The organism is Crossiella sp. NPDC003009 (genome assembly GCF_053591555.1).
Window position 1 is genome coordinate 114348 of sequence record NZ_JBSFUA010000013.1, and the last position, 55705, is coordinate 170052.

Consider the following 55705-nt stretch of genomic DNA (forward strand, 5'->3'; position numbering starts at 1 on the left):
CCAAGGGCCTGTCCGTCGGCGTGGTCGACGCCGACATCTACGGCCACTCCATCCCGCGCATGCTGGGCGCCACCGGCAAGCCCACCCAGGTGGAAAAGATGATCATGCCGCCGTCCGCGCACGGCGTGAAGGTCATCTCCATCGGCATGTTCACCCCCGGCAACACCCCCGTGGTGTGGCGCGGCCCGATGCTGCACCGCGCGCTCCAGCAGTTCCTGGCCGACGTGTTCTGGGGCGACCTGGACGTGCTGCTGCTCGACCTGCCGCCGGGCACCGGCGACGTGGCCATCTCCATCGCCCAGCTGGTGCCCAACGCGGAGATCCTGGTGGTCACCACTCCGCAGCAGGCCGCGGCCGAGGTGGCCGAGCGGGCAGGTGCGATCTCGCTGCAGACCCGCCAGCGGGTGGCCGGCGTGATCGAGAACATGTCCTGGCTGGAGCTGCCCAACGGCGAGCGGATGGACATCTTCGGCACCGGCGGCGGCCAGATCGTGGCCGACTCGCTGAGCACCGTGATCGGTTCCCCGGTCCCGCTGCTGGGCCAGGTCCCGCTGGACCCGCGCCTGCGCGAGCAGGGCGACGCGGGCGAGCCGATCGTGCTGGCCGAGCCGGAGGCCGCGGCCGCCAAGGTGCTGCTCGGCATCGCGGAGAAGCTGAGCGTCCGCTCCCGCGGCCTGTCCGGCCGCCTGCTCAGCGTCAGCCCGGCCGGCCGCTGACCCCGCAGGCCCGGACGCGACTCAGGTGGCGTCCGGGTCGAACGGCGGGCGCTCGTTGTAGCCCAGGGGCCGCTGCACCGGGGGCTGCACCACGGGGGCGCCTGCCGGGCTCGGCGCGTGGCCGTTGGGCTTGTGGTGGAAGTCGTCTTCCACGTCGTTGAGCAGGTGCTTGGTCACCGCGCGGCGCGGGTCGAAGTCGCGGATCTTGCGCAGGTCCTCCAGCGGCTTGCGGAACTCCTCGAACTCCGGGCCGATCTCGGACTTGAGCTGCTCCCGCGCGCCGGTGGCGTACTCGCGCACCTTGCGCAGGGTCTTGCCCAGCCAGGCCGCGGCCTCGGGCAGGCGTTCCGGGCCGAGGATGAACAGGCCGGCGACGATGAGCACGAGGATCTCGGCCCAGCCAATGCTCTCGAACACCACGCCTCCCAGCTGTTCTCCGACGAGCCCAGACTAGTCGGACTTCAGCGTCACGTTGAGGGTCAACTGGCGGCCTTGCCGGGCCAGCAGCACCGGCACCGTGTCGCCGATCTTGTGCTGCTGCACCGCGACCAGCAGCTCGTCGGCGTTCTTCACGGTGCGCTCGCCCAGCTTCAGGATGACGTCGCCCTCCTGGATGCCCGCGGCGGCCGCCGAGCCGTTCTGCACCACGTTCTGCACCTGGGCGCCGCTGACGGTGGCGTTCATCACCGACTTGAGGTTCAGGCCGATGTCGGGGTGCTTGACCACGCCGCTGCGGATGAGCGCCTCGGCGATGCCCTTGGCGTCGTCGATCGGGATGGCGAAGCCGAGGCCGACCGAGCCGCCGCTGCGGGAGACGATGGCGGTGTTGATGCCGATCAGCGCGCCGGTGGAGTCGACCAGCGCGCCGCCGGAGTTGCCCTGGTTGATCGCGGCGTCGGTCTGCACCGCGTTGAACACCACGTCCTCGATCCGGAACGGGCGGTTCACCGCGGAGACGATGCCCTCGCTGACCGAGCCGGCCAGGCCGAGCGGGTTGCCGATGGCGATGACCTTGTCCCCGACCTGCAGGTCACCGGACTTGCCGATCTGCGCCACGGTCAGGTTCGACACCTCGACCTTGAGCACGGCCAGGTCGTTCTTGGGGTCGCGGCCGACGATCCGGGCCGGCGCGCGCTGGCTGTCGTGGAAGACGACCTCGACCTTGGCGTTCTGCGCGTTGGCGGCCATCTCGACCACGTGGTTGTTGGTGATCACGTAGCCCTTGCCGTCGATCACCACGCCGGAGCCGAGGCCGCCGCTGTCGCCGAGGCGGACCTCGATGGAGACCACCGAGGGCAGCACCTTCTTGGCCAGGCTGGCCAGCGAGCCGGGTTCGCGCTCCTTGCCGGGGGCGACCTCGGCCAGGGTGATGTCCGGGTCGTTGAGCGGGTTCGCGCCCTCCGCGGTGAGCCTGCCGATGACCCCGCCGACCAGGCTGATCACCAGCACGAACCCGACCAGGCCGAGCAGCGCGGCCGGGGTCAGGCGCTTGCCGAAGGCCAGTTCACGCAGGCTGAGCCGGGGCCCGGGGCCGGTGATCCGGGGACCGGTGTCCGCGGGCCGCTCGGTGACGGCGGTGGCAGGCGGGCCGAGCACGGCGCCGGCGGCCGGGTCGCGCCAGGCGGCGCCCTCGGGCGGGCCGTTGGCCGACCACAGCACCGGGTCCGGCTCGGGCCGGGGGTCCAGCGGCTGGTCGCCGGGCGGGCGCTGGAGCAGCTCCGGGGAACCCTCCGGGCGGCCGAAGGCCTTGGTCAGCGCCTCCGGCGGGGGCGTGGCCAGGTGGATGCCGTTGCCGGGGGTCTCCGGCCGGTGCGGGTCGAAGGCGCTGTCGACGCCGGTGGGGCGGCTGAACACCGCGGACTGCGCGGGGTCGACAGCGGGCCGGTGCAGCGGACGCGGCTCCAGCCGCGGCCGCTCATCCGCGCCGGGCTGACCAGGGCTGGACTGCTGCTCGCTCATCGTGTCCGAGCCTGCCAAACGGGTGGTGAAGTCCTCGTACGAGGGGAGAAGTCTTGATCTACCGGCCGGTCAGCTGCGCGGGCACGCCCGCGGGGACCTGGCCGATGATGCCGCCTTGCGAGGGCGTCTGCTTGACCTCGGCGGTGGGCGCGGAGGCAGCAGGCACGGCCAGGGCGAGCGCGCCGAGCATGAAGCCGGAGACGACCATGCCCGCGCCGTTGCGCACCCGGCGGTTGCCGAGGCCGTAGCGGCGCTGGCTGCCGAATGCCGGGCCCGCGCCGAAGGGGGTGCTGCCGCCCAGCACGGGGCCGGAGCCGAAACCGCTGGCCGGACGCGCGGCCGCGGCGGCCCGCGCCGCGTTGGGCCGCTGCACGGTGACCAGCTGACCGTCCTCGGTGACCGCCAGCTCCTCCGGCATGGCAGGCAGCTCGACCTCCTGCGGGATCGCGCACAGGGAGGCCATCAGGCGGTGGGAGATGCCAGGGGTGCCCGCGGACCGGACCGCGGCCTGGGCGGAACGCTGTGCGGAGACCTCGGCCGCGCACCGTGGGCACTTGGCCACGTGCGCGGACGCTCGGTCGTGGGCCACCGGCGACAGCTCCCCGTCGACGAACGCGACGATCGCGTCCGGGGTGAGGTGCTGTTCCGACCTGACCCAACCGCGCAGGTCCGTCATCCGTTCCCCTCCAGTGCCGCAGCGAGTTCGCGGTGCCGCTCCAGCGCCGCCTTCATTGCCTGCCGTCCCCGGTGGATCCGGCTGCGCACGGTGCCGAGCTTCACGCCCAGCGTCGCGCCGATCTCCTCGTAGGACAACCCCTCCACGTCGCAAAGAACAACAGCGGCGCGAAACTCCGGCGGGACCTCGTCCAGCGCGGCCTGCAGCTCGGGGCTGAGGTGGGTCTCCTCGTACACCTCTTCCGGCGTGGGGCCGTCGTCGGCGATCCGGTCCTGGTCGTCGGGCAGGCCCTCCATCTTGACCCGCTGCTTGCGGCGGACCATGTCCAGGAACAGGTTGGTGGTGATGCGGTGCAGCCAGCCCTCGAAGGTGCCCGGCTTGTACGCGGTCAGGTGCCGGAAGACGCGGATGAACGTCTCCTGGGTGAGGTCCTCCGCGTCGTGCTGGTTGCCGGTGAGCCGGTAGGCCAGCCGGTAGACCCGGTCGGCATGCTCCCGCACGACCTCGTCCCACGTGGGGACCTTCCACTCGGCCACCTCTGCCGGGACGGCGGTGGCCGTGCCGGTGGCCAGGCTTCTCTCCTGGGTACGCATCGTGCGGGTGGCACCTCCTGCGGGCGGTTCGCTCCGCCCTGTCGGATCAACGTGTCAGGGTTGGTCTTTAGTTCCCAGGACGCGCCACGGGCACTTCTGGTTCACCCCTCGACTCTTCTTCGACCTACTGTGTCCGAGGCCGGTGAGGGCGGGGTTAGAGCGAGCTGAGAGCAGCCTGAGAATCCTCCGGAACCGCCGTCCGGGTGTACTTGCCCGCCGTGTCCTGCCCCGATGGGCGTTCGATACGGCGCGTACACCCACGCGGTGAGTGGCTGCCAGTAACCTTCCCGCTCGTGACACCGGAGACGCCGACCACCTCAGCTTCGGCCGTGCGGGACTACGTGGAGGACTACCTCGCCGAGGACGAGGTGCTCGCCGCGGCCAGGGCCCGGGGGCGCGAGCTGGGCTGCATGCCGATCGCGCCCAGCGGCGGCTCGGCGCTGCGCTTCCTCGCGGCCGCGCTGCAGGCCAGGGTGGTGGTGGAGATCGGCACCGGCGCCGGGGTGAGCGGGGTGTGGCTGCTCCGCGGCATGGCCGCCGACGGCGTGCTGACCTCGATCGACGTGGAGCCGGAGCACCAGCGGGCGGCCCGGCGGGCGTTCGTGGCCGCCGGGGTCAGCCCCGGCCGCACCCGGCTGATCCTGGGCCAGGCCCTGGACGTGCTGCCCCGGCTCACCGACGGCGGCTACGACCTGGTGTTCGTGGACGCGGCCAAGGCCGAGTACCCGCGCTACCTGGAGGAGGGCGTGCGGCTGCTGCGCCCCGGCGGCGTGATCGCCTTCGACAACGCGCTCTGGCACGGCAGGGTGGTCGACCCCGCGCACAAGGACCCGGACACCAACGGCCTGCGCGAGGTGGCCAGGCTGGTCCGCGCGGACGAGCGCCTGGTCCCGGTGCTGCTGCCGCTGGGCGACGGCCTGCTGCTGGCCGCCAAGACCGGCTGACCGGCCTAGTCGGCCCGCACGCCCTTGCCGAGCACCACGATGCCGCCCGCGCTGACCGTGTAGCGCTCTCGGTCGGCCGCCTGGCTGACGCCGATGCCCGCGCCCGGCGCGACCACCACGTTCTTGTCCAGGATCGCGCCGCGGACCATCGCGCCGCGGCCGATCCGGACGCCGGGCATGAGCACGCTGCCCTGCACCTGGGCGCCCGGCTCGATGATCACGTCCGAGCTGATCACCGAGTTGCTGACCAGGCCGGAGACGATCGAGCCCGGTCCGACGACGGACTCCTGCGCGGTGCCGCCCTGGACGAACTTGGCCGGGGCCAGCGGTGGGGTGGCGGTGCGGATCGGCCAGGCCTGGTTGTAGAGGTTGAACACCGGGTGGATGGACACCAGGTCCATGTGCGCGTCGTAGTAGGCGTCCAGGGTCCCGACGTCCCGCCAGTAGCCGCGGTCCCGGTCGGTGGCGCCCGGCACGTTGTTGTCGGCGAAGTCGTAGACCGCAGCCTGGTCCCGCTCGACCAGCATGGGGATGATGTCGCCGCCCATGTCGTGGTCGGAGTCCGGGTTGGCCGAGTCCTGGCGCAGCGCTTCCAGCAGGGTCTCGGTGCGGAAGATGTAGTTGCCCATCGAGGCGAAGGTCACCTCGGGGTCGTCCGGGGTGCCCGGCGGGTCGCTGGGCTTCTCCAGGAACCGGGTGATCTTGCCGCTGGCGTCGGCGTCGATGCAGCCGAAGGCCTTGGCCTCCGCGCGCGGCACCCGGATTCCCGCCACGGTGACGCCCGCGCCGGAGTCCACGTGCTGGCGGATCATCTGTGCCGGGTCCATCCGGTACACGTGGTCGGCGCCGAAGACCACGATGTGGTCCGGCCGCTCGTCGTGCACCAGGTTCAGCGACTGGTAGATCGCGTCCGCGCTGCCGGTGTACCAGCGCGGACCGAGCCGCTGCTGGGCCGGGACCGGGGTGATGTACTGCCCGAGCACGCTGGACAGCCGCCAGGTGGTGGAGATGTGCCGGTCCAGCGAGTGCGACTTGTACTGGGTGAGCACGCAGATCTGGGTCAGGCCCGCGTTCACCAGGTTGGACAGCACGAAGTCGATCAGGCGGTAGTTGCCGCCGAACGGCACCGCGGGTTTCGCCCGGTCCGCGGTCAGCGGGAACAGCCGCTTGCCTTCCCCGCCGGCGAGCACGATTCCGAGAACGTGCGGCTGGCCTCTCACGATCACCGACCCTATATGTGACGCCCTTCGCCGACTAGCCTCCCGAAGCGTGCGAGTTGCGTTGCTGACACGGGAATTTCCGCCGGAGGTCTACGGCGGGGCTGGTGTGCACGTCGGGTTCCTGACACCGGAACTGCGGTCCCTGGTGGACGTTGACGTGCACTGCTTCGGCTCCGCGCGGCCGGATGCGGTCGCGCATTCGGTGCCACCCGGGCTGGAGAACGCCAACCCGGCACTGAGCACGCTGGGCGTTGATCTGTCCATGGTGGACGCCATCGGCAACGTGCAGCTCGCGCACAGCCACACCTGGTACGCCAACATGGCCGGGCACCTGGCCAAGCTGCTGCACGGCATCCCGCACGTGGTCACCGCGCACTCGCTGGAGCCGCGCCGCCCGTGGAAGGCCGAGCAGCTCGGCGGCGGCTACCGCCTGTCCAGCTGGGTGGAGCGCACCGCCTACGCCGCCGCGGACGCGATCATCGCGGTCAGCGAGGGCATGCGCGCCGACGTGCTGGACTGCTACCCGGAACTGGACCCGGCCAGGGTGCACGTGGTGCGCAACGGCATCGACAGCGCGAAGTACCACCCGGTCACCGACACCGACGCGCTGGAGCGCTTCGGCATCGACCCGGACCGGCCCACGGTCGCCTTCGTCGGCCGGATCACCCGGCAGAAGGGCGTCGGGCACCTGGTCGCGGCCGCGCACCAGATCGACCCGGACGCGCAGCTGGTGTTGTGCGCGGGCGCGCCGGACACCCCGGAGATCGCCGAGGAGACCGCGGCCGCGGTGGCCGAGCTGTCCGCGGTCCGGCCAGGGGTGTTCTGGATCCAGAAGATGCTGGCCCAGCACGAGGTGCGGCAGGTGCTCTCGCACGCCAGCGTGTTCGTCTGCCCCTCGGTGTACGAGCCGCTGGGCATCGTGAACCTGGAGGCGATGGCCTGCGGCACCGCGGTGGTGGCCTCCGACGTCGGCGGCATCCCCGAGGTGGTGGACCAGGGCGAGACCGGCCTGCTGGTGCACTACGAGGAGTCCGAGCCGACGGCCTTCCGGGCCGGCTTGGCCGCCGCGGTGAACGAGCTGCTGGCCGACCCGGCCCGCGCGCGGGCCATGGGCGAGGCCGGGCGGCGGCGGGCGCGGACCGAGTTCTCCTGGGCCGCGATGGCCGCGCAGACCGTGGACGTGTACCGATCCGTACTGGGCCAGGACTACGCCGAACGGTCGTGACGGTGATCACAGTTTGATCTTTCCGTAACCATACAACCCCGAAAGGCGATTCTGCGCCTTAGCCGGTAGAGGGACTTGATCTCCTACCGGAGGGGTTTTTGTGGCGGTGTGTGCCGACCTGGGCCGGAGCTCGGCCGTGCTGGCGGTGCTGCTGGTCAGCACCGCCTGCGGCGCGCAGCCCGAGCAGCCGAAGCCGGACCCGGCGCCGGTTCCGGTGGACGTGGCCATCGGCGGCAAGCGGCTCAACGGCGGTCAGCACCTCCAGTCCGCGGCCGAGGCGTCCATCACCAGGGCGCTGGCCCAGCAGAAGGTGGCCAGGTCGGGGGACGGCAGCGTGCACTGCTGGTTCGCCAAGGTGGACCCGAACGTGCAAGCCCAGGGCGGCCGCGCGGTCGACGTCACCGACACGCTGTGGTGCGGCCCGGTGCAGGTGCCGGGCACCGGACCGGCGCCGGACTGGATCCCGGTGCCGCTGGCCCAGCGGGACGGCCAGTTCTCCGTCGGCGAGCCGAAGCTGCCCGAGCCTGGCACCTCCAGCACCCCGTCCACCGAGATGGTGCGGGTGGACGGCACGGTGACCAAGCCGGGCGGCGAGGAGCAGCGCAGCGCCGGCCCCGGCTTCTTCGCGGTGGTCGCGGACAACGGCGGCAAGTCCAACGGCGACCTCGGCCTGATCCCGGCCGACGCGGTCCACCTCAGGGACGACTTCCTCACCGTGCGGGCCACCGGCTGGGGCAACCCGCAGCGGTTCACCCTGCCCGACGGGGGCGTGCTCAGCCCGGAGTCCGGCAGCAGGCTGGCCGTGCTGCGGCTGCACAGCGACCGGGTCAGCCAGCTGGAACAGGAGCTGACCGACCTGAGCTGGGGCCGGGGCGCGCCGCCGCGACCGGAGCTGGCGCTGGACCTGCCGGACGGCTGGCACGACGTGCCGGACTCACAACTGCCCCAGTTCGGCTCCTTCTTCCTGGTCTTCACCGTGCCGGTCAAGGACACCGGCCAGGCCGCGCCCCGGCTGGTGCTGCGCTCCAAGACCGGCCCCGGCTTGGAGCAGCAGGTCGACCTGCCCTCCGGCAAGGCTGCCCACCCGCTGCCACCGGCGCTGCGCAGGGCCTCCGGCGCGGCGGCCCAGCTCACCGCGAGCCAGGCCCTGACCTTCCAGCACGCGGGCAGCTCCGGCACCGCGAAGCTGACCGTGCAGGGCGTGCGGCTGGGCATGCAGCGGCCGGTGCTGGACAGCGCGGGCAGGCTGGACCTGGCGTCCGCGGCGCCGGGCAAGGCGCTGCTGGAGATCCGGCTCAAGGGCGAGGGCGGGCTGCCGGACGCCCTCGGCGGGCCGAGCACCGCCGAGCACATCCAGGTCAAGCTGCCCGGCGGGGCGAAGGCGCCGCTCAAGGGCGTGCGCTACGGCGGCGACGTCTTCCCGACCGCGCTGGTGGTGGAGGTGCCGCCGAACGCGCCCTCGGTGACGGTGTCCCTGGCCCCGGCCACGGTGACCCTGCCCAGCCGGGGCCCGTTCACCTTCGCCCCGGCCGCCCCGGCGATGACGCTGCCGTTGAACTTCTGAGCGGGTCGTTCCGCCCGCCAGGCCAGTCCGGCGGCCACCGCGGCGCCACCGGCGGCCAGCACCCAGCAGCAGGACATCGCGACCACGCCGAGCCAGCCGAAGGGCGCGTAGACCAGGCCGCCGAGGGTGCCGCCGACGCTGCTGCCCAGGTAGTAGCAGAGCAGGTAGATCGCCGAGGCCTGCCCGCGCGCGGCCGAGGGGGCGCGGGCGCCGACCCAGCCGCTGGCCACCGCGTGCACCGCGAAGAACGCGCCGGTGAGCACCACCAGGCCGGCCACGATCAGCACCAGGTTGTCCGACAGCGTCAGCAGCAGCCCGGCCAGCACCAGCGCGACGCAGCACAACAGCACCGGCAGCCGCCCGCGCCGGTCGGCCAGGCGTCCGGCCAGCGCCGAGCACGGGCCACCGGCGGCGTAGCAGAGGAAGACCAGCGCGACCACGGCCGGCGCGAGCAGGAACGGGGCCTGGGTGAGCCGGAAGGTGATCACGTTGTGCACCGCGACGAACACCCCGGTCATCAGCAGCGCCACCGCGTACGGGCCGTAGAGCACCGGATCGCGCAGCGCGGTGCGCACCCCGCCGAGCACCGCGGGCAGCCGGAGTCCGGGCCGTCCGGCGCGGGAGCTGGGCAGCAGCACGATCGCCAGCAGGCCGCTGACCGAGGCCAGCGCCGCCGCCGCGGTCAGCCCGGCTGGCCAGCCGCCCCAGCCGGTGGCCAGGCCGGAGATCACCCGGCCGGACAGTCCGCCCAGTGAGTTGGCCCCGACGTAGCGGCCCATCGCCGTGCCCACCCGGCCCGGCTCGACCTCCTCGGCCAGGTAGGCCATGGCCACCGCGGGCAGTCCGGCCACCGCGAGACCCTGCGCGGCGCGCAGCGCGAGCAGCGCGCCGAAGGACTCCGCCAGCGGGCAGAGCACCCCGATGCCGACCGCGGTGACCAGCGCGCCGATCATCACCGGCCGACGTCCCACCGCCTCGGACAGCATGGCCAGCGGCAGCACCCCGGCGGCCAGCGCGAGGGTGGCCAGGGTGACGCTCAGCGAGGCCTGCGCCTCGGTCAGCCGGAAGTCCCCGGCGAGCACCGGCAGCACCGACTGCGGCGCGTAGAGCAGGGCGAACACCGTGAACCCCGCAGCGGCGACACCGAGGGTCAGCCGGGTCTGCCGCCACCGCTCCGAGGTCATGGACCGACCGTAAGGAATCGTTTTCCCATACGTCCAATATCGGTATGTGCGAAAATCCATACCCTCATGGATGAGTCAACGGACGCGCTGCTCAGCGTGCTGGCGCCGCGGCTGGAGCTGCTGCGGGCGCTGGCCGAGCACCAGCACGTGACCAGGGCGGCCGAGTCACTCGGCGTGCCGCAGCCGACGGTGACCCGCTGGGTGGCCGAGCTGGGCCGCAAGCTGGGCGCGCCACTGGTCACCAGGCAGGGCAGGGGCATCCGGCTGACCAGGGCCGGTCAGCTGCTCGCCGAGGCCGCCACCGAGGCACTGGCCGCGCTGGAGGGTGGTTGCCGCCGGGCCGCCGAGGAGGTCGACCCGGAACGCGGGCTGGTGGCGCTGGGCTTCCTGCACGTCTTCGGCCGCTCGCTGGTGCCGGACCTGCTGCGCCGCTTCCGCGCTGAGCACCCCGGCATCCGGTTCAGCCTGGCCCAGGGCGCGCACGAGGCGGTGCTGGGCAAGCTGCTGCGCGGCGAGCTGGACCTGGTGCTCTCCGCGGCCCCGCCCAGCGGCTGGCCGGACCGGCTGCACCGGGTGCCGATCCAGGACCAGCCGGTGGTCGCGGTGCTGCCGGAGCGGCACCGGCTGGCCGGACGGCCGGAGATCGGCATCGCCGAGCTGGCCGAGGACGAGTTCGTGCAGCTGGAACCCGGCTTCGGCCTGCGGCTGATCACCGACGAGCTGTGCGCGGCGGCCGGGTTCACGCCGAAGATCGCGTTCGAGGGGCAGGAGATCGAGACCCTGCGCGGCCTGGTCTCGGCCGGGCTGGGTGTGGCGCTGCTGCCGCCCGCGGACCGGCTGCCGCCGCCGGGCGTGGTCGAGCTGGAGCTGACGCCCCGGCTGCGGCGGACCGTCGAGCTGGTCTGGCCCGCGGGTCAGCGGCTGCCGCCCGCGGTCCGCGCCTTCCGTGCCTTCGTCCTCCGGGCTCAGGAGTAGCTGGCCGCCAGCTCCACCAGGGTGCGCGCGGCGAACCCGGTGGCCCCGATGCTCACCTCGTCGTAGGCCTTCTCCGCCCGCGCCGGGCCCGCGATGTCCAGGTGCGCCCAGGGCAGTCCGGCGGCGAACTCGCGCAGGAACAGCGCCGCGGTGATGCCGCCCGGTCCCGGCGGGCACTGCCGCAGGTCGGCGATCTCACTGCGCACGTCCTCCTCGTGCGCCTCCAGCAGCGGCATCCGCCACCAGGCCTCGCCGACCCGCTCGCCGGCGCCGGTGATGCGCGCGGCCAGCTCCTCGTCGGTGGCGAACAGCCCGCCGGTGCGCACCCCGAGGGAGACCTTCATCGCGCCGGTCAGCGTGGCCACGTCGACCAGCAGGTCCGGCCGGTGCTTGGCCACGCCGTAGGCCAGCGCGTCGGCCAGCACCATCCGGCCCTCGGCGTCGGTGTTGGTGACCTCGGTGGTGGTGCCGCCGTAGTGCTTGACCACGTCGCCGGGCCGGTAGGCGGAGCCGGAGACGTGGTTCTCCGCGCAGGGCACCAGACCGGTCACCCGCACCGGCAGCTTGAGCGCGGCGATGCCGAGCAGCGCGGCGATCACCGCGGCGCCACCGGACATGTCGGTGCGCATCAGGTGCATGCCGGCCGCGGGCTTGATCGAGATGCCGCCGGTGTCGAAGGTGATGCCCTTGCCGATGAGCACCAGGTGCGGGGAGTCGGTGCTGATCCGCTCCGGCCGCCAGGTCAGCTCGACGAAGCGGGGCGGGCGGGCGGATCCGCCGCCGACGGCGAGCACGCCGCCGAAGCCCTGGGCGGCCAGCCACTTCTCGTCCCGGACGGTCACGGTCAGCCCGTCCACGCCCTTGCCGAGGCGGGCCGCGGTGCCGGCCAGCCAGGCTGGGTCCTTGACGTCCGAGGGGGTGTTAGCAAGATCACGTGCGATCGAGGTCACCCTGGCGCGTTGCGCGGCCGCGGCGACCGCGTCGGCCAGCTCCGGCGCGTCCACGCCCTCGGGCAGCAGCAGCTCCACCGCCTTGGTGACGGGGGCCTGCTTGGCTCTGGTGACCTTGAACTTGTAGCCGCCCAGCGCGACTCCGGTGGTGAACGCGGCCACCCGCTCGGCGTCGGCATCCGAGGGCAGCAGCACCTGGAGCTGCTTGGCCGGGGTGCGGCCGTTCTCCTCATCCGCGGCGGCCCGCGCGTCGGCCGCCCGGACCAGTGCGGCGCCCGCCGAACGCCAGTCCTTCACCGTGCCCGCGCCCAGTCCGAGCACCCAGGCCAGTCCGCTCTCCGCGCGCGGAACGATCTTGGTCTCCCCGGCCGCGCCGGTCAGCGCGAGGGCCTCGCGCCAGCCGTCCGGCAGGTCGAGGGAGTCCGCGCCGGTGCCGACCTCCGGACCCTGTTCGCCCTTGTGCGCCAACACGACCGTCGGCGCGGCCTGGCGCCGTTTGCGCGCGATCGTGACTTCGGGCACCGGGCTGGGCGCGGTGGGCACCACGGATGGCACTGAAGGACCTCCAGGCATAGCTGCGGAGACGCGAGCGGCGGATCTGAACCATCGCACACCGTCGGGTGAACGTAACAAGTCCCCGGCTTGCGTGGCGCAGGCCGGGGACTGAAGAAAAGCGGAACCTGGTTACGGCGGCGTCAGCCGGCGGCGGCCTTCAAGGCATCGCCCAGGTTGCTTGCCTCCTCCGCCGACATCTCGACGACGAGGCGCCCCCCACCTTCCAGCGGAACGCGCATGACAATGCCGCGGCCCTCCTTGGTGACCTCCAGGGGACCGTCACCGGTCCGGGGCTTCATGGCCGCCATCGCGTGCTCCCTCCGTCAACAACCTTCCCCGCCGGCACATCCCCCGACATACCGGTAGGTCTCCATTGTCCCCCATATGTACGCACCTGCGAAACCGAACCGATCATCTCGTGTCGCGCTCGGGCTGGTCGAGGAGTCTGATGGCTGACAGACTCGGCCGTCGTGCGGGCTCGTTCAGCTTTGTTCGACGTGTATGGCGGACATCTTCGTTCCAGGGGCGGTGCGGCGACCGTCGCCGCGCTGGTCCGGCTGTTGGAGCCGTTGGGTTTCGCCGCTCCTGCCGTGCGTACCGCGGTGTCGCGGACGGTCCGTCAGGGCTGGTTGAAGCCCGTTCGGCTGCACGGGAGCCCAGGTTACGCGCTCACCCCGCGTGCCGAGCGGAGGCTCGACGAGGCGGCCGCCCGAATCTACCGAACGCGTCCGTCCACATGGGACGGCCAGTGGCATCTGGTGGTGCTGGAGGCGCTCGTGACCCGGCCCGCGCGGGAGGAGCTCACTTCCTCGCTGAAGTTGCTGGGTTACGGAGAGTTGGGTCCAGTGACGTGGGTCGCACCCCGCGCTTCACCCGAGCTCAGCGAGCTGTTGAGGGCCGAGGAGATCGCCGCGCGCACCTTCTTCGCCGCGCACGAGGGCAGCGACGTGGAGCTGGCCGCGCGGGCCTGGGACCTGGACTCCCTCGGCGCGGACTACCAGCGGTTCGTGGCCGACTGGGAGCCTCGTCTGTCCGCTGTGGACCCGGCCGCGCCGCCCTCGGCCTTCGCCGCCTCCCAGGAACTGCTGCACGCCTGGCGAAAGTTCTTGTTCCGTGACCCTGGCCTGCCGCCGCAACTGCTGCCCGCGGACTGGCCGGGTCACACCGCGGCCCGGTTCTTCGACACCAGCACCCAGAAGCTGGCCAGGGGCGCGGTCGCGTTCCTGGACAGCTGTCTCGACTGACCACCCAACGCCGAGGAGTCCACAGTGCCGCTGCTCATCGACGACGCCGACGGTGTCCGCACGATCACGCTGAACCGGCCGGAGTCGTTCAACTCCTTCACCATCGAGATGAAGGAGGGCCTGCTGACCGCGCTGCACGAGGCGGGCCAGGACCCCGCGGTGCGCGCGCTGGTGCTCACCGGCGCGGGCAAGGCCTTCTGCGCCGGCCAGGACCTCAAGGAGCACATCGCGCTGCTGGAGGCGGGCGACCCGGCCCCGCTGGAGACCGTGCGCAAGCACTACAACCCGATGCTGCGCGCGCTGACCGGCCTGCCCAAGCCGGTGATCGCCGCGGTGAACGGGATGGCCGCCGGCGCGGGCGCCTCCCTGGCCTACGCCTGCGACCTGCGGATCGCGGCCGAGTCGGCGAAGTTCCTGATGGCCTTCGCCAACGTGGGCCTGACCGCGGACTCCGGCGCGTCCTGGACGCTGCCCCGGCTGATCGGCTACGGCCGGGCGATGGAGCTGATGCTGCTGGCCCAGCCGGTCACCGCGCCGGAGGCCAAGGAGCTCGGCATGGTCAACCGGGTGGTGCCCGACGGCGAGGCGCTGACCGCGGCGCAGGAGCTGGCCGCGCGGATGGCAGCCGGCCCGACCACGGCCTACGCCAAGCTCAAGGAGGCCATGCTGATCGCGGCGGGCTCGGACCTGGAGGCCGCGCTGGAGGCCGAGGCCCGCACCCAGGCCGAGGCCGGTCAGACCACCGACCACCGCGAGGCGGTCGCCGCCTTCGTGGCCAAGCGCAAGCCCACCTTCACCGGGAACTGACCCAGCAGTCCACGATGTGGTCGTCGACCATGCCGGTGGCCTGCATCAGCGCGTAGCAGGTGGTCGGCCCGACGAAGGCGAAGCCGCGTTTCTTCAGCGCCTTGGCCATGGCGGTGGACTCCGGCGTGATCGCCGGGACCTCCGCCATGGTCTTCGGCCGCGGCCCCGGCTCCGGCGCGAAGGACCACAGCAGCTCGTCCAGCGGCTGGTCCAGCTCGGCCACCGCGCGGGCGTTGCGGATCACCGCCAGGATCTTGGCCCGGTTGCGCACGATGCCCGGATCGGCCAGCAGGCGCTCGATGTCCGGCTCGGCGTACCCGGCGACCACCTCCGGGTCGAACCCGGCGAAGGCGGCCCGGAAGTTCTCCCGCTTGCGCAGGATGGTGATCCAGGACAGCCCGGACTGGAAGGCCTCCAGCGACATCCGCTCGAACATGGCCTGCTCGCCGCGCAGCGGGCGGCCCCACTCGGTGTCGTGGTACTCGACGTAGTCCGGGGTGGAGGCGCCCCAGGCGCAGCGCGGCCTGCCGTCGGGGCCGGCGAGCGCACCGCTCACGGGCGGCGGTCCCGGCACAGCCTGGCGAAGCGGTCCAGCGAGCGGCGCAGGCCCCAGGTGAAGGCCGGGCGGACCAGCGGCCAGCCGACCTTGCCCAGCGGGCCGTAGGGCAGGTCCAGGCGTTCCCACCAGACCAGCCGGGACAGCTTGTCCGAGGTGGGCTCGATCCGGAAGCCGCCGTCGCCGCGCAGCAGCTTGCCGGTGTGCCGGACCTGGCAGCTGCGTGGCGGGTCCCAGCCGGTGATCTCCATGGTGTCGAAGAAGCCCAGCCCGGCCACCCCGGTGAAGGCGACCATGGTCGAGCCGGTGCTCTGCCCGTCGCCGCCGGTGCGGTGGACCTGCGTGCCGAGCATCCACTCGCCCTGGTTGGCCCAGTCCGAGGCCACCGCCCAGGCCACCTCGGCCGGGGCGGGCACGGCCACCGTCAGGGTCACTTCCTCACTCACCGGCGCGCGCCTCCTGCTCCTGTGCTTCCAGTTCGGCGACCCTGGCCCGTAGCTCGTCCAGCTCATCGGCGGCGCGCTGCAGCACCCAGTCCACTTCGGACATCTTGTAGCCGCGGACGACCTGCTGGAACCGCACGGCACGCAGGTCCTCGCCACTGACCTCCGAGGACGGCAGCTCGGTCGGCGTGGCCCCAGGGGCCAGCGGCGCGAGCTGCTCGCCGCGGCCGAAGACCAGGGAGGCGATGAGGAAGACCACGGCCGCCACGAAGATCATGACGACGAGGTAGATGAGGGCGGTGGTCACGCCTGTAGATGGTGGCATGGACCACCGTCAGCTGCCTCAGGCGGCCGACAACACGAAGCAGCGCCTGGTCAGGTGCACCAGGTAGGCCAGCACGAACGAGGCCGCCATGCTGGTCAGCAGCGCGGAGGGGTGCAGCATCAGCCCGTCCATGGCCATGCCGCCGATCACGATGGGCAGCTGGAGCACCAGGTAGCCGCCGAGCATGATGGTCATGAACGCGCCTGCCGAGCGGCCCAGCAGCCGGGCCGAGACCCAGCGCTGCGCGACCCGCTTGCCGATCACCAGCGCCAGCAGCGCGAACACCGCGATCAGCACCCAGACGTAGTCGATGGCGTTGGTGAGCATGAGAAACCAGTCCGGCGGCAGGGCTCCACCCTGCCAGGACGCGCCTTCCCACAGCTGCCGGGAGGCCTGGTGGATCACGTGGATCAGCGGGATGGCCAGCAGCAGCGAGCGGATCGCGTGCGCGCCGTGCGCGGCGGCCAGCTCGGCCTGGTACTCGCGGGCGATCATCGGGATCGGGCCGAACTCGCGCACCGCGCGCGCCTCGGCGTCGGCGATCCCGGCCTCGGCGTAGGCCTCGGCGACATCGCGCAGGCTGTGCTCAGCCTCGGCCAGCAGGTCGGCCTTGGCCGCCTTCGGACCGCTCAGTCGCGAGTCCAGCTCGCTCAGGTAGGACTCGATCAAGCCTTTGCAGGCCATGGTCCGCCTCCGAGTACACCCTCGATGGCCGCGGTGAACTCACGCCAGGCGGTGCGTTCCGCGGCCAATGCCCGCTTCCCGGCGCCGGTCAGCTGGTAGGTGCGCCGTTGCCGCCCGGCAACCGTACTCCACTCGCTCCGGACGTACCCGGCTCGTTCGAGCCTGCGCAACGCCGGGTAGACGGTGCCGGTCGGCAGGTCGAGCGCTCCCCCGCTGAGCAGCTGCAATGCCTCGATGATCGCGTAACCGTGGAGCTCCCTGCCGTCGAGAGTGGCCAGCAGCAGGGCGTCCAGGTGCCCACGTAGAGCGTCCGACTTCACACAATCAGTGTAGGGGAGCCTAAGTAGATCAGGTAGTCCCACTACACATGCGATGGATCTCACTCATCGGCGGCCGGTCCGCCAGCGCGATCTCGGTGGCATCCGGCAGCCATTCTCCGGCCACCTGAGTGAACTGCGTGTAGGCGCCCGCGTCCGCTTCGATCCCGCAGCGGGCCAGCGCGGTGCCCAGGATCTGCCTGGCCATCACGCCGAGCTGGGCCAGCGAGCGGTTGCGGTGCTTGCGTACGCCGAGGTTGACCTGGGCCAGGCCGTCGAGGCCGTAGCGGGCGTGCGCGTCCAGCAGCAGACCGATCTCCACGCCGTAGCCGGGTGCGAAGGGCACCGCGCACAGGAAGTCCCGCCGGGCCGCGTACTCCCCGCCCAGCGGCTGCACGATCCCGGCCAGCTCCGGCCGCAGCGCGTTGAGCACCGGCCGGGCCAGCAGCTCGGTGACCCGGCCGCCGCCCTCGCTCTCCAGCCGCAGCGGACGCCGGTAGAAGCCCTTGACCAGCGCCACCGCCGGCTCGGTGAGCAGCGGGCCGAGCAGCGCGGGCAGGAAGCCGGGGTCGAAGTCGACCAGGTCGGAGTCCAGGAAGACCACCAGGTCGCCGGTGGTCGCGGCCAGCGAGCGCCACAGCGCCTCGCCCTTGCCCGGCCGCACCGGCAGCTCCGGCAGCACGTCCTCCCGGCGCACCACCCTGGCCCCGGCCGCGGCGGCCACCTCGGCGGTGGCGTCGGTGGAACCGGAGTCCAGCACCACCAGCTCGTCGGCCAGCGGGTCCGGCCCGCTGGCCATCGGCAGCAGCGCGGAGACGATGGCGCCCACCGTCTTCTGCTCGTCCAGCGCGGGCAGCACCACGCTCACGGTGCGCCCGTCCTTGGCCCGCACCAGCTCCTCGACGCTCCACTGTGGACTCTGCCAGGTGTGCGCCGCGAACCAGTCCTCGATGCCTTGCCGCACAAGGCTCCTCTCAGGTCAGGGCGCGCAGCACCGCGGCGGGCGGCCTGCTCCCGTTGATACTGGCGGCCATCTCCAGCGCCTGCCGGACCCTGGGCACCTCGCGGGTACGCACCACCTGGACCCCGTGCCAGGCCGCGAGCGCGGCCACCGCCAGTGCCGCGTCGCCGGAACCGTTGTCCGGCAACGTGACCAGCCGAGGCCACGGCACCGGTTCGGCCAGCCGCTGAAGCAGGTCGCCCCCGGCCGGGCAGTCCAGCAACCCGGTGCCGCCCGGCGCAAGCCCGGCGGCGATCAGCGCCGCCCCGTGCCGGGCCGCGGCCGCGGCGGTCGCCGGATCCGCGCCGGTGACGTCCAGCAGGTCCGCCCCGGCCGCGCACAGCCCGGCCGGATCGCCGGGGGTGGCGGCCAGCGCCAGCTTGGGATGCCGGGCGCGGACTTCGGCCACGAAAGCCGGGTCGGCCGCGCCCAGGTCGAGCAGATCCGCGCCCTGCGCCAGCGCCGCGTCCACGGCGGCCGCGGTGGGCTCGACCTGGGCGAGCACCAGCGCGCGGTCGGCCGGCAGGTCCCGGCCGGCCAGGGCGAAGCGGAGAGGTGTCACCTCCCGATCGTGCCACGAGGGCCGCACTGTGATTCCGGCCACAATCACGTCACCTCTGTGGTCCGCGCCACTTTTACCTACTGACCGGTAAGGGTCAATGGAGGTCACATGCGTCGGTTCGTCCTTCTCCTGCTGGCAGCGCTCACCGCGCTGGTGACCAGCGGATCGCTCGCCCCGGTGGCGAGCGCGGCTCCGGCTGGCCCGGAGTTCCTGACCATCACCAGCAAGGACGGGACGAAGCTGGGGGCGCACCTGTTCCGCCCGGCCGGACCCGGTCCGCACCCGGCGGTGGTGCTGATCTCCAGCTGGAGCGTGAACAACCTGGAGTACATCGCGCAGACCCGCAAGCTCGCCGAGGCGGGTTATGTCGCGCTCAGCTACACCACCCGCGGCTTCTGGGAGTCCGGCGGCACCATCGAGGTGGCCGGGCCGGAGGACATCCAGGACGCCTCCTCGGTGGTGGACTGGGTGCTGGCCAACACCAGCGCCGACCCGGCGAAGATCGGCATGGCCGGGGTCTCCTACGGCGCGGGCATCAGCATGCTCACCGCGGCCAAGGACAAGCGGGTGCGCGCGGTGGCCGCGCTGAGCGCCTGGGCCGACCTGGCCGCCGCGCTGCTGCCCAACCAGACCTGGAGCCAGCAGGCGATCGGCCTGCTCGCCCTGGCCGGCAGGCTCACCGGCCGTCCCGGCGCGAAGCTGGAGCACACCCTGGCCGCCTACGAGCGCAACGACCGGGCGGAGGCGATGAAGTTCGCGCCCGAGCGCAGTCCGGCGCACCAGCTGGCCGGGCTGAACGCGAACAAGCCCGCGGTGCTGATCGCCAACGGCTGGTCGGACAGCCTGTTCCCGGCCGGGCAGCTCGCCGACTACTACAACCAGCTCCAGCTGCCCAAGCGCCTGGAGTTCCAGCCCGGTGACCACGCGGTGCCCGAGCTGACCGGCATCATCGGCCTGCCGAATGACACCTGGACCTCGGTGCACCGCTGGTTCGACCGGCACCTGCGCGGCCAGGCCAACGGCATCGACAAGGAGCAGCCGGTGCAGGTCCGCCCGACCCTGGGCGGTTCCTGGAAGGGCTACGACAGCTGGGCCGCGCTGGAGGCCGCGCCGAAGAAGCTGTACCTCTCCGGCCTGACCCCGGTGCTCAACCGCACCGGCGAGCTGGTCAGCTCCGCCCGCACCGGCTGGTCGCACAAGGCCGACGCAGGCGTCGACACCCTCGCCAACGGCGGCACCGCGATCCTCACCGGCGGCGCGGAGGCACTGGGCATCCCGCAGTTCGCCTGGCTGCCCGGCGTGCTGCGCACCAACGCCGGCGTCTGGCAGACCCCGGAGCTGACCAGCCCGGCCACCGTCCGCGGCACCCCGAGGCTGCACCTGACCGTCACCCCGAGCAGCGCCCGCGCCACCGTGGTCGCCTACCTCTACGACGTCGGCCCCACCGGCACCGGCCGCCTGCTCACCCACCAGCCGCACACCCTGCTGGAGGCCACTCCAGGCAAGCCCACCACCCTGGACATCTCGCTGGACCCGCTGGTGCACCCGGTTCCCGCCGGGCACCGGGTCGCGGTGGTGGTGGACACGGTGGACGGGCTGTACCGGGGCGAGAGCAAGGTCGGCTCCTCGGTCACCTTCAGCTCGCCCGCGGACAACCCGTCCCGGCTCGATCTGCCGCTGGGCTGAACTGTCGGTGGCCGGGTCTAGCTTCGGCCGCATGGCGACCGAGTGGAACCTGACCATCGACTGCACCGACCCGGTCCGCATGTCGGCCTTCTGGGAGGTGGCTCTTCGCTACGTGAAGAAGCCACCTCCCCAGGACTGGGACAGCTGGCAGGCCTTCTTCGAGTTCAAGGGCTACGAAGACACCGAGGACTTCTTCGAGGGCGCTTACCTGTCGGACCCCGACGACGTGCGCCCGAGCCTCTTTTTTCAGGAGGTCCCGGAAAAACACCAGGGCAAGAACTGGTTCCACCTGGACCTCAAGGTCAGCGGCGGGCGGACCCGGCCCGCGACGGAGCGGGTGCCGCTGATCGAGGCGGAGGTGGCCCGGCTGACCGCGGCCGGTGGGCGGGTGCTGCGCCGGGTGGAGCAGGACGGCGCACTGGACTTCGTGGTCATGCTGGACCCGGAGGACAACCAGTTCTGCGTCGCCTGAGCCGCGACCACGCTCCGCGATCAAGGGGGTTCACCTGTCCGGGGAAAGGGCTGGGTTCCTAGAGTGCGGGCCCATGTCGCGCAGCTTCCGGGTGGACATCGAGCTGGCTGAGTCGCGTCACGAGGATGTGGCGCTGAGTTGGGGTGGGTGGTCCTCGCAGCGGCGGCGGGATGTGCCGGGGTTCGGCTGGGACGTCGAGCTGCCGGTGGTGGTGCGGTTGCTGGAGGCGATCGAGCGCGGGCGGACCTCGGCGGCGGAGGCGCGGGCCGAGCTGCTGGCGGCGGCGCAAGCCTGTGTGCCGCACAGCGGGTGCTGTCCCCGGTGTGAGGACCGGGCCGAGGGGTACCGGCGGGCGCTGGCGGAGTTCGAGCAGGCGCGGCGGCGCTTCGCCGACTCGGTGCGGTACCCGTTCCTGGTCAACAGCGGCGTGCTGCACCGCTGGGACTGCGCGACCGTGCCGGGCGCGGGGCCGACCCATCCCGGGCGCAGCCTGCAGCAGTACGTGCACGAGGCGCGCTACTCCTGGCACCCCGGCCAGCGGCGGCTCAGTGACGCAGAGGCGTCCCGGCTGCCGCCGGAGCGCCACTGCGTCACCTGCCGTCCGCTGATCCGCGACTCAGGGCACTAACCGACCCCGCGCTCGGCGAAGGTCTTCAGCGCGCGCAGCGGGTCCTCCTCGACGAAGACCAGGTCGCGGTACTTCGGCGCGACGAACTCCTCCTCGACCGCGTGGTTCACGAACTCACGCAGCCGCTGGTAGTAGCCGTCGACGTCGAGCAGCGCGATGGGCTTGCGGTGGATGCCGAGCAGCGCCCAGGTCCACACCTCGAACAGCTCCTCGAAGGTGCCCAGGCCGCCGGGCAGCGCGATGAAGGCGTCCGACAGCGCGGCCATCTTCGCCTTGCGCTCGTGCATGTCGGCCACCACGTGCAGCTCGGTGAGCCCGTGGTGGGCCACCTCGCGGTCCCACAGCCCCTGCGGGATCACGCCCTGCACCCGGCCGCCCGCGGCCAGCGCCGCGTCCGCCACCACGCCCATGGTGCCCACGCTGGCACCGCCGTAGATGAGCTCCACGCCCTGTTCAGCCAGGACCGTGCCGAGCCGCCGCGCGGCCTCGACGTACTTCTCGCCCTTACCCGGGGACGAACCGCAGAAGACGCAGACCTTCATCTCAGTGCGCGTCCTGCCAGGCCTTGTAGGCCTCCTCGACCACGCGCACCGCGTCGTCGATGTCGTCGGTCAGGTGCAGCAGGGCCAGGTCCTTCTCGCCGATCTTGCCGGAGCCGGCCACCGAGTCGCGCAGCCAGTCGTAGAGGCCCCGCCAGTAGTCCACGCCGAAGAGCACCACCGGGAACTTGGTGACCTTCTTGGTCTGCACCAGGGTGAGCGCCTCGAACAGCTCGTCCAGGGTGCCGAAGCCGCCGGGCAGGCAGATGAAGGCCTGCGAGTACTTCACGAACATGGTCTTGCGGGTGAAGAAGTAGCGGAAGTTCACGCCGAGGTCGACCCACGGGTTGAGGCCCTGCTCGAACGGCAGCTCGATGCCGAGGCCGACCGACATGCCGCCGGCCTCCTGGGCGCCGCGGTTGACCGCCTCCATCGCGCCGGGGCCGCCGCCGGTGATCGAGGCGAACCCGGCCTCGGCCAGCGCCTTGCCCAGCTTGCGGCCGGTCTCGTACTCGGGGTGGTCCCGGCCGGTGCGGGCCGAGCCGAAGACGGTGACCGCCCTCGGCAGCTCGGCGAGCGCGCCGAAGCCCTCCACGAACTCGGCCTGGATCCGCAGCACCCGCCACGGATCGGTGTGCACCCAGTCGGAGGGGCCGCGGGAGTCGAGCAGTCGCTGGTCGGTGGTGGTGGACTCCACGCTGCTGGAGCGGCGGAGGGTGACCGGGCCGCGCTGCTTCTCGCGCACGTCCACATCGGGGCTGGACGCGAGGTCCTTCGGGTCGAGCGTCATAGCACACAGCCTAGGTCGTGTCCGCACAGTCCCGTCCGCGAGAGTCGTGATCGGTTCGGTCGCTGGCGGTGCGGCCGGAACGTCCTCATACCGGGTGTATTCGGGCGTTCCGGACGTGCCGCCAGCGACCGAACCGGCACGGCTGTCGCGGGCGGAACTGTGCGGACACGACGTGGTGAGGCCCGAACCGTGAGATCCGGTTGCGGGCTGGCCGGCACCGGGGCATCATCTTCCACGTAAGAGATTGAAAGTTGGACAACATGCTTCGGAGAGTCCCGTCATGAGCCAGCCCAAGGTCGCCGTCATCTACTACAGCTCCACCGGCAGCGTGCACTCCCTCGCCCAGTCGATCGCCGAGGGCGCCGCGGGCGCGGGCGCGGAGGTCCGGGTGCTGAAGGTGCCCGAGCTCGCCCCGGCCGAGGCCATCGCGAGCAACCCGGCCTGGCAGGCGCACGCCGAGGCCACCAAGGACGTGCCGGTGGCCACCGCGGCGGACGTGGAGTGGGCGGACGCGGTCATCTTCGGCACGCCAACCCGCTTCGGCAACGTCTCCAGCCAGCTCAAGCAGTTCCTGGACACCCTGGGCGGCCTGTGGGCCCGCGGCGCGCTGGCGGACAAGGTGTACTCCGGCTTCGTCTCCACCGCGACCCTGCACGGCGGCCGCGAGTCCACCCTGCTCGCGCTGTACAACACCGTGCACCACTTCGGCGGCATCCTGGTCACCCCCGGCTACACCGACCCGATCCAGTTCGCCACCGGCACCCCCTACGGCGCCTCGCACGCCGACGCCCAGGGCCAGAACCCGATCAGCGAGGACACCCACGCCTCCGCCCGCTACCAGGGCAAGCGGGTGGCCGAGCTGACCGCGCGGTTCCTCGGCAGCTCCTGAACACGGCCGACCGGCCCCTGGCAGCGTTGCCAGGGGCCGGTCCCGCTCGCGTTCAGCTGACATCCCGGCGGCGCACCAGCCACACCGTCAGCGCGGCGAAGGCCAGGGTGTACGCGCAGGCCATGCCGACCGCGGGCCAGGCGGTGAGGGTGTCCACCACGCCCGGCGCGCCGCCCTCGGTCACCGGGGTGGCGCCCAGCGCGGCCACCACCGACCCGGCCACGGAGCCGGGCATCAGGTCGGTCACCGGCGCCAGCCAGTCCAGCGCGCCGGCCACCCCGCGCAGCAGGTTCTCCACCGCCAGCACCCACACCACGCCGAGGCCGACGGCCAGTGCGGGACTGCGGGAGAGCGTGCCGAGCGCGACCCCGGCGGAGACCCACATGCCGAGCACCAGCAGCGCGCCCGCGACCGCCCGCAGCACCTCGCCCACCGGTGGGAAGACCAGCACCTGCCCCTCGGCCAGCGCGACCGCGGTGGAGATGCCCAGGTCCACCACCAGGGTGGCCAGCACCACGGTGAGCACCACGGCGGCCAGCCCGGCCACCGTGCCGGCGAGCACGCTCAGCCGTCCCCGGCCCTGGGTGAACGCGGTTTTCCAGGTGCCCCAACCGAATCCGCTGCCGGTGGCGAGCGCGCCCAGGGTCAGCATGATCGCCCCGCCGAACATCGGCGTGCCCTGCGCCAGCCCGACCGGCACCCCTGCGGGCAGCAACCGCTCCAGCAGCAGCTCTTTCGGCGTGCCCGCGGCGAATCCTGAACCGTCTACATAGGACAGATAGTTGAACACGTAGACGAAGATGATGTTGAGCACCAGCCAGGCCCCGCCGATCACCCAGACCGCTGGCCATTTCCGCAGCCGGAAGAGTTCCGCGCGACTGGTCGCGAGCACGGCGTTCATCGGTTGTCCTCCTTGGTCATCTCGAAGAAGACCTCTTCGAGCGAGCGTTCCACCGGCCGGATCTCGTGCACGTCCACCTGGGCGGCCACCAGCGCGCGGTTGACCTCCGCGCCGCGGGCGGGATCCACCCGCAGCTGCATCGCACAGTCCACAATGGACACGTTGTCGTCACCGGCCACCCGCATGGCCACCGCCAGCGCCACGTCCAGCGGGTCGGCCCGCACCAGCAGCCGTCCGCCGCCGCGCAGCTCGCCCACGGTGGCCTCGGTGACCAGGCGGCCGCGCGAGATCACCCCGACCCGGTCGCAGATCTCCTGCACCTCGCTGAGCTGGTGGCTGGACAGCAGCACGGTCTGCCCGGCCGCGGACAGCTCCGCGATCAGCTTGCGCATGTCGCTGACGCCCGCCGGGTCCAGGCCGTTGGTCGGCTCGTCCAGGATCAGCAGCTCCGGGTCGCCGAGCAGGGCCGCGGCCACGCCGAGCCGCTGCTTCATGCCCAGGGAGTAGGAGGTGAACCGGTCCTTGCCCCGAACGCTCAGGTCCACCTTGGCCAGCGCGTCCTCGACGTGCGCCGACCGCAGGCCGCGGTGCCTGGCCAGCGCGCGCAGGTTGTCCCGGCCGCTGAGGTAGGGGAAGAAGCCCGGCCCCTCGATCAGCGCGCCGACCAGGCGGTTGGCCGCCGGGGTGCCCGCGCGCTCGCCGAGCACGGTGGCGGCGCCGCTGGTCGGGCGGACCAGGCCGAGCACCATGCGCAAGGTGGTGGTCTTGCCCGCGCCGTTGGGGCCGAGGAAGCCGTAGACCTCGCCCCGGCGCACGGTCAGCCCGACCCCGTCCACCGCGAGGTGGCCGCCGTAGCGCTTGGTCAGTTTCCTGGTGTGCACCGCGGCCAGTTCCGGCGGTGCGAGCGGTGGTGCGCTCAGCTGCGTTGTCATGGGAGAAGCGTGTCGGCGGACGTGCTGCCGGGGCGTCACCGTGACGGCGGCTTGGCGCCTACGCGGGATCGCGTAGGCCGGGTACGCGCCGCTGGGGACGCCGGATCCACTTCGCGCTCCTATCGTCTGCTGACGTGAGCACCACTGCCGAGCGGCCGTCCCCGTGGGACGTGTGGCCCGCCCTGCCGTTCCTGGCCGCCGGCCTGGTCGGCACCCAGGCCGCGGCCTTCTTCCAGCCCGAGGCCCGGCCGCCCGATGTCCTGACCTACGTGCTGATCGTGCTGGCCGCGGGCGCGCTGGCGGTGCGGCACTGGCCCGGCCCCGCGCTGGTGGCCAACGGGGTCGCGGTCACCGCGTACCTGACCCTGGGCTACCCGTGGGGGCCGATCCTGTTCGCCGTGCCCGCGATCGTCTGCCTGGTCTCCATCCGCTGGCCGGTGCGGCGGGCGGTGGCCGCGGTGGCCGCCTACCTCGGCGTGCTGATCGTGGCCATGTTCACCAAGCACCTGCAGGAGAACACCCTCGGCGACCCAGTGCGGCTGCTCACCGTGACCCTGGTCTGGGTGCTGATCCTGGCCGCGGCGCTGGTGCTGGGCACCGCGATCCGGATGCGCAGGGCGGCCAGGGCGGATGTGCGGATCGAGCAGGCCAGGCGGGTGGCCTCGGAGGAGCGGCTGCGGATGGCCCAGGACCTGCACGACACCATCGGGCACGGGCTGGCGGTGATCGCCATGCAGGCCGGGGTCGCGCTGCACGTGCTGGAGCGCAGTCCCGGCGAGGCCAGGGCCGCGATGGAGGCGGTGCGCGCGACCAGCCGGGAGTCGCTGGAGAACCTGCGGTTCGCGCTGGAGGCGCTGCGCAGCCCCGGCTCGGCGGAACTGCGGCCCGCGCCGGGCCTGGCCGAACTGCCCCGGCTGGTGGACCGGGTGCTCGCGGGCGGGGTCGAGGTCAGCCTGGACGGCGCGGCGGGCGAGCTGCCGCAGCCGGTGGACGCGGCGGCCTACCGGATCGTGCAGGAGGCGCTGACCAACGTGCTGCGGCACGCGCTGGGCGCGAGTGCGCACATCCGGCTGGCGCGCACCGAGGAGGAGCTGCTGATCGAGGTCACCGACAGCGGCGGCGCGGGCGGCGGGGTCCCGGCCGGCGCGGGCTCGGGCATTCGCGGGATGCGCGCCCAGGCCGGGGCGCTGGGCGGCACACTGTCCGCGGGCCCCCGCACCGGCGGTGGCTTCGCGGTGACCGCGCGGCTGCCGCTGACCGGGGAGGGCGCGTGAACGTGATCCGGGTCGTGGTCGTGGACGACCAGGCGCTGGTGCGGGTCGGCGTGCGCACCCTGCTGGGTTCGGAGCCGGACACCGAGCTGGTCGGCGAGGCCGCGGACGGCCGCAGCGGGGTGGCCAGGGTGCGCGAGCTCAAGCCGGACGTGGTGCTGATGGACATCCGGATGCCGGACCTGGACGGCCTGGCCGCGTTACGCGAGATCACCGCGGACCCGGTGCTGCACGAGGTCAGGGTGGTCATGCTGACCACCTTCGGCCTGGACGAGTACGTCTTCGAGGCACTGCGCAGCGGCGCCAGCGGCTTCGTGCTCAAGGACGCCGAGCCGGAGGAGATGCTGCGCGCGGTCCGGGTGGTGGCGGGCGGCGGCTCGCTGCTGTCCCCGTCGGTGACCCGAAGCGTGATCAGCCGCTTCGCCCGTCCCGGCCCCGCCCCGGTCAGCCACCCCGGCGTGGCCCACCTGACCGACCGGGAACGCGAGGTGGTCGGCTGGGTCGCCACCGGCATGTCCAACGACGAGATCGCCGCCCAGCTGGTGGTCAGCAGCGAGACCGTGCGCACCCACGTCAGCCGAGCCATGCTCAAGATGCACGCCCGCGACCGCGCCCAGCTGGTCGTCTTCGCCCTGCAGTCCGGACTGGGGCTGTGACATTGGCGTGCTCCGCACGCGGGATTTTTCCGCTCCTGAGTCGTGCGCCCGCCGTGTCGCTGCGCGCCACGCCTCTTTCGCACAAGGTCAGCGCGGGTGGTGGGTCAGCCGGTGATGAACCTGCGCAGCACGTCGGCGCAGTGGGTGATGCGCGGGGCGGGCACGTGTTCCTCCGGGGTGTGGGACAGGGCGGGGTCGCCGGGGCCGAAGTTGACCGCGGGCATGCCCAGGGCGGCGAAGCGGGCCACGTCGGTCCAGCCGAGCTTGCCGACCGGGTCCGCGCCGGAGGCGGCGAGCAGCTGCTTGGCCTCGGGGGCGTGCAGGCCGGGCAGGGCGCCCGCGGAGACGTCGACCACGGTGACCTCGAAGCCGGCGAAGACCTCGCGCAGGTGCGCCTCGGCCTGTTCCGGGGAGCGGTCGGGGGCGAAGCGGTGGTTGATGGTGACCACGCACTCATCCGGCACCACGTTGCCCGCGACGCCGCCGCTGACCTTCACCGCCTGCAGGCCCTCGCGGTAGGTGCAGCCGTCGATCTCCAGCACCCGGGGTTCGTAGCCGGTGAGCCGGTTGAGCACCTCGTTGGCGGCGTGGATGGCGTTGCTGCCCATCCAGGCGCGGGCGGTGTGCGCGCGCTTGCCCGCGGTGCGCACCTCGATCCGGATGGTGCCCTGGCAGCCCGCCTCGACCACCGCGCCGCTCGGCTCGCACACGATGGCCAGGTCCGCGGCCAGCCACTCCGGCAGCTCGCGCTCGATCCGGCCAAGGCCGTTGCGGACCGCCTCGACCTCCTCGCAGTCGTAGAAGACGAAGGTCAGGTCGTAGGCCGGGTCGGTGACGGTGGCGGCCAGGTGCAGCATCACCGCGTCGCCGCTCTTCATGTCCACCGTGCCGCAGCCGTGCAGCACCAGGTCCTCGCCGGAGCCGGTGCGGCGGTGCGGCACGTTGTCCACGATCGGCACCGTGTCCAGGTGCCCGGCGAAGATGATCCGGGACGGCCTGCCCAGGTTGGTGCGGGCCAGCACGGCGTCGCCGTTGCGCACCACCTCCAGGTGCGGGGCCTGCTCGCGCAGGGCGGCTTCCACGGCGTCGGCCAGGGCGGCCTCGTTGCCGGAGACGCTGGGCACGTCCACCAGCGCGGCGGTCAGCTCGATCGGGTCAGCGGCGAGGTCAAGGCGCACGGTCACGCCCGGCAGGCTACCCACGAACGCCACTAGGGTGCTGCCCGGGACTTAAGGGGGGACCGATGTTGAAGATCGTGCCGGGCGTGCTGGCGCTGGTGTTGCTCACCGGGTGCGCGAGCCCCGTGGCCGGGCAGGCGCAGGCGGATCCGAACGTGCCGAACCCGTTCCGCGCGGAGTTCGGGGCCGGCCTGGCCGCGCAGGTCAACCACCTGTGCGCCAGGGAGGCCGGTCGGCCGAGCGCGGCCGCCTGTGCGACCTGGCTGGACGCCTCAGCCGCGCTCATCGGACGGATGTACGCCGTGGACCACGAGGCCATGCGGGCGTTCAACCAACGCATGGTTGCGGTGGTGGCGACCTACGCGCAGCAGAACTGCCCGACGCCCCCGGTGGCCCCGGACTGCGAGGACCTGGTGGCCGAGATGGGCAGGGTGCTGCGGGAGATCGAGGCGCGCCACGTCCGGTAAGGACCGCCTGCCAGGTGCACCAGTTACCATGGGCCGGTGAGCACCGAGCAGACCCCTGATCCGCAGGTCACCGGCGCATACGGCGTCGGACTGGCCACCATCGCCGCCGACGGCACCGTGCTGGACGCCTGGTTCCCCGAGCCCGAACTCGGCGAGCAGGCCACCGGCGGGACCGAACGGCTCTCCGCCGAGCAGGCCGCGCAGGCGCTCGGGGCCGAGGTCGCCGCGCTCCTCGGGCCGGATGCCGCCCGTGGTGTCGAGGTGGTCGCGGTGCGCACCGCGATCGCGCGCCTCGCCGACAAGCCGGTGGACGCGCACGACGTCTACCTGCGCCTGCACCTGCTCTCCGCCCGCCTGGTCCGGCCGCACGGGCAGAACCTGGACGGCGTGTTCGGGCTGCTGGCCAACGTGGTGTGGACCAACCACGGGCCCTGCCCGGTGCCCGGCTTCGAGGCCACCCGGCTCAAGCTGCGGGCGCGCGGGCCGGTGACCGTGTACAGCGTGGACAAGTTCCCGCGAATGGTGGACTACGTGCTGCCCAGCGGGGTGCGCATCGGCGACGCGGACCGGGTCCGGCTGGGCGCGCACCTGGCCAGCGGCACCACCGTGATGCACGAGGGCTTCGTCAACTTCAACGCCGGCACCCTGGGCAACTCGATGGTGGAGGGCCGGATCTCCGCCGGGGTCGTGGTGGACGACGGCTCCGATGTCGGCGGCGGCGCCTCGATCATGGGCACCCTCTCCGGCGGCGGCAAGCAGACCATCGCCATCGGCAAGCGCTGCCTGCTCGGCGCCAACGCCGGCATCGGCATCTCCCTCGGCGACGACTGCGTGGTGGAGGCCGGGCTGTACGTCACCGCGGGCACCAAGGTCACCCTGCCGGACGGCGGCACGGTCAAGGCGGGCGAGCTCTCCGGCTCGGACAGCCTGCTGTTCATCAGGGACTCGGTCAGCGGCGCGGTGCTGGTGAAGGCGCGCAAGGGCGCCAAGGTCGAGCTCAACTCGGCACTGCACGCCAACGACTAAGATCGGCCGCGTGCCGAAGATCACACGCGAACTCGGGCCGGGCGATCCGGTGCACCTGCACGTACGGGCGGCACTGGACGTCCGGCTCGCCGCGTTGCGGGCGCACGAAGCAGGGACGCGCTCCGGCGAGGACGCCGAGGACCTGCACCAGATGCGGGTGGCGGTGCGGCGGCTGCGGGCCATGCTCAAGGCCGCCCGCCCGTTCCTGGACCGGGGGACCGCCGACGGCCTGCGCGCCGAGCTGGGCTGGCTGGGCCGGGCGCTGGGACCGGTGCGGGACCTGGACGTGCTGATCGAGCGGCTGACCACCGAGGCCGCGCACTTCCCCGCCGACGAGCGGGCCGCGGTGGACACCCTGCTGGCCGGGCTGCACGCGGAACGGGACACCGCCCGCGCCGCCCTGCACAAGGCGCTGGACTCCCGGCGCTACCGGCGGCTGCTGAAGGCACTGGCGGCCGAGGCGGCCAGCACCGAGCCCGGACCGCCGGTGGACACCCTGGCCGCGCTCTCCGGGCTGGTGCGGGCCGAGTTCGCCCGGCTGGCCCGCGCGGTGGCCAAGGCCGGGCCGGACCCCGAGGACGAGGTGCTGCACGCGCTGCGCATCGACGGCAAGCGCCTGCGCTACACCGCAGAGCTGGCCAGGCCGTTGCTGGGCAAGAAGATCCGGGTGCTGCTCAAGGCCACCACCGACTTCCAGGACGTGCTCGGCGAGCACCAGGACGCCTGCGTGGCGCAGGACCGGGTGCGCGCGCTGCTGGCAGCGCACGGCGAGGTGATCGACTTCGACCTGGCCTTCGTCGGCGGCCGCCTGGTGGAGCGGGAGGAAGCCCGGCGGGTCAGCTGCCGGGCCGGCTGGTGGGCGGTCTGGGACACGCTGGAGCGGACCGGCCAGTCAGTCCTGTAGGCGCTCGGCGGCCGCGGCGATCCGCTCGTCGGTGGCGGTCAGCGCCACCCGCACGTGCCGATCGCCGCCCGGCCCGTAGAAGGTGCCCGGCGCGACCAGGATGCCGCGATCGGCCAGCCAGGACACGGTCTGCCACGCGTCCTCGCCCCTGGTGGACCACAGGTACAGGCCCGCCGTGGAGTGCTCCACGGTGAACCCGGCCGCCTTCAGCGCGGGCAGCAGCACCTCGCGCCGGGCCCGGTAGCGCTCGCGCTGCCTGGCCACGTGCTCGTCGTCGGCCAGCGCCGCGGTGACCGCGGCCTGCACCGGCCGGGGCACCATCATCCCGGCGTGCTTGCGGATCTCCAGCAGCCTGGCCACCAGTACCGGGTCCCCGGTGAGGAACCCGGCGCGGTAGCCGGCCAGGCTGGAGGACTTGGACAGCGAGTGCACCGCCAGCAGCCCGGTCAGGTCGCCGTCGCTGACCTCGGCGCGCAGCGCGGAGACCGGCTCGGCGTCCCAGCCCAGCGAGAGGTAGCACTCATCCGAGGCGACGACCGCGCCGACGGCTCTGGCGGCGCGCACCGCCTCGGCCAGCTGCTCGGCGGGCAGCACCCGGCCGGTCGGGTTGGACGGGGAGTTCAGCCACACCAGCCTGGTGCCCGGCGGCGGGGCCTGGCCGTCGGCCAGGCGGACCACCTCGGCGCCGGCCAGCCGCGCGCCGACCTCGTAGGTCGGGTAGGCCAGCTCGGGCACCGCGACCAGCTCGCCAGGCCGGATGCCCAGCAGGGTGGGCAGCCAGGCCACCAGCTCCTTGGAGCCGATGGTCGGCAGCACCGCCGCCGGGTCGAGGCCGGTGACGCCAAAGCGGCGGGCCATGGCGCCGACAGCGGCCTCCCGCAGCTCCGGCGTGCCGTGCGTGGTCGGGTAGCCCGGCACCCGCGCGACCGAGGCGAGCGCGGCCCGCAGCTTCTCGTCGACCTCGTCCACGGGGGTGCCGACGGACAGGTCGACAGCCCCACCCCGGTGCGCACGCGCCTGGGCGGCGTGCTCAGCGAGGGAGTCCCACGGGAAGTCGGGCAGCGCGAACCGCTCCGGTGTGGCTGAGGTGCTCACTCGCCCCTGGGCTCCAGCGCCTTGATGAAGTCCGGGTCAGCGGAGACCTTGCCGACCTTCGCGGCGCCACCCGGCGAGCCCAGCTCGCTGAAGAAGTCCACGTTGGCCTTGATGTACTGGTTCCACTGCTCGGGGGTGTCGTCTTCGTAGTAGATGGCCTCCACCGGGCACACCGGCTCGCAGGCGCCGCAGTCGACGCACTCGTCCGGGTGGATGTAGAGCATCCGGTCGCCCTCGTAGATGCAGTCGACCGGGCATTCCTCGATGCAGGCCTTGTCCAGCACGTCGACGCAGGGCTCGGCGATCACGTAGGTCACAGCAGGTCTCCTGCTCCTTGGTCCGTTCCAGCCGCGCTGTCGGGCTCAGCGCGACACCAGGCAAGTATTCCTTGCCTGCCGGACACAATCACACCTGGTGTGCTCCCTCACAGGGAAATAAGGTCCGCCTATCTTCTTCCGCCAGCAGAACTAAGAGCTGATACCCCGCAGGTCAGCGCGGGTATGAGCTCACTTCGGCTGGGGCAGGAGGGTCAGCCGGGTGCCCAGGGCGACCGCGCCGGAAAGAGATCCGACGGACAGCAGCAGCAGCGAGCGCCAGTCGTCGGTGAGCAGCATGTCCCCGCCGGGCCCGGCCACGCCGAAGACGACCAGCGCGCCCAGCCAGGCCAGGAACGGCAGCGACACCAGGATCATCCGGTGCGTGCAGCGGGCGGCGGCCAGCACCAGCCAGGGCGTGGTGACCACCGCGAGGAGCACGGTCACCGGCAGCGGCCAGTTGTAGGCCGGTGGCACGGCGGGCCAGAAGTCCCAGACCCGCAGCGGCAGGAACATCAGCTGGAGCCAGGCCAGCAGCACCGCGTCCAGTACGAGCACCAGCAGTACGAAGGGGCTGGTCAGCCGGGAGAGGAGCGCCGGTCGTCGTGGCTCGCCGACGGGTAGCTCCTCGACCTCGGTCACCGTGATCCGCCTCCGTCCGTCCCTGGTGCACCTCCCCCGCCGAAGAGGTCGGTGGCGATCCCCTCGGCGCTGCCGCGGGCCAGCACGAAGTGTTCGGTGGCCAGCACCGGCTGGGCGATGCCGTTGGACAGGGCGTAGACGGCCGCGCCGTTGTTGCCCTGCCACACCTGCACCTGGGTCGCGTGCGCGCGCAGCGCACTGAGCTTGGCAGGTACGTGCTCGGCGATGTCCACCGAGGTGGTGATCAGCGCGTCGTCCACCGCGGGCAGCTCGCCGGGCTCGGGCAGCCGGAAGGGCAGGCTTTCCAGCTCGGTCAGCCCGGCCACGCCGAGGTCCAGGTGCGCCCTGGAGGTCACCGTGTGGAAGACCCGGTCGATGCCCGGCACCTCGGCGGTGGCGGCCATGGTGACCTCGTGCGCGCGGATGTGGTCGGGGTGGCCGTAGCCGCCGGAGGCGTCGTAGGTGACCACGACCTGCGGCTTGACCTCGCGCAGGATCGCGGCCAGCGCGGCGGTCTGCTCGGCCAGGTCGCCCTCGACGAAGCTGCGCGGGTGCTTGTTGGCCTTGGTGCCCGCCATGCCGGAGTCCCGCCAGCGGCCCATGCCGCCGAGGAACCGGTGGTCGATCACGCCGAGCGCGGCGCAGGCCCCGCGCAGCTCGCCGACCCGGTAGCCGCCGAGCTGGTCGGCTGCCTCGGGGCCGAGGCCGCGCAGTCCTTCGGGGATGACCTCGCCCTCCTCGCCCAGGGTGCAGGTGACCACGGTCACGTGCGCGCCGTAGGCGGCATAGCGGGCGATGGTGCCGCCGGTCCACAGGCTCTCGTCGTCCGGATGAGCGTGTACCAGCAGCAACCGTGGTGGGGCGGTCAGTGTCACCGGAATAGCCTAGTGGCTCAGAGTTGAACAGTTTCGCCAGATGTCACCACAGCGCGGTAACTCTTCAGTGTGACGCTGTGCGACATTCAGCCATCAGTGGCTATTCGGAGACCTGCCACTCGGCGACGTTCCAAGTGACGCCCAGCCGGGGGTGGTAGGTGACCTTGTCGATGGTGTCCCGGTAGCCGACCATCGTGGGCACCTGGAACAGCGGCAGCGAGGCGATCTCCTCGGCCAGCGTCTTGTCCACGTGCTGGAGCAGCTCGGTGCGCTTGGCCGCGTCCAGCTCGACGCCGACCTGGTTCAGCTCGCGGTCCACGGTCTGGTTCGACCAGCCGCCCCAGTTCTGCCCGCCGCCGGTGGCGTACATGCCCTTCTTGTCCGACTTCCACTGGGTGCCGACCCAGCCGAAGAGCGCCACGTCGTAGTCGCCCCGGCTGTTGCGCCCGTCCAGGAAGGCCGGATCGCTGTCATCAATGATCTTGATGCCGGCCGACTCGCAGGAGGCCTGAATTAGCTCCACGGTCTGCTTGCGCCGGGGCAGCCCGTTGTGGCTGACCTTGATCTCCAGCGCCTTGCCGCCCTTGTCGAAGTACTTGCCGTCCCGCCGCCAGCCCGCGGCCTGGAGGGTCTTCACCGCCTCTTCGGGGCTGTCCAGCATGAGCTTGGCGTAGTGGTCCTGGTAGCCGTCCTCGCCGGGCAGGAACAGCAGGCTGCCCAGCGGCTTGGCCGAGGGGTCCACCCCGCGCACCACCTTCTGCACGATCTCCCCGCGCCGCACGCACTGGGCGAAGGCGTAGCGGACCGCCTTGTCCTGGAACAGCGGCCTGCGCCAGTTCAGGTCCAGGTGCTCGAAGGTGAGCCCGCCACCGGCGGAGTACTTCACGCCCTGGGCGCCCAGCCCGCGCAGGGTGGCCGCGGTGCTCGGGTCCGGCTGCGGCGCGATCACCTGCATCTTGTTCTCCTGCAGGGCGCGCACCTGGGCGGCCGGGTCGGCCTCGCTGCGCAGCACCACCGCGGCGGGCCCGCCCCGGTTGCCGAGCCACTTCTCGTTGCGCACCAGGCGCACCTGGCTGCCCTGCTGCCAGCTGTCGATCCGGTACGGGCCGGAGCCGGGCATCAGCTTCGGGTCGAACCCGGTCCAGCTGGTGTTCCAGAACTTGGACACCTTCTCCAGGTCGGCGTCCGGGGAGCTCGGGCCGACCTTGGTGATGTCCTTGACGCCGGTCTCCCGCTCCAGCACGTGCGCGGGCATCAGGTGGATGGCGTCGAACCGGCTCTTGTAGTCGGGGAACGGCTTGTCGTAGGTGGTGACGAAGGTCAGCTCGTCCTTGCACTGCACCGACATCAGCTCATAGCCCGTGCTGGCGGCGGGCCGGAAGTACTTGGCGGGCTTGCCGTCCGGCCCGGCGACCGGGGCGCCGGTGGCGTCGCTGCGCACCGCCTTGCCGCTCTGCGCCAGCCAGGCCAGGTAGAAGTCGTCGCAGTCCCACGCCTCGCCGTCGGACCACTTCACGCCCGGCCGGATCCGGTAGGTGACCACCTGCTGCGGGGAGGTGGAGGTCAGCTCGACGCCGAGCATCACATCGGTGTTGAGCAGCGGGGCCAGGGTGTCCTCGTGGATGAACGGCCCGGCCAGCACCGGGCTCAGCACCAGGGTGTTGTTGAAGTTGCCCGCGTCGGCGACCTGGTTGTTGTAGACGGTGTAGGGCAGGTCGTGCCCGATGACCACCTCGCCGCCGGCGCGCACCGCGGGCAGCTTGTACTGGTCGGTGCCGGGCAGGCGGCCCTTGGCCCCGGTGCGCTGGCTGTCGCCGTTGAGGCCCGCGTCCTCGCTGGCTGAGGAACAGGCGCCCAGCACCAGCAGCAGGCTGGTCAGGGCGGCCGCCAGCGCGCGCACGGGTACTCCTACCGTTGACAGGGACACGTGCGGAGGTTATGGAGGCCCGCCCCGGCGGTCACCACTGGACCACGGATCGTGACCAAAGGGTGATGCCGTTATGCGGAGCGTCACTTGGGCGGCACGCGCTTCCAGGTGTTGGCCGTGGTGAACGGCCCGGCGAAGGCCGGTCCGGGGTCCACCCCAGTGACCTGCGCGCCGGTGGCCAGCACGTCGGCGGACTGGAACAGCGGCACCGCGACCACCTGCTGCCACAGCGTGGCCTCGATCCCCGGCAGCACCTGGGCCAGCGGCGCGGCCCCGGTCAGCGCGGAGTCGATCACCGGTTGCAGGGTGCGGTCGCAGAACCCGGCCGGGTTGGCCGGCACCGAGAGCGGCTCCGCGGACTGGGCGGGGCAGCCGAAGCTGGAGGCCAGCACGGTGGCCGGATCGCCGTCGATGACCTGCGGCACCACCGCCAGGTCGACCACGCCGGCGTCCGTGGTGGGCACCCCGGTGGTGCTGGTCGGCGCGGCCGAGGTGCTGCTGGTGGCGGCGCTGGTCGCGGTGGGCGGGGTGCTGGGCAGCATCTCGCCGAAGAGCTGGTCGCCGACGGAGTTGGTCACCTTGGCGTCGATGCCGAACTCGGCCAGCTGGCGGCGGATCAGCCCGGCCAGCGAGGCGTAGGGCTCGCGGTCGGTCGGCGCGCCGATGGTGATGCTCAGCGGCCGTCCCTCCCGCGCCCACTTGCCCGCGCCGTCCTTGCGGTAGCCCAGCTCGTGCAGCAGCGCGTCCGCCCGGCCGTGGTCCGGCTTGGCCGAGGGCGTGTCCCCCGGCATGGTCGCGCCGTAGCCCACCTGGGCGGGCCCGTAGACCTGGGCGTCGGCGCGCAGGGCCGCGGCCGGGCCGTTGCCGGTGCCGCTGGCGATCAGCGCGTTGCGGTCGATCAGGCTGACCAGCGCGGTGCGCATCCGGACGTCGGCCAGCACCGGGCTCACCGGCCGCAGCAGCAGCTGCACGGTGCTGCCCCTGGGCATGGTGGTCAGCTTGGCGACCTCGCCGAGCGCGCTCAGCTGCTCCATCGCGGCCTGGTCGGGGGTGATCACCGCGAGCTGGTCGTTGCCGCTGCGCAGCGCCGCGGTGATGCCCGCGGTGTCGGTGCGGCGCAGCACGATCCGGCCCAGCGTGGCCGGGGTGCCCCAGTAGCGGTCGTTGCGCTCCAGCACCACCTCGCCGCGGGCCAGGTCGATCTGCCGGATGGCGAACCGGCCGCCGGAGGCCGGGAAGCTGGTGTCCAGCACCGCGTTCCAGCCGCCGAAGGCGTCCTTGAGCAGGTGCGCGGGCAGCAGGTTGCGGAACAGGGAGCGCCAGCCGGGGTAGGGCTTGCTGAAAACCACCTCGACGGTCTTGCCGCTGTCCTTGGAGACCACGTTGCTGATCAGCCGGTAGCCCGCCGGGTTCACCGTGCCCGGCTGGGTGGTCATCTGCCGCCACAGGTAGTCGAAGTCCTCGGCCGCGATCGGCCCGCCGTCGGACCAGGAGGCGTCCTTGCGCAGCGAGTAGGTCACGGTGAACGGCTCGCTCTTGGTGACCTGGGCGCTGTTGAGCACCGCGGGGTCCGGCCGGGGCACGCCGTCGGGGCCGGTGCGGAAGGCCGAGGGCAGGATCAGCGTGGCCAGCGCGGTGGTGGCCACCGACTGGTCGGCCAGCGCGTGCGGGTTGAACCCCCTGGCCAGCCGGTCCACCCCGACCAGCACCTCGTTGAGGTCGATCACCTTGGTCGGCACGCCCTGCTGGCCGGTGGTCACCAGCGGCGGGGGCGGGGTGGTCGTGCAGGCCGCCAGCGCGCTGACGCCCAGCAGGGCGAGCGTGAGTCGCCGTGCAGCGGATGCGGCCGAGCCCACTCGGCACTCCTCCCTAGATGATCACCCCAGCCAACCTCAGGCTGGTGGTGCAGAGGCTCCCAGACCGTAGTCGAGCCCCTGTGAACAGGACGTCTGAACCCGGGTTGAGGTTGTCCCGCCGGGTTCGAAAAGCCGGACGCCCCGCGGCCACGGGGGCCGAGGGGCGTCCGGTCAGGCTTGCACTCAGACCTTGTCGCGGGTCTTCGCGCGGGAGCGCTCGCGGCCGCGCAGGGTGCTGTCCAGGATGAGCTTGCGGACGCGGATGACCGTGGGGGTCACCTCGACGCACTCGTCGCTGGAGCAGAACTCCAGGGCCTCTTCCAGGCTCAGCTTGCGCGGGCGGGCCAGGCGCTCCAGCTCGTCGCCGGTGGAGGAGCGCATGTTGGTGAGCTTCTTCTCCCGGCAGACGTTGACGTCCAGGTCCTCCGAGCGCGGGTTCTCCCCGACCACCATGCCCTCGTAGGCCTCGGCGCCCGGCTCCACGAAGAAGGTGCCGCGGTCGGCCAGCTGGATCATCGCGTAGCTGGTGACCTGGCCGGTGCGGTCGCAGACCAGGGAGCCGGTGTGCCGGGTGCGCAGCTCGCCGACCCACGGGAAGTAGCCCTCGAAGACGTGGTTGGCGATGCCGGCGCCGCGGGTCTCGGTGAGGAACTCGGTGCGGAAGCCGATCAGGCCGCGCGCCGGGACCACGTAGTCCAGCTTGATCCGGCCGGTGCCGTGGCCGGACATGTTCTCCATCCGGCCCTTGCGGTTGGCCAGCAGCTGGGTGACCGCGCCGAGATGCTCCTCGGGGGTGTCCACGGTGAGCCGCTCGAACGGCTCGCACAGCTGGCCGTCGATGGTGCGGGTGACCACCTGCGGCTTGCCCACGGTCAGCTCGAAGCCCTCGCGGCGCATCTGCTCGACCAGGATGGCCAGCGCCAGCTCGCCACGGCCCTGCACCTCCCAGGTGTCCGGGCGCTCGGTGGGCAGCACCTTGACGCTGACGTTGCCGACCAGCTCGTTGTCCAGGCGGGCCTTGACCAGGCGGGCGGTCAGCTTGTCGCCGCCGTTGCGACCGGCCATCGGGGAGGTGTTCACACCGATGGTCATGGAGATCGCGGGCTGGTCCACGGTGATCCGGGGCAGCGGGTCCGGGTTGTCCAGGTCGGCGAGGGTGTCGCCGATGGTGATCTCCGGGATGCCCGCGATGGCGACCAGCTCACCGGCGGAGGCGGCCTCGGCGGGCACCCGCTCCAGCGCCTCGGTGATCAGCAGCTCGGTGATCTTGACCTTCTGCGTGCTGCCGTCCTCGCGGCACCAGGACACCCACTCGCCCTTGCGGATCTTGCCGGCGTGGATGCGGCAGAGCGCGATACGGCCCAGGAACGCCGAGGCGTCCAGGTTGGTGACCAGGGCGCGCAGCGGGGCCTCGGCGTCGCCGGTGGGCGGCGGCACGTGCTCGAGCAGCACGTCGAAGAGGACGTCCAGGTTCTCCGCGTCCGGCAGGCCGCCGTCGGCGGGCTGCTCCAGGCTGGCCTTGCCCGCGCGAGCGGAGGCGTAGACCACCGGGAGGTCGAGCACGGCCGACATGTCCAGGTGCTCGACACCCTCGGCGTCGAGGTCGGAGGCCAGCTCCAGGAGCAGGTCGTGGGTCTCCTCGACCACCTCGGAGATGCGCGCGTCCGGGCGGTCCACCTTGTTGACCACGAGGATCACCGGCAGGCCTGCGGCCAGGGTCTTGCGCAGCACGAAGCGGGTCTGGGGCAGCGGGCCCTCGCTGGCGTCCACCAGCAGCACCACGCCGTCGACCATGGCCAGGCCACGTTCGACCTCACCGCCGAAGTCGGCGTGGCCGGGGGTGTCGACCACGTTGATGGTCATCACGCCCTCGGCGGTGTGCCGCTTCACCGCGGTGTTCTTGGCGAGAATGGTGATGCCCTTCTCGCGCTCCAGCTCCCCGGAGTCCATGACGCGGTCGACCAGCTCGGCGCGGGCGGCGAAGGCCCCCGACTGCCGGAGCATGGCGTCGACGAGAGTGGTCTTGCCATGGTCGACGTGCGCGACGATGGCGATGTTGCGAAGATCGGTCCTGACGGTGGCCGGCGCGGCGGTGGGCACGCGAAACTCCTCGGAATCTGCCTGTTGGGAGATGGCCACCGGCTTCTGCGCCGCTTTGTAGCCCACCCCATGCTATCCGCCCTGGAGCGACTCCCCGGACGGATCCCCTGAATGATCAGGTAAGCCTAACCTACGATGGGGGCAACCTCAGGGAGTGGGAGCAACACAGTGGGCAAGGTCAAGAAGAAGTGCTGCCGCTCGAAACCGCGGTGCAAACGTTGTCCGGTGCTTGCGCTGAAAAAGGCCAAAGAGAAGTTAAAGAAAAAGCAAGAACGCTGAAGTTGTGGCCCCGCCGGGCGCAGCGGACAGGAATACCTGCCGGGGGCTGCCGGCGGGAGCCGGCGAATGGTGGAGGTCCGGACTGACTGGTCGCAAGGCGCCGCTGGGGTCAGCTGACGAGGAGCTCGTTGTAGGCGAGGAAGGCCGGGGCGGTCCGTGAGGCCTCGAAGTCGATCACCTCGTGCCGGACGACCCGGCGCAGCTTGAAGGGGTCGGTGGCCAGGATCGCGTCGAGGTGGCCGCGCAGCATCGGACGCGTGACGATGAGCCGGTCATGCTGGGTGCCCATGGTCCGGCAGCGGCCGGAGAGCAGGAAGTGGCCTGCCTCGTACTGCCGGTCGAGCCACGCTGCATGCTCCGGCAGTACCAAATCGACCTCGCTGGTCGACGCGGTGTAGTTCAGCAGCACGATGTACATATTTCAAAAATACGCCCGTGAGCCCTGATCGGATCACATCGGCATTTCGACTTATACGCTTTCTTAACACCCCCGTACGGGTCTACTACCACCGTGTCAGCGACCACGATGTGTCATCGGACACGTTTGGCCCAACCGTGATGGTCTACGATGCTCCCCATGCGCTTGATGTCCAGTCTCTGGCGGGCCGCCCACCGGCGGCCCTAGTCACGCGCATCTGAACCTGACCACAGGCCGCCGCTGCGAGGCGGCCTGTGGTGTATACGCAGCACAACCGGCCCCCGCGGCGGCGCACGAACCCGCGGGGAGACCCTCGATGACCCAGTTCTCCGGCATCCAGCCGACCGGCCTGACCCACCTGGGCAACTACCTCGGCGCGATCCGGCAATGGGCCGCCCGGCACCACCGGGATGATCTTTTCTGCGTCGTTGACCTGCATGCGATGACCATCCGGCACAACCCGAACGTGTTGCGCGCCCGTGCCAGAGAGCAACTGGCCATGCTCATCGCGGCCGGCGTGGATCCGGACATCGCGTGCGTTTTCACCCAGTCAGACCTCATCCAGGAGCACGCCGCGCTGACCTGGGTGCTGGAGTGCGTCGTGTCCTACGGCGAGCTGGCCAGGATGACCCAGTTCAAGGACAAGGCCAAGGGCCAGGACGGGGTGCGCGCCGGGCTGTTCACCTACCCGGTGCTGATGGCCGCGGACATCCTGCTGCACGGCGCGGACGAGGTGCCGGTCGGTGAGGACCAGCGCCAGCACCTGGAGCTGGCCCGCACGCTGGCCAAACGCTTCAACGCCACCTACGGGGAGGTGCTCACCGTGCCCAGGGCGGTGACGCCCCGGGTGGCCGCGCGGGTGGCCGACCTGGCCGCGCCGGAGCGGAAGATGTCCAAGTCCAGCGGCGACCAGTCCGGCACCGTGCTGGTGCTGGACCCGCCGGAGCTGATCCGCCGCAAGATCATGCGCGCGGTCACCGACCAGGTCGGCGAGGTCCGCTACGCCCCGGAGACCCAGCCGGGGGTGAGCAACCTGCTGGACATCCTGGCCGCCTGCGCCAACGGCGACCCCAGGGCGCTGGCCGAGCAGATCGGCGGCTACGCCGAGCTGAAGGAGCGCACGGCCGAGGCGGTGATCGAGGAGCTGCGACCGGTGCGTGAGGGCGTGCGGGAGCTGCTGGCCGATCCGGCCGAGCTGGACCAGCTCCGGGCGCACGGGGCCGAGCGGGCGCGGGCCGGGTGCGCGCACCGGCTCGAGGCGGTGCTCAAGGTGACCGGGCTGCGCTGACGCTCACTGGCCGGCGCTGACCTCCTCGGTCAGCTCGACCAGGGCGGGCACCAGCACCCGGTCCGCGGCGACCCAGTCCAGACCGGCCAGGTTCGCCGCCGCCACCCAGCGCACCGCCCGGTGCTCCACGGCGCGCGGCTGGACGTCACCGGCGTCCAGCCGCGCGGTGTGCGTGCGCAGCAGGCCGACCCCGGGCAGCGGGATGTCCGGGCCGAGCCTGCCGGTCGGCCGCACCACCACGCCCATCTCCTCGTGGCACTCCCGGACCAGCGCGTCCACCTCGCTCTCGCCGGGCTCGACCCGGCCGCCGGGCAGCTCCCACTTCCCGGCCAGGCTCATCGGGTAGCTGCGCTGCTGCACCAGCAGCGTGCCCTCGCGCACGATGGCCGCGGCCACCACGATCTTCTCCGCGGCCAGCTCCAGCGAGCGCAGCTCCACCTGGGTGCGGTGCGCGGCCAGCAGCCGCAGCACCAGCCGCCGGAACATCAGCAGGTCGCCGAGCTTGCCCAGCGGGTTTTTCCAGCTCAGGCTCTCGGTGACGAGCACGCCGCCGCCGGTGTCGGCCACCCGCACGGTGACCCCGCCACCGGCCGAGGTGACCAGGCTGAGCCCGGCCTCGTCCACGTGGTCCACCCGCAGCCGCTGCGCGGGCAGCAGCGGGAACGCGCACTTCAGTTCGTCCCCCAGCACCAGCAGCGCGCCATCGGCGTTGACCTGCAACCGGCCGCCCGCGGCCGCCACCGCCTGTCCCCAGGTCTGGACCTCGCGCAGCGCCGCCGCGACCGTGCGCACCGGCGCGTCGATGAGCACCGTCGACCGCAACACACCCATGGCCCGAATCCTGTCAGCCTTGTCCGACAGGTCAGGGTTTGGGCCAGCGGATCTCGAAGCGGGCCCCGCCCTCCGGCGAACCGGCCGCGCGCACCGTGCCGCCGCGGCGGCGGACCAGGTCCGCGACCAGCGCCAGGCCCAGCCCGGCGCCACCGCTGGCCCGGTCCCTGGCCTCGTCCACCCGGTGGAAGCGCTCGAAGACCTGGTCCCGCTGGTCCGCAGGCACGCCGGGTCCGTCGTCCTCCACCAGGAGCCTGCCCTGCGTGCCAGCGGGCAGCACCAGCACCCTGACCAGCGCGCGGGCGTAGCGGGCGGCGTTGCGCAGCACGTTGTCCACCACCAGCTGCACCTCGCGCGGGGCGGCCAGCACCAGCACCGGGGTCGGCGCCTCCACCCTGACCACGATGCCGCGCTCGCCCAGCCTGGCCGCCGAGGCCCTGGCCACCTCGACCAGGTCCACCGGTTCGGCCTCCGGCAGGTCCACCGCGTCCGCGCGGGCCAGCATGAGCAGGTCGTCGACCAGCTGGGAGAGCCGTTCGGCCTCCACCGCGATGTCGGCCAGCGTCTCCTGGGCCAGCTCGGGGTCGGGGTGGGCCACCGCGACCTCGGCCTGCACCCGCAGCGAGGCCACCGGCGAACGCAGCTCGTGCGCGGCGTCCCCGCTGAACCGGCGCATCCGCTCGGCCGCCTCGTCCCGCCTGGCCAGCAGCGCGTTCAGCTCCTCGGCCAGCGCGCGCAGCTCGTCGCGGGCCTCCGGCACCGGCAGCCGCTCACCCGGCGGCAGTGCGCCCGCGGCCTGGCGCATCCGCTGCACCGGGCGCAGCGCCAGCCGCACCGCGACCCAGGCGGTGCCGGCCACCGCGATCATGGACAGCAGCGCGCCCGGCAGGAACCAGTACCCGGCCCGCTCGAAGACGATGAGGTAGCTGGTGAACTCGGTGCCCACCACGACCAGCCGCTGCGCACCGTCGGGCACGCTGACCACCCGGCCCACCCAGCGCACCGCGGGCCCCGACTGCGCCGGCTCGCCGCGGTGGGCGTACATCGGGAACACCGAGACGCCCTTGCCCGCGCGCAGGTCCCTGATCTGCCAGTCGGCCAGCCGGGGCGCCTCCCCGCCGTCGATCGGGCCGCCGGCGCTGTCCAGCACCCTGATCCGCTGGTCCCGCTGGCCGGGCGGGGCCGGGCGGCCCACCGTGATGTCGGCGGCCGCGGTGTCCAGGGTGGCCCGCAGCTGGCCGTCCACCTGGTCGGTCAGCGCGGAGGCGAAGATCGCCGAGGTGACCTGGGCGACCCAGCCGAAGACCAGCAGCGCCACCACCGCGACCACCATGGTGATCCGGGCGCGCAGGGTGCGCCGGATCCACCAGCGGCGCAGCGGGCGGAGCATCAGGACTCCGGGCCGGGGTCCGGGCTGGCCAGGTAGCCGTGGCCGCGCACGGTGCGCACCAGGTGCCCCGCGCCCACCGCCTCCAGCTTGCGCCGCAGGTAGCCCACGTAGACCTCGACCGCGTTGCGGGTGGCGGCCTGCTCGTCGCCCCAGGCCGCGCGCAGCAGCTCGTCCTTGCTGACCACCACGCCAGGGCGACCGGCCAGGGTGGCCAGCACCGCGAACTCGCGCGGGCTCAGCGCCACCGGCTCCCCCGCCCAGCTCACCTCGCGCGTGGCCCGGTCCACGGTCAGCTGCCCCAGCCGCAGCACCTCGCGCGGCCCGCTGTCCGTGCCGCTGCGCCGCAGCAGCGCCTTGACCTGGGCCACCAGCACCACGAAGGAGAACGGTTTGACCAGGTAGCCGTCCGCGCCCAGGTCCAGCCCGTCGGCCTGGTCCACCTCGCCGTCCTTGGCCGAGACCATCAGCACCGGGGTGCGCACGCCCTCCGCGCGCAGCCGCTCCAGCACCCGGTAGCCGGACAGGCCTGGCAGCATGATGTCCAGCAGCACCACGTCGAAGGAGCCGGTCAGGGCCGCGCGCAGGCCGGAGTTGCCATCCGGCGCGGTGACCACCTCCATGCCCTCCGCGCGCAGCCCGCGTTCCAGCGCTCTGCGCACCCCAGGTTCGTCGTCCACGATCAGCACTCGCGCGGTCACCGGGCAAGCATGCCGCTGTTCTCCCAGGTCGTGCGGGAGGCTCTCAGTGCTCTCTCAGCGAAAGCCGGGCATTCTCAGTGGTGTCTCAGCAGGACGGGGCCAGTCTCGGCTGCACGGGACGACCCCGATTCGCAAGGAGGAGACATGGACCGAAGGAAGGCCACAGTCACGGTGGCCACGGCCGGCGCGGTCGCCGGCGCCGTGGGGCTCGCGCTGCTCGCGGTGCCCGGTGGCGCTGGTGCGGCGCCGACGTTGCCGTCGGTGGCCGCCGAGGACCTGGTGCAGTCGGTGTTGACCACCACGCCGCCCGCGCTCGGCGGCACCGTCGAGGTGACCAACAACCTCGGCCTGCCCGCCATCCCGGGCGCGCCGCAGGCAGCCGCGGGCAACAGCAAGCTGCGGGTGTGGACCGACGGGGCCGGCAAGAGCCGGGCCTCGCTGCCGGAGGGGCAGAACGAGAAGACCATCGTCCAGGACGGCACCACCGTCTGGACCTGGGACTCCGCCGAGCGCAAGGTGACCAAGTCCACTGTGGACGCCAAGGCGCTGGAGGAGAAGAAGGCCGAGCTGGACAAGGACAAGAAGGTCCGGCCGACCGACCCGGCCAGCGCCGCGCGTGAGCTGGTGAACCTGGTTCGCCAGCAGAGCGACCTGTCCGTGGACGGCACCGCTGAGGTGGCCGGTCGCCCGGCCTACGAGCTGGTGCTGACGCCGAAGCCGAACGAGCGGACGCTGCTGCGCGGCGTGCGGGTCGCGGTGGACGCGGAGAAGCGCATCCCGCTGCGGGTGACCGTGCTGACCAACGGCACCGACACCCCGGCGCTCCAGGTGGGCTTCAGCCAGCTGAACGTGGGTCCGCAGGACGCCAACCTGTTCAAGTTCACCCCGCCGCCGGGCGCGACCGTGGAGGAGAACAAGGTCGACGGCAAGGCCAAGGACCACCGGGCCCCGTCGAAGGAAGAGATCGAGAAGGCCAAGAAGGAAGCCGAGAAGGCCGTCAAGGTCGTCGGCGAGGGCTGGGACACCACCGTCGTCGGCAAGCTGCCGGAGCAGGCGCTGACCGCGCCGAAGCCGGCCGAGGGCAGGCGTGGCGACCGTGGCTCCGCCGCGGGCAACCCGCTTGACCTGGTCAAGCAGCTCGGCAAGGAGGTCAACGGCGCCTGGGGTTCGGGCTGGGTCATCGAGACCAAGGTCGGGACCGCGCTGGTCACCTCCGACGGCCGCTTCGCGGTCGGCGCGGTGCCGCAGCAGGTGCTGACCGAGGCGATCGGTCAGGTGAAGTGACCGCCGGACTGGCGGGCACGGAGCTGAGCGTGGCGGGGGTGGCTTCGGCCGCCCCCGCCCCCTCCCGCACCCTGGCCGCCCGCACCAGGGGACTGCGCAAGGTCTACGGCAAGACCGTGGCGGTGGACCGGGTGGACCTGGACGTGCCGCAGGGCGCGGTGCTGGGCATGCTGGGCCCCAACGGTTCCGGCAAGACCACCACCATCCGGATGCTGCTCGGCCTGGTCCGCCCCACCGCCGGTGAGGTGGAGCTGCTGGGCCACCGGATGCCGGATGAGTCCACCGCGGCGCTGGCCCAGGTCGGCGCGCTGGTCGAGGGACCGGGCTTCCACCCGTTCCTGAGCGGCCGGGAGAACCTGCGGCGGCTGGGCGCGGCCGAACCGCTGCTGGAGACCAAGGCGATCAAGGGCGCGGTGGCCGACGCGCTGGAGCGGGTCGGGCTCGCGCACGCGGCCGACCGCAAGTTCCGCGGCTACTCCCTCGGCATGAAGCAGCGCCTCGGCCTGGCCGCCGCACTACTGGTGCCGCGCCGCCTGGTGGTGCTGGACGAGCCGACCAACGGCATGGACCCGGCAGGCACCAGGGAGATCCGCAAGGTGATGGCGCAGCTGCACGCGGCTGGCACCACCGTCGTGGTGTCCTCGCACCTGCTCGCCGAGGTGGAGGCGACCTGCACGCACGTGGCCGTGCTGCACCAGGGCACCGTGGTCGGGCAGGGCCCACTGGCGGAGCTGCTGGAAGCCGGCGCGCCCACGCTGACCGTGGCCACGCCGGACGTGGCCGAGGCCGTGGAGGCGCTGCGCTCGGCCAAGATCCCCGCGCGGGCCGCCGACGGCGGGGTGCGGGTGGAGCTGACCGGCGCGGAGGCGCCGCTGGTGATCGAGACCCTGGTTCGGGCGGGGGTCTCGGTGCACGAGGCACATCGGGAGCGCACCGGGCTGGAGGAGCTGTTCGCCCGGCTCACCGAGGAGGACGGGGCATGACCGCGACACTCGCCGAACCGACACCCGCGAGCACGCCGGTCGCGGTGTCCACCGGCCCGAAGCAAGCATCTGCCTGGCGGCTCTACGCCTCCGAGCTGCGCTGGATCCTGCGCCGCCCGCGCACCGTGGTGGCGCTGACCCTGATGGCGCTGGTGCCGATCGCGATCGGCATCGGGGTCACCGTGATCGGCGGCAACGCGCCGGGCCGCGGCCCAGCGATGATCATGGCGGCGGTGGGCAACGGGATGGTGCTGCCACTGGCCGCGCTGACCATCTCGATGACCATGCTGCTGCCGCTGGTGGCCACCATGTCCGCCGCGGACGCGCTGGCCGGCGAGGCATCGCACGGCACGCTGCGCGGGCTGCTGATGGCCCCGGTGAGCCGGGTGCGGCTGGTCGCGGTGAAGGCGGCCGGGGTGGCCACGGTGATCGTGATCGCGGTGTCGCTGATCGTGCTGCTCGGCATGATCACCGGCGTGGTGATCGTGGGCGGCACCGAGGTGGTCACACTTTCCGGCACCACGCTGCCGTTCCTGGACGCGCTGGGCAAGGTCGGCCTGGCCGCGGGCTGGGTGGCCTTCCAGATGATGGCGCTGGCCGCGATCGCGCTGGCGGTCTCCTCGCTCACCGAGCACCCGCTGGTGGTGCTGGCGGCCACCCTGGGCGGGCTGATCGTGGTGCAGGTGCTGGGCGCGATCCCCGGCATGGAGTGGCTGCAGCCGTACCTGCTGCCCACCGGCTGGACCGCGCTGGCCGACGTGCTGCGCGACCCGATGCCGTGGGACGGCCTGCTGGACAGCAGCGCGAAGGCGGCCTGCTACCTGCTGATCGGGCTGTCGCTGACCTTCATCCGCATGTCCACCAAGGACGGATGATCAGGCGGGCAGCACCGCGACCGCCTCGGGATCCAGGCGCAGCCGCACCGGATCCCCGGCGGCCGGTGCACCGAGGACCGGGCCGACCGCCTCGACCTCGCTGATCTCCGGCAGATCGGCGAGGTCGAGTCGCACCACCAGCCGGATGTGGTCGGTGCGGTGCACCCGGCGCACCACCAGTCCGGACAGCTCACCCTCGGCCCCGGCCCGCAGCGCGGCCGCGCGCAGGCCCAGCCGCGCCGGTCCGTCCGGGAAGCCTTGCGCGGCAACACTGCCCACCGCCGAGGCGGCCACGCCGTGCCGCACCTCGGCCGGGATCATCGTGCTACAGCCCAGGAACCGGGCCACCTCGGCATCGGCGGGCGCGCGCCACACCGACTCCGGCGTGCCCAGCTGGCGGATCCGGCCAGCCGACATCACCGCGACCCGGTCGGCCAGGGTGAAGGCCTCGTCGTGGTCGTGCGTGACCACCAGCGCGGTGGCGCCCGCCTTGCGCAGCAACGTGGCCAGGTCCATCGCCAGCTGCTCGCGCAGCGCCCGGTCCAGTGCGGACAGCGGCTCGTCCAGCAACAGCAACCGCGGCTTCGGGGCGAGCGCCCTGGCCAGCGCGACCCGCTGTTGCTCGCCGCCGGAGAGCTCGGTGACCCGCCGGGAGCCGTAGCCGGTCAGGCCGACCAGCTCCAGCAGCTCGGCGATCCGCACCCGCTGCTCGGCCTTGGGCACGCCGTGCATGCGCAGGCCGAAGGCGATGTTGCCCGCCACGTCGCGGTGCGGGAACAGCTGGCCGTCCTGGAAGACCAGGCCGAAGCCGCGCCGGTGCACCGGGACCGCGGCCAGGTCGGCGCCGGCCCAGCTGACCGTGCCCGCCGTGGGCTGCTCCAGACCGGCGATGGCACGCAGCAGGGTGGACTTGCCGCAGCCGGACGGACCGAGCAGGGCGAGCACCTCACCCTCCACAATGGACAGATCAACCCGGTCGACCGCGGTGGCGCGGCCGTACTGCACGACCAGTCCGTCGACGCCAAGACTCATCAGAACTCCCCGGTGCCGACTCGAAGTTTCTCGATGGCCAGCACCGCCAGCGCGGTCACCACCATGAGCAGGGTGCAGGCCGCGTAGGCCATGGCCTCGTTCAGCTCGCCGGGCCGGGCGATCAGCCTGGCGATGGCCACCGGCAGCGTGGGCGCCTCCGGCCTGGCCAGGAAGCTGGTCGCGCCGAACTCGCCCAGTGCCACCACAAAACCGAACCCGGCCGCGGCCAGCATGGACCGCAGCGCCAGCGGCAGGTCGACCTCGCGCCACACCCGCAGCGGGCCCGCGCCCAGGGTGGCCGCGGCCTGGCGGAGCCGGTCGTCGACGGCGCGCAGCACCGGCAGCACCAGCCGCACCACCAGCGGGGTGACCACCAGCGCCTGGGCCAGCGGCACCAGCAGCGGCGAGGTGCGGAAGTCGCCGGGCAGCGCGTCCATGGTGACCAGGTAGCCGAAGCCGACGGTCACCGCGGAGACGCCCAGCGGCAGCATCAGCACCACGTCCAGCGTCTCGCCCGCGCCCCGACGACGCACCCGCGACAGCACGATCGCCGCCAGCAGGCCGACCACCAGCGCGAGCAGGGTGGCGTCGGTGGCCGCGCGCAGCGAGTTGAGCGCGGCCTCGACCCCGGAGACGGCCAGCGTGCCCTGGGCCCCGCCAGTGGCCAGCGCGCGATAGCCGTCGAAACCCCAACCGTCCTCTGTGGACAGTGAGCGGAGCAGCAGCCCGACGATCGGCACCACCAGCCCGAGCACCACCAGCCCCGCGGCGGCCACCACGAACCATTCGCCGCCGTGCGGTGTGCGCAGGCTCTCCTGGGCCGCGCGCAGCTTCAGCTGGGCCTCCCTGCGCCTGCGCGCGACCGCGCCGACGACCAGTGCGGCGATCACCGCGGCCAATTGCAGCAGCGAGAGCGCGGCCGCGCCGGAGAGGTCGAGCAGGTTGACCGTGCGCAGGTAGATCTCGGTCTCCAGGGTGCGCAGCCGGGAGCCGCCGAGGATCAGCACCACGCCGAAAGCGGTGGAGCAGAACAGGAACACCACCGCGGCGGCCGAGCCGATGGCCGGGCCGAGCGCGGGCAGCGTGACGCTGAGGAAGGTCCGCCAGCGGGAGGCGCCGAGCGCGCGGGCGGCGTCCTCTGCCCTGCGGTCCAGGTGCGCCCACAGGCCGCCGACGGTGCGGGCCACCACGGCCACGTTGAAGAAGGCGTTGGCCAGCACGATGCCCAGCACCCCGGCATCGCCGAGCACCGCGCGGAAGGCCAGGCCCACCACCACGGTGGGCAGCACGAACGGCACCGTGATGGCCAGCCGGACAAACCCCCGGCCGCGCACGTCGCAGCGGGCCAGCAGGTAGGCCACCGGCAGCCCGGCCAGCAGCGCCACCAGCGTCGCCGCCGCGGCCTGGCCCAGGGTGAAGGCGACCAGGCTCCAGGTGGACGGGTCGGCCAGCGTCTTGGCCACCCCGGTGCGGCCGAGGCCGAGCCCGATGATCGCGGCCACCGGCCAGGCGAAGAAGACGGCCAGGAAGGCCAGCGGAACAGCGGCCGCGGCCCCGAGGCCGAGCCTGCTCAGCCCTGAACGAGCTTGCGCCACTGCTCCACCCAGCGCTCCCGGCCCTCGGCGACCTTGGCCGCGGGCAGCGTGGCCGCCTGCTGCGGCTGCGGCGCGACCTGCTGCCACACCGGCGGCAGCGCGACGCCCTCACGGGCCGGGTAGACGAACATCTGCTCGGCCACCTGCGCCTGGAACTTCTCGCCCAGCAGGAAGTCGACCAGCTTGCGCGCGGCCTCGGGCTGCTTGGCGCCCTTGAGCACGCCGGTGTACTCGACCTGGCGGTAGCAGGTGTCCAGCAGCGCCTTGGTCTTCGGCTTGCCGTCCTCACCGACCTCGGCCGCGGGCGAGGAGGCGTAGGAGAGCACGATCGGCCGCTTTCCCTTGCCGCCCACCGAGAACTCCTGCTTGTAGGCGGTCTCCCAGCCGTTGACCACCTTGACCCCGTTGTCCTTCAACCGGTTCCAGTACCCGGCCCAGCCGTCCTCGCCGAGCTTGGCCACCGTGTTGAGCAGGAAGGCCAGTCCCGGCGAGGAGGTCGCGGGGTCGGAGACCACCAACAGGTCCTTGTACTTCGCATCGGCGAGGTCGTCCAGCGACTTCGGCTCGGCCAGCCCCTGCTGCGCGAAGTAGCCGAGGTCGATGTTCATGCACACATCGCCCAGGTCGACCGCGGACAGCGCGCCCGAGCCCTCCACCGCGTAGCGCTGCGGGCCCTTGGCCGCCTCGGGGCTCTGGTAGGGCTCCAGCAGGCCGTTGTCGATGGCCCTGGAGGCGAAGGTGGAGTCCACGCCGAAGACCACGTCGCCCAGCGGGTTGGCCTTGGTCAGCACCAGCTGGTTGGTCAGCGCGCCGGCGTCGCCCAGCGCCCGCTGCTCCACGGTGACCCCGGTCTGCTTCTTGAACTCGGCGAACACCCCCTCGGCCACCGCGAAGGACTCGTGCGTGAGCAGCACCACCTTGGTCTGTCCGGGCGGCGCGGGCGTCGGCCCGGTCAGCGAACACCCCGTGAGCAGGACAAGGCTGGTGACCAGCGCGAACGCGGCCGATGTGCGACGCAAAGTTCCTCCTGACGCAGTCCCTACACCGGCATGACCCGGATCAGGTGCGGACGGTCGAGAGCTGACCGCTCTCCTCTCAGCCCGGCAACACCGGACTCCCGTGGCATCTGGAGTGACCATACGCCGGGTCGCGCTCCCGGGCGCGCACCACCACCATGGAGGCATGGCCGAACTGCTGAACGATGACCAGATCAAAGAAGACCTGGTGCGCCTGCCCCAGTGGCGCGCGGTCGGCGCGGAGCTGGTGCGCACGGTCGAGCTGGACAGCTTCGCGCAGGCCATCCAGGTGGTGAACCGGGTGGCGGAGGTCGCGGAGAACGACAACCACCACCCGGACATCGACATCCGCTGGCGATCCCTGACCTTCCGCTGCTCAACCCATTCGAAGGGCGGGATCACCGACCTGGACGTGGCCATGGCCCAGGAGATCGACGGCGTGGTCGACGCGATCGCCGGTTAGGCCCGGAACGGCGCAGTGCCGGTTAGACCCGGAACGGGCCGGTGACCTCGTAGGTGATGCCGCCGCTGCTGCTCCCGCTGGTGCCGCGCTGGGAGGAGAAGTAGAGCCGGTTGCCGGCCGGGTTGAACGCGGGGCCGCAGATCTCCGAACCGCTGTGCCCGTTGACCCGCAGGAACGGGGCCACCACGCCGGTCTTGGTGATGATGCAGATCTCCATGTTGCCGCCATCCTCGGCGACGAAGAGGTCCCCGCTGCTGGTCCCGGTGACGTTGTCCACCCCGGTCAGCGGCGCGGTGCCACTGGTGACCAGGTTGTCGTCGTAGGTCAGGCTGATCGAGCTGGTGCCGGCGTTGTAGGCCCAGACCCGGTTGTCACCCTTGGTGGTGAACCAGCAGGTGCCGCCCGCGTAGTAGCAGCCCTCGCCGCCGTTGAACCGCTTCGCGCCGCTGACCTGGTTGCGGGTGGCGGTCGTGCTGCCTGCGGGGTCCGAGACCCGGCCCCAGGTCACCGGGCCGCTGGTCTGGGAGCTGCCGCCCTTGAGCACTTCCAGGGTGCCGCTGGAGAGGTCGCCCCAGGTGGTGGGCTTGAAGCGGTAGAAGCAGCCGTCCGGGACGTCCTCGGTGAGGTAGATGTAGCCGTGGTCGGCGTCGGTGGCGCAGGCCTCGTGCTTGAACCGGCCCATCGCCGGGCGGCGGATGGCGGCCTTGACGCCCCACGGGTCGGTCTCGTAGACGTAGCCGCGGTCCACCTCCTCGCAGGAAAGCCAGGTGTTCCAGGGAGTGGCGCCGCCCGCGCAGTTGACGTTGGTGTTGGCCAGGGTGCGGTAAGCGCCGGTGATCTTGCCGGTGCTGTCGAACTTGACCGCGCCCACCCCGCCGGTGCTGGAGACCTCGCTGTTGGAGACGTAGATCCAGCCGCTGCCGTCGGCGAAACAGGCCCCGCCGTCCGGCGCCGGGTGCCAGGTGTAGCTCGTGCCGGTCACCTGCTGCCCGGTGCGCGCGATGACCCGGCTGGTGAACCCCTGTGGCAGCTGGATCCCATTGGCGTCGGCGGACAACAACGCGCCGTAGGGGCTGGGGCCGGGCTGGGCGCCCTCGGCGAAGGCGTCCCGCCAGGCCGCTCCGCCGAAGGCCCCGGCCGCGGCGCCGACCACGGCGACCCGTAAGAAGTTGCGTCGTTCCACGGTGAACTCCCGTCAGTTCGGGTGACACTCAGGAGTCTTGCGAGCGCCAAGGCTCACGGGTACGGGCAAAAGGCCGGTGAACACTGGGGATCCCCACAGTGGACATCGTCAGTTCACGCAGGGACACGACCAGCGCCGGTGCCAGTCGGCGGCCTCGGCCGCCTCCCTGATGCCCAGCCGGTCGAAGATCTCCCGCGCCTCCCGCCAGGCCCGGTGCGCCGCGGCCGCCGTGCCCGCCGCCGCGTGCACCGCGCCCACATCGCGCAGGGTGCGCGCCCGCCACACCGGCAGCCGCAGCTCGGCCCAGCCGGTCAGGGCCAGGTTCAGGAAGTGCAGCGCCGGTTCCGCCCGGCCCAGGGCCAGGCAGCATTCGCCGAGGGTGCGGTGCAGCAGGGCCAGGCCGAAGGTGTCGTGCAGGGCGTGGCAGGTCTTGATGCCTGCCAGCAGGGCGGGTTCGGCCCGGTCCGGGCGGTGCTGGCGGATCCAGACCTTGGCCAGTGCCTGGCCGGTGTAGCAGGAGAGCAGGTCGTCCGGCACGTCGCGGACGATGCGGTGCGAGCGGCGGCAGTAGTCCTCGGCCTCGTCCCAGCGGTCGGCGGCGCGGTGCACCAGGCCGATCCCGCGCAGCGCCAGGGCCTCGCCGCGTTCGTTGCCCGCGGCGCGGTAGGCGCCTGCCGCGGCGGTCAGGGTGTCGATGGCCTCGGGGTCCTCGCCCAGCTCGCGGTGGGCGTAACCGATGCCGTACAGCGCGTGCGCCACGCCTTCCTGGTCGCCGCTGCTGGCCAGCATCTGGTGCGCCCTGCGCAGCGCGGGCAGCGCGAGCGCGTGCTCGGCCAGCTCCCGGCCGACCATGCCGATCCCGTTGAGCGCCACCGCCTCGCCCCTGGTGTCGCCGACCTCGGCGAAGAGCGCCTGCGCGGTGCGGAAGTGGGCGCGGGCCAGCTCGTAGCGGTCGCGTTTGTAGTGCAGCTGGGCCAGGCTGCACTCCAGCGCGGCCTCGCCGCGGCGGTGACCGGTGCGGCGCAGCGCGGCGACCGCGGCCTCATGGGTGCGGGCCCAGCTGTCGTAGCGGTTGCGCACCGCGAAGAAGCTGAACACCAGCGCCTCGGCCAGTGCCGCGGCCAGCTCGGCCAGGTCCAGCTCCGCGGCCCGGCACACCGCGGCCACCAGCGCGGGCTCCTCCTGCTCGAACCACCGGTCGGCGCCGGTGATCCGCGGCCGGGGCTGGGTGCTCAGGTCGGTCTGGCACAGCCGGGGCACCGCGGGCGGCAGCGGCTCGGCCAGCTCGTCCACCGCGGCCAGCAGCGCGGTCACCGCCCTGCGAACCGCCTCCCGTCGCTGCTCCGGGGGCTCCGCCAGCTCGGCGCACTCCCTGGCGTGCAGCCGGACCAGGTCGTGCATCCGGTAGCGCAACGGCTCGGCCGGTTCGCTGCTCACCTCCACCAGCTGGGCGTCCAGCAGCTGGTCCAGGATGTCCTCGGCCCGCTCCTCCGGCTCGCCGAGCAGCGGCGCGGCCAGCCAGCCGGGCAGGTTGCCGTAGCCCAGCGCGCCGAGCAGCCGGTAGGCGCGCCGACTTGGCTCATCCAGGCCCAGGTAGCTCACCGCGAGCCCGGTGCGCACCGCCAGGTCGCCCACGGCGAGCTCGTCCAGCCGCCGCTGCTCGTCCCGCAGCCGCCCCAGCAGCCGGGACACCGGCCAGTGCGGGCGAGCGGCCAGCTTCGCGCCGGTGATCCGGATGGCCAGCGGCAGGTAGCCGCACAGCTGCGCCACCTCGGCCACCGCGGCGGCCTCCGCGCGCACCCGCTGCTCGCCGATCAGCCGCTCGAACAGCTCGCGCGCGGTCAGCGGCGGCAGCACGTCCAGCGCGATCCGGCGCACCCCCTCCAGCCCGGCCAGCCGCTGCCTGCTGGTCACCAGCACCAGGCAGTCCGCGCCGCCGGCCAGCAGCGGCCGGACCTGGCTGGCCCCGGCCGCGTCGTCGAGCACCACCAGCACCCGCCGCCCGGACAGCTCGGCCCGCCACAGCGCGGCCCGCTCGCGCAGGTCCTCCGGGATCCGCTCACCCGGCACCCGCAACGCCCGCAGCAGCGCGTCCAGCACCGCCTCCGGCGCCAGGCCGGTGAGCTCGACGAACAGCTGCCCGTCCGGGTAGCGCGGGGCCAGCCGGTGCGCGGCCCGTACCGCGAGCGCGGTCTTGCCGACCCCGGTCGGCCCGTCCAGCCACCACACCGGCAGCACCCCGGAGTCCGCCGCCGGGGTCGCGCACAGCAGCTCCAGCTCGGCGTCCCGGCCGGCGAAGTCGGGCACGTCCCTGGGCAGGTGGTTGCGGCTGACCGGCCGGGGCGCGGGTTCCGGCGCCGGGCGCGGTTCGGTGAGCAGCTCGCGGTGCAGCCGTTGCAGCTCGGGGCCGGGTTCCACGCCCAGCTCGGCCACGGTCAGCGCCCGCGTCTCGTGGAAGACCCGCAGCGCCTCGGCCCGCCGCCCGCAGCGGTACAGCGCGGTCATCAGCTGCCCGCGCATCCGCTCCCGCAGCGGGTGCTCGGCCAGCAGCCCCGGTAGTTCGGTGACCAGCTCGGCGTGCCGCCCCAGCCGCAGGTCGGCGTCCATCCGGGCCTCCAGGGCGGTCAGCCGCTCCTCCTCCAGCCCGGCCAGGAACCGCTCCCGCATCCGGTCCGAGCCGATGTCGGCCAGCGGCCGGCCCCGCCACAGCGCGAGCGCCCGCC

The 55705-nt window shown here is 72.5% G+C and carries 56 protein-coding genes and 1 riboswitch (2 of these 57 only partly in view); of the genes, 20 read left to right on the top strand and 36 right to left on the bottom strand.

Annotated elements, in window-relative coordinates:
- Positions 1 to 716, top strand: partial view of an Mrp/NBP35 family ATP-binding protein gene (locus tag ACWDY5_RS17260; protein WP_449723172.1) — the 3' portion only. Its footprint begins 430 nt before the window's first position; only the last 716 of its 1146 coding nucleotides appear in the window; the start codon falls outside the window, past its left edge; its stop codon occupies positions 714 to 716.
- Positions 717 to 737: 21 nt separating this feature from the next.
- On the opposite strand, the gene ACWDY5_RS17265 is transcribed toward ACWDY5_RS17260, so the two are convergent.
- The 4 genes from ACWDY5_RS17265 to sigE are packed head-to-tail and all read right to left on the bottom strand — an operon-like array spanning position 738 to position 3944.
- A complete protein-coding gene (locus ACWDY5_RS17265) occupies positions 738 to 1133 on the bottom strand; it encodes a sec-independent translocase (RefSeq protein ID WP_252481089.1) in 396 nt (131 codons plus the stop codon).
- A gap of 33 nt (positions 1134 to 1166) precedes the next feature.
- Complete coding sequence (locus ACWDY5_RS17270; RefSeq protein ID WP_449723173.1) at positions 1167 to 2675, bottom strand: trypsin-like peptidase domain-containing protein; 1509 nt, start codon at positions 2673 to 2675, stop codon at positions 1167 to 1169.
- 58 nt (positions 2676 to 2733) lie between these two features.
- Complete coding sequence (locus ACWDY5_RS17275; RefSeq protein ID WP_449723174.1) at positions 2734 to 3351, bottom strand: anti-sigma factor family protein; 618 nt, start codon at positions 3349 to 3351, stop codon at positions 2734 to 2736.
- Positions 3348 to 3944, bottom strand: coding sequence for an RNA polymerase sigma factor SigE (sigE, locus tag ACWDY5_RS17280; protein WP_449723175.1), 597 nt, complete (start codon positions 3942 to 3944; stop codon positions 3348 to 3350). The genes ACWDY5_RS17275 and sigE overlap by 4 nt, the downstream gene beginning before the upstream one ends.
- 293 nt (positions 3945 to 4237) lie before the next feature.
- Between sigE and ACWDY5_RS17285 the strand changes: the two genes are divergently transcribed.
- On the top strand, positions 4238 to 4888 hold the full coding sequence (locus ACWDY5_RS17285; RefSeq protein ID WP_449723176.1) for an O-methyltransferase: 651 nt from the start codon (positions 4238 to 4240) through the stop codon (positions 4886 to 4888).
- Between the two features lie 5 nt (positions 4889 to 4893).
- Here ACWDY5_RS17285 and glgC read toward each other — a convergent pair whose 3' ends face one another.
- Entirely contained in the window at positions 4894 to 6108 is a 1215-nt protein-coding gene (gene glgC, locus ACWDY5_RS17290; protein ID WP_283661518.1) for a glucose-1-phosphate adenylyltransferase, read from the bottom strand.
- A 13-nt stretch (positions 6109 to 6121) separates the two neighbouring features.
- Here glgC and glgA point away from each other — a divergent pair, with 13 nt between their 5' ends.
- Entirely contained in the window at positions 6122 to 7333 is a 1212-nt protein-coding gene (gene glgA / locus ACWDY5_RS17295) for a glycogen synthase (RefSeq protein ID WP_449723228.1), read from the top strand.
- Positions 7334 to 8734: 1401 nt separating this feature from the next.
- On the opposite strand, the gene ACWDY5_RS17300 is transcribed toward glgA, so the two are convergent.
- The gene (locus ACWDY5_RS17300; protein WP_449723177.1) at positions 8735 to 10081 is read right to left on the bottom strand and encodes an MFS transporter; all 1347 of its coding nucleotides are present in this window, start codon (positions 10079 to 10081) and stop codon (positions 8735 to 8737) included.
- Positions 10082 to 10147: 66 nt separating this feature from the next.
- Between ACWDY5_RS17300 and ACWDY5_RS17305 the strand changes: the two genes are divergently transcribed.
- The gene (locus ACWDY5_RS17305) at positions 10148 to 11056 is read left to right on the top strand and encodes a LysR family transcriptional regulator (RefSeq protein WP_449723178.1); all 909 of its coding nucleotides are present in this window, start codon (positions 10148 to 10150) and stop codon (positions 11054 to 11056) included.
- Here ACWDY5_RS17305 and ACWDY5_RS17310 read toward each other — a convergent pair.
- A complete protein-coding gene (locus tag ACWDY5_RS17310; protein ID WP_449723179.1) occupies positions 11047 to 12579 on the bottom strand; it encodes a leucyl aminopeptidase in 1533 nt (510 codons plus the stop codon). The two genes, ACWDY5_RS17305 and ACWDY5_RS17310, sit on opposite strands and share 10 nt — an antisense overlap.
- 122 nt (positions 12580 to 12701) lie before the next feature.
- Positions 12702 to 12869, bottom strand: a complete 168-nt coding sequence (locus ACWDY5_RS17315) for a DUF3117 domain-containing protein (RefSeq protein ID WP_149848953.1) — start codon at positions 12867 to 12869, stop codon at positions 12702 to 12704.
- 162 nt (positions 12870 to 13031) lie between these two features.
- On the opposite strand from ACWDY5_RS17315, the gene ACWDY5_RS17320 reads away from it, so the two are divergent.
- A complete protein-coding gene (locus ACWDY5_RS17320; protein ID WP_449723180.1) occupies positions 13032 to 13805 on the top strand; it encodes a PaaX family transcriptional regulator in 774 nt (257 codons plus the stop codon).
- A 24-nt stretch (positions 13806 to 13829) separates the two neighbouring features.
- The gene (locus ACWDY5_RS17325) at positions 13830 to 14612 is read left to right on the top strand and encodes an enoyl-CoA hydratase-related protein (RefSeq protein WP_449723181.1); all 783 of its coding nucleotides are present in this window, start codon (positions 13830 to 13832) and stop codon (positions 14610 to 14612) included.
- On the opposite strand, the gene ACWDY5_RS17330 is transcribed toward ACWDY5_RS17325, so the two are convergent.
- From ACWDY5_RS17330 to ACWDY5_RS17360, 7 genes are read right to left on the bottom strand one after another with little or no spacing between them, the layout of a single operon-like run.
- Positions 14599 to 15168 (bottom strand): DNA-3-methyladenine glycosylase I, encoded by a 570-nt coding sequence (locus ACWDY5_RS17330; RefSeq protein WP_449723182.1) that lies wholly within the window; start codon positions 15166 to 15168, stop codon positions 14599 to 14601. The two genes, ACWDY5_RS17325 and ACWDY5_RS17330, sit on opposite strands and share 14 nt — an antisense overlap.
- Positions 15165 to 15614 (bottom strand): SRPBCC family protein, encoded by a 450-nt coding sequence (locus ACWDY5_RS17335; protein WP_449723183.1) that lies wholly within the window; start codon positions 15612 to 15614, stop codon positions 15165 to 15167. Before ACWDY5_RS17335 ends, ACWDY5_RS17330 begins: the two co-directional genes overlap by 4 nt.
- Positions 15607 to 15918, bottom strand: a complete 312-nt coding sequence (locus ACWDY5_RS17340) for a DivIVA domain-containing protein (protein WP_283661525.1) — start codon at positions 15916 to 15918, stop codon at positions 15607 to 15609. Before ACWDY5_RS17340 ends, ACWDY5_RS17335 begins: the two co-directional genes overlap by 8 nt.
- A gap of 36 nt (positions 15919 to 15954) precedes the next feature.
- Positions 15955 to 16605, bottom strand: a complete 651-nt coding sequence (locus ACWDY5_RS17345) for a permease prefix domain 1-containing protein (RefSeq protein ID WP_283661526.1) — start codon at positions 16603 to 16605, stop codon at positions 15955 to 15957.
- Positions 16602 to 16940, bottom strand: coding sequence for a PadR family transcriptional regulator (locus tag ACWDY5_RS17350; RefSeq protein ID WP_086783113.1), 339 nt, complete (start codon positions 16938 to 16940; stop codon positions 16602 to 16604). Before ACWDY5_RS17350 ends, ACWDY5_RS17345 begins: the two co-directional genes overlap by 4 nt.
- A 28-nt stretch (positions 16941 to 16968) precedes the next feature.
- Positions 16969 to 17901 carry a glucosyl-3-phosphoglycerate synthase gene (locus tag ACWDY5_RS17355; protein ID WP_449723184.1) on the bottom strand — a complete coding sequence of 311 codons (933 nt, stop codon included), beginning with the start codon at positions 17899 to 17901 and terminating at the stop codon, positions 16969 to 16971.
- 10 nt (positions 17902 to 17911) lie between these two features.
- Positions 17912 to 18499, bottom strand: coding sequence for a dihydropteroate synthase (locus ACWDY5_RS17360; protein ID WP_449723185.1), 588 nt, complete (start codon positions 18497 to 18499; stop codon positions 17912 to 17914).
- Between the two features lie 108 nt (positions 18500 to 18607).
- Between ACWDY5_RS17360 and ACWDY5_RS17365 the strand changes: the two genes are divergently transcribed.
- From ACWDY5_RS17365 to ACWDY5_RS17375, 3 genes are all read left to right on the top strand, one after another.
- Positions 18608 to 20185, top strand: a complete 1578-nt coding sequence (locus ACWDY5_RS17365) for a CocE/NonD family hydrolase (RefSeq protein ID WP_449723186.1) — start codon at positions 18608 to 18610, stop codon at positions 20183 to 20185.
- A 31-nt stretch (positions 20186 to 20216) separates the two neighbouring features.
- Positions 20217 to 20657 carry a VOC family protein gene (locus tag ACWDY5_RS17370; RefSeq protein WP_449723187.1) on the top strand — a complete coding sequence of 147 codons (441 nt, stop codon included), beginning with the start codon at positions 20217 to 20219 and terminating at the stop codon, positions 20655 to 20657.
- 73 nt (positions 20658 to 20730) lie between these two features.
- On the top strand, positions 20731 to 21285 hold the full coding sequence (locus tag ACWDY5_RS17375) for a hypothetical protein (protein WP_449723188.1): 555 nt from the start codon (positions 20731 to 20733) through the stop codon (positions 21283 to 21285).
- Here ACWDY5_RS17375 and ACWDY5_RS17380 read toward each other — a convergent pair.
- Entirely contained in the window at positions 21282 to 21827 is a 546-nt protein-coding gene (locus tag ACWDY5_RS17380) for an LOG family protein (protein ID WP_449723189.1), read from the bottom strand. The two genes, ACWDY5_RS17375 and ACWDY5_RS17380, sit on opposite strands and share 4 nt — an antisense overlap.
- Position 21828: 1 nt before the next feature.
- Complete coding sequence (locus ACWDY5_RS17385) at positions 21829 to 22614, bottom strand: LOG family protein (RefSeq protein ID WP_449723190.1); 786 nt, start codon at positions 22612 to 22614, stop codon at positions 21829 to 21831.
- Between the two features lie 280 nt (positions 22615 to 22894).
- Here ACWDY5_RS17385 and wrbA point away from each other — a divergent pair, with 280 nt between their 5' ends.
- Positions 22895 to 23503 (top strand): NAD(P)H:quinone oxidoreductase, encoded by a 609-nt coding sequence (gene wrbA, locus ACWDY5_RS17390; protein WP_449723191.1) that lies wholly within the window; start codon positions 22895 to 22897, stop codon positions 23501 to 23503.
- A gap of 52 nt (positions 23504 to 23555) precedes the next feature.
- Here wrbA and ACWDY5_RS17395 read toward each other — a convergent pair whose 3' ends face one another.
- Positions 23556 to 24404, bottom strand: a complete 849-nt coding sequence (locus ACWDY5_RS17395) for an ABC transporter permease subunit (protein ID WP_449723192.1) — start codon at positions 24402 to 24404, stop codon at positions 23556 to 23558.
- Positions 24401 to 25336, bottom strand: a complete 936-nt coding sequence (locus ACWDY5_RS17400) for an ABC transporter ATP-binding protein (RefSeq protein ID WP_449723193.1) — start codon at positions 25334 to 25336, stop codon at positions 24401 to 24403. Before ACWDY5_RS17400 ends, ACWDY5_RS17395 begins: the two co-directional genes overlap by 4 nt.
- A gap of 134 nt (positions 25337 to 25470) precedes the next feature.
- On the opposite strand from ACWDY5_RS17400, the gene ACWDY5_RS17405 reads away from it, so the two are divergent.
- Both ACWDY5_RS17405 and ACWDY5_RS17410 read left to right on the top strand, forming a co-directional pair.
- Positions 25471 to 26610 (top strand): sensor histidine kinase, encoded by a 1140-nt coding sequence (locus ACWDY5_RS17405; protein WP_449723194.1) that lies wholly within the window; start codon positions 25471 to 25473, stop codon positions 26608 to 26610.
- Between the two features lie 2 nt (positions 26611 to 26612).
- Complete coding sequence (locus ACWDY5_RS17410) at positions 26613 to 27263, top strand: response regulator (RefSeq protein ID WP_449723229.1); 651 nt, start codon at positions 26613 to 26615, stop codon at positions 27261 to 27263.
- 104 nt (positions 27264 to 27367) lie between these two features.
- Here ACWDY5_RS17410 and dapE read toward each other — a convergent pair whose 3' ends face one another.
- Complete coding sequence (gene dapE / locus ACWDY5_RS17415) at positions 27368 to 28447, bottom strand: succinyl-diaminopimelate desuccinylase (protein WP_449723195.1); 1080 nt, start codon at positions 28445 to 28447, stop codon at positions 27368 to 27370.
- Positions 28448 to 28506: 59 nt separating this feature from the next.
- On the opposite strand from dapE, the gene ACWDY5_RS17420 reads away from it, so the two are divergent.
- The 3 genes from ACWDY5_RS17420 to ACWDY5_RS17430 are packed head-to-tail and all read left to right on the top strand — an operon-like array spanning position 28507 to position 30838.
- Positions 28507 to 28908 (top strand): hypothetical protein, encoded by a 402-nt coding sequence (locus ACWDY5_RS17420; RefSeq protein ID WP_449723196.1) that lies wholly within the window; start codon positions 28507 to 28509, stop codon positions 28906 to 28908.
- 36 nt (positions 28909 to 28944) lie between these two features.
- Positions 28945 to 29934 (top strand): 2,3,4,5-tetrahydropyridine-2,6-dicarboxylate N-succinyltransferase, encoded by a 990-nt coding sequence (gene dapD, locus ACWDY5_RS17425; RefSeq protein ID WP_449723197.1) that lies wholly within the window; start codon positions 28945 to 28947, stop codon positions 29932 to 29934.
- A 10-nt stretch (positions 29935 to 29944) separates the two neighbouring features.
- Positions 29945 to 30838, top strand: a complete 894-nt coding sequence (locus ACWDY5_RS17430) for a CHAD domain-containing protein (RefSeq protein WP_449723198.1) — start codon at positions 29945 to 29947, stop codon at positions 30836 to 30838.
- Here the strand turns inward: ACWDY5_RS17430 and dapC are convergent.
- The 8 genes from dapC to ACWDY5_RS17470 form a co-directional block, all read right to left on the bottom strand.
- On the bottom strand, positions 30827 to 31933 hold the full coding sequence (gene dapC / locus ACWDY5_RS17435; protein ID WP_449723199.1) for a succinyldiaminopimelate transaminase: 1107 nt from the start codon (positions 31931 to 31933) through the stop codon (positions 30827 to 30829). The two genes, ACWDY5_RS17430 and dapC, sit on opposite strands and share 12 nt — an antisense overlap.
- Positions 31930 to 32250: a ferredoxin gene (fdxA, locus tag ACWDY5_RS17440; RefSeq protein ID WP_252481121.1), complete on the bottom strand. Its 321-nt coding sequence runs from the start codon at positions 32248 to 32250 to the stop codon at positions 31930 to 31932. The genes dapC and fdxA overlap by 4 nt, the downstream gene beginning before the upstream one ends.
- Positions 32251 to 32439: 189 nt before the next feature.
- Complete coding sequence (locus ACWDY5_RS17445; protein ID WP_449723200.1) at positions 32440 to 32889, bottom strand: hypothetical protein; 450 nt, start codon at positions 32887 to 32889, stop codon at positions 32440 to 32442.
- Entirely contained in the window at positions 32886 to 33764 is an 879-nt protein-coding gene (mshB, locus tag ACWDY5_RS17450; RefSeq protein ID WP_449723201.1) for an N-acetyl-1-D-myo-inositol-2-amino-2-deoxy-alpha-D-glucopyranoside deacetylase, read from the bottom strand. Before mshB ends, ACWDY5_RS17445 begins: the two co-directional genes overlap by 4 nt.
- A gap of 100 nt (positions 33765 to 33864) precedes the next feature.
- Positions 33865 to 35664, bottom strand: a complete 1800-nt coding sequence (locus tag ACWDY5_RS17455; RefSeq protein WP_449723202.1) for an ABC transporter family substrate-binding protein — start codon at positions 35662 to 35664, stop codon at positions 33865 to 33867.
- A 110-nt stretch (positions 35665 to 35774) separates the two neighbouring features.
- Positions 35775 to 37547: an ABC transporter family substrate-binding protein gene (locus ACWDY5_RS17460; protein WP_449723203.1), complete on the bottom strand. Its 1773-nt coding sequence runs from the start codon at positions 37545 to 37547 to the stop codon at positions 35775 to 35777.
- A 183-nt stretch (positions 37548 to 37730) separates the two neighbouring features.
- Positions 37731 to 39647, bottom strand: coding sequence for a translational GTPase TypA (typA, locus tag ACWDY5_RS17465; RefSeq protein WP_449723204.1), 1917 nt, complete (start codon positions 39645 to 39647; stop codon positions 37731 to 37733).
- 388 nt (positions 39648 to 40035) lie between these two features.
- A complete protein-coding gene (locus ACWDY5_RS17470; RefSeq protein ID WP_449723205.1) occupies positions 40036 to 40344 on the bottom strand; it encodes a YciI family protein in 309 nt (102 codons plus the stop codon).
- 316 nt (positions 40345 to 40660) lie between these two features.
- On the opposite strand from ACWDY5_RS17470, the gene trpS reads away from it, so the two are divergent.
- On the top strand, positions 40661 to 41632 hold the full coding sequence (trpS, locus tag ACWDY5_RS17475) for a tryptophan--tRNA ligase (RefSeq protein WP_449723206.1): 972 nt from the start codon (positions 40661 to 40663) through the stop codon (positions 41630 to 41632).
- 3 nt (positions 41633 to 41635) lie between these two features.
- Here trpS and ACWDY5_RS17480 read toward each other — a convergent pair whose 3' ends face one another.
- The 3 genes from ACWDY5_RS17480 to ACWDY5_RS17490 are packed head-to-tail and all read right to left on the bottom strand — an operon-like array spanning position 41636 to position 44539.
- On the bottom strand, positions 41636 to 42463 hold the full coding sequence (locus ACWDY5_RS17480) for a (deoxy)nucleoside triphosphate pyrophosphohydrolase (protein ID WP_449723207.1): 828 nt from the start codon (positions 42461 to 42463) through the stop codon (positions 41636 to 41638).
- A 31-nt stretch (positions 42464 to 42494) separates the two neighbouring features.
- A complete protein-coding gene (locus tag ACWDY5_RS17485; RefSeq protein ID WP_449723208.1) occupies positions 42495 to 43853 on the bottom strand; it encodes a sensor histidine kinase in 1359 nt (452 codons plus the stop codon).
- Complete coding sequence (locus ACWDY5_RS17490; protein ID WP_449723230.1) at positions 43853 to 44539, bottom strand: response regulator transcription factor; 687 nt, start codon at positions 44537 to 44539, stop codon at positions 43853 to 43855. Before ACWDY5_RS17490 ends, ACWDY5_RS17485 begins: the two co-directional genes overlap by 1 nt.
- Before the next feature lie 156 nt (positions 44540 to 44695).
- On the opposite strand from ACWDY5_RS17490, the gene ACWDY5_RS17495 reads away from it, so the two are divergent.
- Genes ACWDY5_RS17495 through ACWDY5_RS17505 form a run of 3 tightly spaced genes read left to right on the top strand, consistent with a single transcriptional unit; the run spans position 44696 to position 47693 of the window.
- Positions 44696 to 45835 carry a LolA family protein gene (locus ACWDY5_RS17495; protein WP_449723209.1) on the top strand — a complete coding sequence of 380 codons (1140 nt, stop codon included), beginning with the start codon at positions 44696 to 44698 and terminating at the stop codon, positions 45833 to 45835.
- A gap of 38 nt (positions 45836 to 45873) precedes the next feature.
- Positions 45874 to 46818, top strand: coding sequence for an ATP-binding cassette domain-containing protein (locus ACWDY5_RS17500; protein WP_449723231.1), 945 nt, complete (start codon positions 45874 to 45876; stop codon positions 46816 to 46818).
- Entirely contained in the window at positions 46815 to 47693 is an 879-nt protein-coding gene (locus ACWDY5_RS17505; protein WP_449723210.1) for an ABC transporter permease, read from the top strand. Before ACWDY5_RS17500 ends, ACWDY5_RS17505 begins: the two co-directional genes overlap by 4 nt.
- On the opposite strand, the gene ACWDY5_RS17510 is transcribed toward ACWDY5_RS17505, so the two are convergent.
- The 3 genes from ACWDY5_RS17510 to ACWDY5_RS17520 form a co-directional block, all read right to left on the bottom strand.
- Positions 47694 to 48725 (bottom strand): ABC transporter ATP-binding protein, encoded by a 1032-nt coding sequence (locus ACWDY5_RS17510; protein ID WP_449723211.1) that lies wholly within the window; start codon positions 48723 to 48725, stop codon positions 47694 to 47696.
- Complete coding sequence (locus tag ACWDY5_RS17515; RefSeq protein WP_449723212.1) at positions 48725 to 50320, bottom strand: ABC transporter permease; 1596 nt, start codon at positions 50318 to 50320, stop codon at positions 48725 to 48727. The genes ACWDY5_RS17510 and ACWDY5_RS17515 overlap by 1 nt, the downstream gene beginning before the upstream one ends.
- Positions 50296 to 51339 carry a thiamine ABC transporter substrate-binding protein gene (locus tag ACWDY5_RS17520; protein ID WP_449723213.1) on the bottom strand — a complete coding sequence of 348 codons (1044 nt, stop codon included), beginning with the start codon at positions 51337 to 51339 and terminating at the stop codon, positions 50296 to 50298. Before ACWDY5_RS17520 ends, ACWDY5_RS17515 begins: the two co-directional genes overlap by 25 nt.
- Positions 51339 to 51451, bottom strand: a riboswitch (TPP riboswitch). Its footprint overlaps the gene before it by 1 nt.
- Positions 51452 to 51502: 51 nt before the next feature.
- Here ACWDY5_RS17520 and ACWDY5_RS17525 point away from each other — a divergent pair.
- Positions 51503 to 51799, top strand: a complete 297-nt coding sequence (locus tag ACWDY5_RS17525) for a 4a-hydroxytetrahydrobiopterin dehydratase (RefSeq protein ID WP_252481136.1) — start codon at positions 51503 to 51505, stop codon at positions 51797 to 51799.
- A gap of 22 nt (positions 51800 to 51821) precedes the next feature.
- Here ACWDY5_RS17525 and ACWDY5_RS17530 read toward each other — a convergent pair whose 3' ends face one another.
- Positions 51822 to 52982 (bottom strand): alkaline phosphatase PhoX, encoded by a 1161-nt coding sequence (locus tag ACWDY5_RS17530; RefSeq protein ID WP_449723214.1) that lies wholly within the window; start codon positions 52980 to 52982, stop codon positions 51822 to 51824.
- Positions 52983 to 53090: 108 nt separating this feature from the next.
- Positions 53091 to 55705, bottom strand: partial view of a BTAD domain-containing putative transcriptional regulator gene (locus ACWDY5_RS17535; protein ID WP_449723215.1) — the 3' portion only. Its footprint extends 331 nt past the window's final position; only the last 2615 of its 2946 coding nucleotides appear in the window; the start codon falls outside the window, past its right edge; the stop codon is at positions 53091 to 53093.

Bases quoted from the DNA above. Each gene is read 5' to 3' on its own strand.
- ACWDY5_RS17270 (WP_449723173.1), bottom strand. From the start codon at position 2,675: ATGAGCGAGCAGCAGTCCAGCCCTGGTCAGCCCGGCGCGGATGAGCGG.
- ACWDY5_RS17275 (WP_449723174.1), bottom strand. From the start codon at position 3,351: ATGACGGACCTGCGCGGTTGGGTCAGGTCGGAACAGCACCTCACCCCG.
- sigE (WP_449723175.1), bottom strand. From the start codon at position 3,944: ATGCGTACCCAGGAGAGAAGCCTGGCCACCGGCACGGCCACCGCCGTC.
- ACWDY5_RS17300 (WP_449723177.1), bottom strand. From the start codon at position 10,081: ATGACCTCGGAGCGGTGGCGGCAGACCCGGCTGACCCTCGGTGTCGCC.
- ACWDY5_RS17305 (WP_449723178.1), top strand. From the start codon at position 10,148: ATGGATGAGTCAACGGACGCGCTGCTCAGCGTGCTGGCGCCGCGGCTG.
- ACWDY5_RS17310 (WP_449723179.1), bottom strand. From the start codon at position 12,579: ATGCCTGGAGGTCCTTCAGTGCCATCCGTGGTGCCCACCGCGCCCAGC.
- ACWDY5_RS17315 (WP_149848953.1), bottom strand. From the start codon at position 12,869: ATGGCGGCCATGAAGCCCCGGACCGGTGACGGTCCCCTGGAGGTCACC.
- ACWDY5_RS17365 (WP_449723186.1), top strand. From the start codon at position 18,608: ATGCGTCGGTTCGTCCTTCTCCTGCTGGCAGCGCTCACCGCGCTGGTG.
- ACWDY5_RS17370 (WP_449723187.1), top strand. From the start codon at position 20,217: ATGGCGACCGAGTGGAACCTGACCATCGACTGCACCGACCCGGTCCGC.
- ACWDY5_RS17375 (WP_449723188.1), top strand. From the start codon at position 20,731: ATGTCGCGCAGCTTCCGGGTGGACATCGAGCTGGCTGAGTCGCGTCAC.
- ACWDY5_RS17380 (WP_449723189.1), bottom strand. From the start codon at position 21,827: ATGAAGGTCTGCGTCTTCTGCGGTTCGTCCCCGGGTAAGGGCGAGAAG.
- ACWDY5_RS17385 (WP_449723190.1), bottom strand. From the start codon at position 22,614: ATGACGCTCGACCCGAAGGACCTCGCGTCCAGCCCCGATGTGGACGTG.
- wrbA (WP_449723191.1), top strand. From the start codon at position 22,895: ATGAGCCAGCCCAAGGTCGCCGTCATCTACTACAGCTCCACCGGCAGC.
- ACWDY5_RS17395 (WP_449723192.1), bottom strand. From the start codon at position 24,404: ATGAACGCCGTGCTCGCGACCAGTCGCGCGGAACTCTTCCGGCTGCGG.
- ACWDY5_RS17400 (WP_449723193.1), bottom strand. From the start codon at position 25,336: ATGACAACGCAGCTGAGCGCACCACCGCTCGCACCGCCGGAACTGGCC.
- ACWDY5_RS17420 (WP_449723196.1), top strand. From the start codon at position 28,507: ATGTTGAAGATCGTGCCGGGCGTGCTGGCGCTGGTGTTGCTCACCGGG.
- ACWDY5_RS17470 (WP_449723205.1), bottom strand. From the start codon at position 40,344: ATGTACATCGTGCTGCTGAACTACACCGCGTCGACCAGCGAGGTCGAT.
- trpS (WP_449723206.1), top strand. From the start codon at position 40,661: ATGACCCAGTTCTCCGGCATCCAGCCGACCGGCCTGACCCACCTGGGC.
- ACWDY5_RS17480 (WP_449723207.1), bottom strand. From the start codon at position 42,463: ATGGGTGTGTTGCGGTCGACGGTGCTCATCGACGCGCCGGTGCGCACG.
- ACWDY5_RS17485 (WP_449723208.1), bottom strand. From the start codon at position 43,853: ATGCTCCGCCCGCTGCGCCGCTGGTGGATCCGGCGCACCCTGCGCGCC.
- ACWDY5_RS17495 (WP_449723209.1), top strand. From the start codon at position 44,696: ATGGACCGAAGGAAGGCCACAGTCACGGTGGCCACGGCCGGCGCGGTC.
- ACWDY5_RS17505 (WP_449723210.1), top strand. From the start codon at position 46,815: ATGACCGCGACACTCGCCGAACCGACACCCGCGAGCACGCCGGTCGCG.
- ACWDY5_RS17510 (WP_449723211.1), bottom strand. From the start codon at position 48,725: ATGAGTCTTGGCGTCGACGGACTGGTCGTGCAGTACGGCCGCGCCACC.
- ACWDY5_RS17525 (WP_252481136.1), top strand. From the start codon at position 51,503: ATGGCCGAACTGCTGAACGATGACCAGATCAAAGAAGACCTGGTGCGC.